Origin of the sequence: Nocardia alni (assembly GCF_019038435.1) — a bacterium.
GTDB classification, from domain to species: domain Bacteria; phylum Actinomycetota; class Actinomycetes; order Mycobacteriales; family Mycobacteriaceae; genus Nocardia; species Nocardia alni.
Window position 1 is genome coordinate 1 of record NZ_JAGPOX010000080.1, and the last position, 42,250, is coordinate 42,250.

The following is a 42,250-nucleotide window of genomic DNA, read 5'->3' on the forward strand; positions in this document are numbered from 1 at the left end:
GCGGCGGGGGCGGGGGCGGGGTGATCGCGTGCACAGGAACGACTTCGGTGGTTGCCGCTGCCTTGCCGGTCGCGGTCGAATGATCGACCTCGCACCCGGAGACGAGCGCTCCGGCAGCAGCGGTCTGGGCGGCGACGCGCAACATACTCCGACGGTCCATGGGCACGCGGGCACTCTAACGGCCGCGCCTGCCGCGCCAGAGGATTTCGGTCACCGTGTTGGCGAACAACCGGCATACGGGCGTGCCGTGGTGTCGTTTCGGGCGAATTGCGATGTACCGGGCCGTTACTGCGAGGTGCTCACTTCTCGGGGGAGGTGTCCGAATAGATCTCCGGCAACCGTACGACCTGCCCGGCGTAGGCCAGTCCCGCGCCGAAACCGAGCAGCAGCGCGGTATCGCCGGGCTTGGCCTCACCCGAGCGCAGCAGTTGCTCCATCGCCATCGGGATGGAGGCCGCGCTGGTGTTGCCGGTCTCGGTGATATCGCGGGCCACCGCGACCGATTCGGGCATGCCCAGCGCCTTGACCAGTGCGTCGGTGATCCGGCTGTTGGCCTGATGCGGGACGAACGCGTCCAGATCCTCCACGGACACACCGGCATTGCCCAGCGCGGTGCGGCATGCCTTCTCCAAAAATGTGACGGCCCAGCGGAATACGGCGGTGCCGTTCATCCGGATGTAGGGCCGCTGCGAGGTGCCTCCGGTCGCCTCGGCCGCCGCTACCTCGGCGAAGTATTCCTGAAAGTCCTTGTCCTGCTTGATCGCCGCGGTCTGGCTGCCATCCGAGCCCCACGCCACCGGGCCGATGCCCTCGGTCTCGGACGGTCCGATGACGCACGCGCCCGCGCCGTCGGCGAAGATGAACGCGCAGGTGCGGTCGGTGGGATCGAGCAGATCCGACAGCCGCTCCACCCCGATCACCAGCACGTGCCTGGCCTGACCCGCCCGGACCAGATTCGCGGCGTTGGCCAGGGCGTAGCAGAACCCGGCGCAACCGGCGGAGACGTCGTAGGCCGCGGTGTCGTGCATGCCCAGTTCGGTGGCCACCACCGCGCCGGCCGAGGGGCCGAGCACCATCTGCGAGGACGTCGCCAGGACCACGGCGTCGACCTGATCGGGGGTCAGCTGCGCGGCCTCCAGGGCGCGGCGCGCGGCGACGGCGCTCATTGTGACGATCGTCTCGTCGGGTCCGGCCCAATGCCGCGAGGCGATGCCGGAGCGCGTCTTGATCCACTCGTCGGAAGAGTCGATGGCCTCGACGATCTCGGCGTTCGGGACGATCCGGCGAGGCCGGTACACGCCGAGGCCCAAGGCTGCGACGTGCGCGACGGGGGCGGCGGTGGTGATGAGCGCGGGCATGCGGGTCCTTACGTTTCGTATGAACCAATCGGTTCATACGGTTAAGGTCTAACATGAACCGATCGGTTCAGGCAAGGGCCGGCAGAACAGGAGCACACCCATGGCAGCGGGTCCGCGCGCGCGATTGATCGCCAGCACCATCTCGACGGTGCAGGAGCATGGCGTGCACGCGGCGGGCCTATCCGAATTGCTCGAGCGGAGCAACGCCTCCCGAAACTCGCTGTATCAGCACTTCCCCTCGGGTAAGGGGGAATTGGTGGAGACGGCCGCGAAAGTCGTCGCGCGGCTGGTCTATTCACACGTCGCCCGAATGGCGGACAGCCTGGCGAGTGCGCCCTCGGCCGAGAAGTGGCTGGACGAGCTGCTCGCGTTCTGGCGGGAGCCCTTGGAGAACAGCGACTTTCGCGCGGGCTCGTTCATGATGGCCGCGGCGCTGGACGAGATGGAGCCGGCGGTGCAGTCCACCGCCGGGCAGGCCTTCGCCGAATGGACCGCCCGCCTGGCGGACGGGATGGTCGCCGCGGGGATGGAGCAGGCGACCGCGTGCTCGGTGGCAGGGCTGCTGTTGTCGGTGGTCGAGGGCACGATCGTGCAGAGCCGCGCGCTCAAGTCCCTGCACCCGTTCGAGGACGCCCGCGTCCAATTGGCGGTGCTGCTGCACCACCATCTACGGCTGCGGTGAATCGCGCATCGACGCGCGAAAATCGACGCGCGAAAACCTTTGTGCCGCCGCTGGGCTCGGATGGGCTGAAGCGTCGCGGCGGCCCGTCGGTACAGCGGTAGGACTAGGCCGTGGCCGCGTCGGAGGCGATATCGCCGGCCAGCGGCGACACCGCGGCGATGATCTGCTCGACGATGTCCTGGGGGACCCCGGCCGCGATCAGCGAGTCGCTGAGGTGCCCGGCGACCAGCATGAAATGTTCCATCATGATGCCGCGCCCCTGGTGCACCTGCTTCATCGGCGCACCGGTGTAAGGCTCGGGGCCGCCGAGAGCCGCGGCGAAGAACTCGACCTGCTTGCCCTTGAGCCGGGACATATTGGCGCCCGTGAAGAATCCCGCGAGCGCCTCGTCCGCGAGGACCCGGACGTAGAAGTCCTCGACGACGACCTCGATCGCCTCCTGGCCGCCGATCTTCTCGTAGATCGTCCGGTCGTCGGCGGCGGGCTCGGACGCGGCGGGCTTGGCCTTGAACAGGGATGTGATTTTCATACGTCCAGCACATCACCGGGCTGTTGCCGGGCCATTAGTCGAGTGTCGCGGGCTGATTACTGTGCGTGGCAGGTCAATTGCGGTCAGCTCACGCATCGCTACCGTGGGCTGTGAGGTGGGCCGCGCGCCGCCTGGGGGACAACCCTGATTCTTGCCCTGATATCCCCGCTTCGCAGCTGATTCCCCGGTCCTGACCGGGGCAGTATGGAAGGTGACGAAGCACGACGGGAAAGGACGGATATGGCGATTCAGTTCAATCACACGATCGTTTACAGCCACGACAGCCGGGAGTCCGCCGAATTCTGGGCGGACATCCTCGGGCTCGAGGTTTCGCCGAACTTCGGGCGGTTCGTTCCGGTCAAGGTCGCCAACGGGATCACCTTCGATTTCGCCGACGTCTCCTCGGACGTCACCGAGATCCAGCGAGCGCACTACGCGTTCCTGGTATCCGAGCAGGATTTCGACTCGGGCTTCGCGAAGATCAAGGAGAAGAACCTGAGCTACTGGGCCGATCCGCGACAGCAGTATCCGGGCGAGATCAACCACAACGACGGCGGGCGCGGGGTGTACTTCCTGGATCCCAGCGGCCACGCTCTGGAGATGCTGACCGTCCCGTACGGCGGCTGGCCGGCCTAGCTCGAAGGCCCCGACGCACCACCCCCTCATCGGTGGTGCGTCCCGCGGATGTCTCACATCGCGACAGCGAACAGTCCGAGCAGTCCGGGCACGATCAGCGACAGCGTCACCGCCAGCGTGAACAGCTTGCGGAACAACATGTTCTGCTGTTCCTGCGCGCTGTTGGCGATGATCAGCGTGCCCGCGACGTGCACCGGGTTCATCACGGACAGCGCGGCGGGTACGCATACCGCGCAAACGATCCAGAACAGGTTCTCGGAGCCGGTGAACGCCGTGAACACCAGCGGCATCATCAGGTTCAGCACCCCGAGCGTGGAACTCTCGATATTGCACAGCAGTGCGGTCATATACGACACGACCAGGACCAGCGCGACGCCGGTGCCCAGGTGGTGCAGCAGCCCCTCGATCGACTTCATGGTGCCGATGGTCTGCATCAGGCCCAGATAGGTCAGCAGGCCCGCCAGCAGCAGGATGCTCGACCACGGCACCCGGCCCAGGATCGCGCGCTCCGGCGGCCGGAACGCGATCTGCAACAGCGCTACCAGGCCCATCGCGGTGAAACCGACGTCCCACTTCGCGAACAACACGAGTACCAGGAACACCGGCAGTGCCAGCCCGGAGCACCAGCGGTACAGGCTCGGGGCGGCCACCTCACCGGGCTGGGGAGTCTCGTCCCCGGTCAGCGCGGGAGCCGGGATCACCGTGAATCCGCCGCCGCGCCGCCGCCGGATCTCCTGAATCACCTGCAGCACGAGCACGACGACGGCCGCGACGAGCATCGACACCGCCCACAGCCCCCAGGTGCTGTAGTGCACGTGCAGCTTCTCGGCCGCGGCCAGGACGCTCGCGCCGGTCGGGTTCAGCGGGGACAGTCCCGCGGAGTTCGCCCCGATCACCACCGCGAGTTCACACAGGTAGAACGACTCCCGGTATCGCACACCGAAATACGCCACCAGCGGCACGAGGAAGGCGATCGGCGCGGTGGAGAAGGCGCCCGCCGAGGACAGCGCCGCGGCGATGACGAATCCCACCCACGGCAGCAGCAGTTGACGGTCGCCGACCTTCTCGTAGACCTTTTCCACCACCGCGCTGAGCGCGCCGCTGCGTTCCACGTGCGCGAACAGCAGCGAGACGCCCGCGATCAGCACGACGAGATCGCCGGGGAAGGCCGTGTACGCCTTGGTGGCGGCGACACCGGAGAGCGCGAGGATCGGCACCGCGGCCGCCAGGGCGAGCACACCGATGTTCATTCGCCGCCATACGGCCACCACCAGCACAAGCACCAGCAGGGCAATGGACAGCCCCTGGGTCACAGTCACGGGATCAGCTCCTGACATTCCTCGAGCCACACCCCGGTGTGCGACCGCCTTGTGACAGTAGGTGTTCCGGGTCACATCCGGCACGGTTGTGCGCACAATCCACGCAAGCCGCAAATGCCGCGTTGTGCTCAGTGCCTGGTGCGCCGACTACTGGGCGGTGAGGAGTCGACCACGGCGGCTGGGCTCGAACGCGACATTCGATCGGCTCAGTGTCCGGCCGATCTGGTGGGATCGGTGTTCGCCGAAGGGGTTTCGACCCGCCCAGACAACGGCGCACCCGGTGGCCGGGGGGGTCGGCCTGGCGCTGTCGCGGCAGATTGCGCGGGCGCTCGGGTGATGTGGTGCTGGCGAATCCGGGTGGCGGCGCGGCTGGTTCGGGTGAGGCGCTACGCGGTGCGGAGTTCATCGCGCGGCTGACGGGGGTGCTGGTGGAAGCGGGCACCGCGTGAACGGCTGGGTGATATCGGTCGGCATACCCGCTGGGCGTGAGGCTGTTCCGGCGTTGCCGCGGCGGGTCGTCGGGAGTTTCGAGGGTGATTCGCCGGTGGCGGGTGCGAGTGTCGTCGAGGATGGAAGGAGCACGGTATGACCATGGCCGAATTGCGGGTTCTGGTAGTCGACGATGACTTTCGGGTTGCGAACCTGCACGCCGGAATAGTCTCGGCGCTACCGGGGTTCACCGTCGGCGCCACCGCGCACACCCTGGCCGCGGCGCGCGAGGCCCTCGCCGCGGCGCAATTCGATCTGGCACTGGTCGATGTGTACCTGCCCGACGGTTCCGGCATCGACCTGGTGCGCGAATTGCGTTGCGAGGCCATGATGCTCACCGCCGCCGAGACGGTCCGCGCGGCGCTGTCCGCGGGCGCACTGGCCTATCTGGTGAAGCCGTTCGACCACACCGCCCTGGCGTCCCGGCTGGCCGGATACGCTCCCGCCGCTGGAAGGGGCCTGGCCACATAAGGTTCGCGCACCGATGTCTCGTCATCCGGGCACGTTTGCGGTTCCCGTCACCGACTGTCGATGCTGTTTCCGTCACCCTGCTGGTTGCTGTTTCGTCACTCCGCTGTCGTTGCTGTTCGTCGCCGAGGTGCGGATCGTTTTCGTTCGACTACCAGGGCATCCGCATGTAGCCAGGTCCTCCACCGAAGTCATCGCGCGGGAGTACGGCTATCCCGGTGCCGTTGGTGATCCCGCCATCCCGGTGCGGATCCTGTTCCGTCACCCCCGTGCTCATTTTGCTGGGATCCAGCGTAACCATCTCCGTACCAGGCGATTCCAGCCGCGGCACATGGAGGTGACCGTATCTACGGCGAGACGGCGACGCCCAGGCTCAGCGCGGCAAGGAATTTCGGGCCGGGCGCCTGATAGAAGACGTCGATATCACTGATCGTGAATCCGGCGCGTTCGATGATCCCGCGGATGTCGCGGTTCAGGTGGCAACCGCCGAACAGGGTGCTCTGCACCGGATCCAGCCGGTGCTGCCAATGCTGTACCGCCGCGTCGGGCGCCAGGCCGTGCTCGACGAAATGCAGTGTGCCGCCCGGGATCAGCACCCGCCGGAGCTCGGCAAGCGCGATGCCGGCATCCGGGATCGTGCACATGGTCCACGTCGACAGCGCGGTGTCGAAGCTGTCGTCCTCGAACGGCAGCGACTGTCCGTCGAGCCCGGCCCGCTGCACAGGTACCGGAGCCTGCGCGACCCGCTCGCTCGCCAACCGCCAGCCGAGATCGGCGGGTTCGACCGCGGTCACCGCCTTCACCCGCGCCGGATAGAACGGCACGTTGCGTCCCGATCCGAATCCGATCTCCACGACCCGACCCGCCAAGCCCGCCGTAACCCGCCTGCGGATGGGGTCGTGATCGGTCCGCCCGCAGGTCAGATCCACGATCCGTGGCAACACCCGTTCGCTGTAGAAGCCCATGCCCTCGACTGTGCCACCACTGCCGATACCGCAGGGTCGGTTCGATACCGTGACCATCGTGGAGATCGAAATCGATGACCTGACCGGCCCGGACATCCTCGGGCTGATCAGCGGCCATCTCACCGAGATGCACAGCGTCACCTCGCAGGCCGAGAGCGTGCACGCGCTGGATCTCAACGGATTGCGACGCCCGGAGGTCACCGTCTGGTCGGTGCGCGAACAGGGCCGGATCGCTGGCTGCGGCGCGATCAAGCGCTTGGACGCAACCCACGGCGAGATCAAGTCGATGCGTACCGCCGACACACATCGCCGTCGCGGCGTAGCCGCGCGGCTGCTGGGACATCTCGAGGCCGAATCGGTGCGCATGGGTCTGACCCGATTAAGTCTCGAGACCGGCTCGGAGGATTTCTTCGAACCCGCGCGCCGGCTGTATCTGGCCCACGGATTCGAGTACTGCGAGCCCTTCGGCGACTACCGACCCGACCCGTTGAGTGTGTTCATGACCAAGAAAATCGCCTGACACCCGACCGGCGGTCTCGGGGGGTTTGAGAGAACCGGCCTCCCGCTACATTTTGTGGACGGTTTCGTCCGAAACCGGAGTTTCGAGCCTGAAAAATGTAGCGGGAGGCCGGGCGGATCCGCTCCATGCAGCAGGCGAGTGCCCGTCGTTCGCCAACTGGCCCTGCTCGGTCACCAGGGCCATGGACCTGCTGGGCGGCTCGTGCGGTGGACAGTTGCCGGCGCCGTGCGATGCTGGGCCGGTGACATTCGAGGTGTGGGCGCCGCGAGCCGGGCGGGTGCTGGTCGAGGTCGAGGGCCGGGTGCATCCGATGAGCGAGAATCACGGATGGTGGCGGGCCGAGATCGAGGCCGCGGCAGGGGCACGGTATGGGTATCTGCTCGACGACGATCCGGCGGTCCTGCCCGACCCGCGATCGGCCCGGCAGCCGGACGGGGTTCACGGCCTGTCCGCGCTGCACACGCTCGACTCGGCGCGATGGACCGATTCCGGTTGGACCGGCCGGCAGCTGGGCGGTTCGGTGCTGTACGAACTGCATATCGGGACGTTCACGCCGGAGGGTACCTTCGACGCGGCGATCGAGCGGCTGGGCCACCTGGTGGATCTGGGGATCACGACGGTCGAGGTCATGCCGGTCAACGCCTTCAACGGGGTGTGGAACTGGGGATACGACGGTGTGCTGTGGTACGCGGTGCACGAGGCGTACGGCGGCCCGGACGGGTTACAGCGATTCGTGAATGCCTGTCACGCACGGGGTCTGGCTGTGGCGCTGGACGTCGTCTACAACCATCTCGGCCCGTCGGGGAACTATCTGCCGAGGTTCGGGCCGTATCTCGGTGCGGGGCACAACACCTGGGGGGAGAGCCTCAACCTCGACGGGCAAGGCTCGGATGAGGTGCGCCGCTTCATCATCGGAAACGCACTGCGCTGGTTCGATGAATTCCATATCGACGCACTGCGATTGGACGCCGTGCACGCCCTGGTGGACCGCCGGGCGATCGGGCTGCTGGAGGAACTCGCGACCGAGACCGACGCGCTGTCCGCACGGCTGGGGCGGCCGCTGACCCTCATCGCGGAGAGCGATCTGAACGACCCCCGGTTGATCACCCCGCGTGCCGCCGGGGGATACGGGCTGCGCGGGCAGTGGAGCGACGACCTGCATCACGCCGTGCACACCGCGGTTTCCGGCGAACGTCAGGGCTACTACGCCGACTTCGGCTCACTGTGCTGTCTGGCGCGGACGCTGCGACACGGATTCTTCCACGCTGCAACCTATTCCAGCTTCCGCGGCCGAATCCACGGCCGTCCGCTGAACACTCACCTCGTTCCGGCCAGTGCCCTGCTCGCCTACACCTGCACGCACGATCAGATCGGCAACCGCGCGCTGGGCGATCGCCCCGCCGCCTATCTCACCGACGGACAGCTCGCGATCAAGGCGGCACTGGTGCTGGGCTCGCCGTATACGCCGATGCTGTTCATGGGGGAGGAGTGGGGCGCGCGAACCCCGTTCCAGTTCTTCACCTCGCATCCCGAACCCGAACTGGCCGCCGCGGTCGCCGCCGGACGCGGGGCCGAATTCGCCGACCACGGCTGGTCCGCCACCGATATCCCCGACCCGCAGGATCCGGCGACCTTCCAGCGATCGAAGCTGGACTGGTCGGAACCCGCCGCACCCGCGCACGCTCGGCTCCTGGATTGCTACCGCGCCCTGCTGTCCCTGCGTCGTACCCACCCCGATCTCGCGGACCCCCGCCTGGACCGGCTAACAGTCGACTACGACGAAGACGCCCAGTGGATAGTCCTGCACCGCAACACCGTTCACGTCGTCTGCAATCTGGCGGATCGGGCGGTCGACGTGCCGATCATCGGAACAGCGCTGCTGTTCTGGGAGACGATCGAGCAGCATCCGACTCACACCACCCTGCCGGCACACTCGTTCGTGATCCTCGAAACCGCTGCGCCGGTGCCGGGCTGAAGTCGACTCCGTCATTATCCTCGACACCGATGTGCCGCGCCGGTGCCGACCCAGCTCACGGTCGCCCGCCCGCGTGCGGACTCGTCGGTGAACAGATGCGGGATCAGCGCCAGCGTCGCGGGCAGCACGATCCGGCGCCGATGCCCTGCACCGCGCGCTAGGTGATCATCGGGCGCGAGCATGCATCCGGCCGAGGCGACCACGACCACGATCACCCCGCCGCACAGCACCCGGCGATGCCTCCAGAGGTCCCCGGCTCGCCCCGAACTTAGCAGCAGCGCGGCCAGCGCCACAGTGTATCCGTCCGGAACCCGGCCATACTCGCACCCAGGTCGTGGCGGATGGCGGGGAGCGCGAGGTCTACGCCGAATTCCCGGTCTCCTCGCGGACTCTGGGCTCATCGCCGCTGCCCTGTGCCCCGGTCGAGTTCACCTCGGTGAGGGTTCGCCCGGTGGTGTGCGGGCCGCCCACGACGATATCCAGCGCGGCGATCACCATGGCTACGGCCACCGCGACGAACATCCAGGTCGAGCCGAAGTGATGCAGGATCGGCACCAGGATGAACGGCAGCAGTCCGCTGGAGAGCCGGGATATCGAGTACGTGCCCGCGCTGGCCGTGCCGCGCAGGCGCGTCGGGAATATCTCCGCCTGGTAGACGTGGAATGCGTTGGAGAAGATGTTGCTGGTCGCGGTGTAGCAGAAGCCGAGAATCAGAATCGCCGCCTCGGACCGGGACGCCCCGAAGACCAGGCCGAATACCGACATCGCCACGGCCGAGCCGATGATCAGATATTTACGTTCGGTGCGCTCGATGATCGGCAGTGACAACGCCGAGCCGATCGGATAGCCGATGAAGATCACCCCGAGAAAGCCCAGCCCGGTGACGACGTCGTACCCCCGCGCGACCAGCACCAACGGCACGAGGGTGCCGAAACCGTAATAGCCCCAGCTCTGCAGGAAATGGAAGATGAGCATCATCCAGGTGCGGCCCGCGTACGGCCGCTGGAACAACTCGGCGACCTGCGCGCCGCGGCCGGTCGGCGGTGTCGTGGGCGACGGCTCGGCGAGGGTGATTCCACGCTCGCTCGCGCTGCGCTCGAATCGCGTGACGATGGCGTCGGCCTCGGCGTCCCGGCCGGCCGCGGACAGCCAGCGCGGCGACTCCGGCAACCGGCTCTGCATCGCGACGATGAGCACCGCCCCGATCGCGCCGAAGACGAACAGCCACCGCCACCCGGCGATCCCGAGCGGATGCAGCGGCACCAGCCAATGCCCCAGGAAACCCCCGGCCGGAACGCCGACGAAGCCGACCGTGTACGCGATCGCCGTGTACAGCCCGCGCTTGGCCGCCGGAAGCAGATCGCCGAGGTAGGCGTCGGCCACCGGCAATCCGGCGCCGATGCCGAATCCGGCCAGGAAGCGGCACAGCACCAGGAACCAGGCGTCCGGGCTGAACGCGGCAAGCAGGGTGAAGGCCGAATAGATCCCCAGCGACAGCAGGAACGCTCGCCGCCGCCCGAACCGGTCCGCGATCCGGCCGATCACGATGCTGCCGAGGAACATTCCCAGAAACGCCGAGGACAGCAGCAGCGTCAGCCCGTTCCCGCCGATGTGGAACTGCTTCTGCAGCACCGTGCTGAGCGTTCCCGACAGGAAGACCTCGTAGAGGTCGAAGAACAGGCCTATGCCGATGACGGCCGTGATGAGCATGTGCAGCGGCGTGATCGGCAGCCGGTCCATCCGTGCCGCGACCGAGGTCCCGGTCGGGGGCGTATTCGTTGTCACCATGAGCTCCAAAAGGGGGCGCGCCCCCGATTCACCAATATCCCGGCACCGTTCCAGCCGGAACCTCCTGGAACGCAGTATTGATCGACACCCCGCGCCAGGTCTCTATATCGTCCAGAAAATCCCGGTATTTGGTCTCCACCCGGCCGAGGCGGTCCGCGCCGGCAGCAGGCGCCGCGCCCGGTCCGGCGCGTCGAGTGTGGTCAGGATAGCCGCGGCCGCCTCGGCCGGGTCGCCCGGCTGCCGGTGGTTGCCGTCGGCGACCCGGTCCCGGGTGCGCCCGGCCAGCTTTCGTACTGCTTCCGGGCGAAATGGATCGACCGAGCGGGAGTAACGATCGCGCAACTTCGACCGTGCCGTTATGGTATGGCCGTACCGTAAGTGGTGTGAGCAGCGTCGCTTCACCCCACGATGCGGTGCCCCTTCCCGCGGGTGTGCGCGGGTATGCGGCCACCGAATTCTCGCCGTTGGTACGGGCTTTCGGCAAATTCGTCGGTGGAAGGACCGGGGCGGGAGCAGGGCTGACGGTGTTCCGGCACGGTGAGCCGCTGGTGGACATCTGGACCGGATACGCGAGTTCTGGCGTCGAGTGGACCCACGACACCGGTGCGATCGTCTTCTCGGCGACCAAGGGCGTCGCCTCCACGGTCCTGCACCGCCTGGCCGACCGCGGCCTGCTCGACTACGACGCGCCCATCGCCGCGTACTGGCCGGAGTTCGGCGCTGCCGGTAAAGAGCGGATTACGGTGCGGCAGTTGATGACCCATCGGACCGGACTGTCCGCGCTGCCCCAGATCGCAACCCGGGCACAGGACGTGCTCGACCACGAACTGATGCAGCAGCGCCTGGCCGCGGCGACGCCCGATCGGCTGCTGGGCGTTCCGGCGTACCACGCGTTCACCTACGGCTGGCTGGTGGCCGGGTTGGCGCGGGCGATCACCGGATCGAGCCTGGCCGAACTGTTCCGCACCGAGGTCGCCGAACCGCTGGGCGTCGACGGAATTCATCTGGGGCGCCCACCCGGTGGGTCCTCGACACCCGTTGCGGCGCTGTGCGGTTCGAGACTGTCGGCGGTGGGTGCACCGATCGGCGCGATGTTCTTCGGGCACGCCTACGGCCTGCCCGGCCCGGTCGGCGCGGCCACCCGGGCGCTGTTCCTGCCGGGCGTGGAAACCCTTGTGGCAGGCGATGATCCGCCGGTCCTGGACACCGAACTGGGCGCGGGCAACGGCGTCTGCACCGCCCCCGCGCTGGCCACCCTGTACGGTGCGCTCGCCGGGGACGGCACGGTCGCGGGTCGCCGCTACTTGTCGGCGCACACGGTCGCGGGGCTGCGCCGCGTGCAGACCTACCGGCCGGACCACACGCTGTTCTACATGCCGATGATGTGGCATCTGGGCTACCACTCGATGCCGACCGGCACGCAGAGCGGATTCGGCCACATCGGCCTCGGCGGATCCTTCGGCTGGGCCGACCCGCGCTCGGGCCTGTCCATCGGCTTCGTGCACAACCGCCTGGACCTGGGCACCTTCGCCTGGGACCAGCTGGCCTCCACCTGGATTCTGCCGCTGGCCGCACGCGGGGCCCGCGCTGTGTCCCGTCGCGCGAACGTCCCCGCGAGACGGGCAGCGTGACTCAGGGCGCATCCGCACGACCACGAATCGGCATCCGGCCTGTGCGATCGGTGCCGTGGGTTGGGGCGGGTTCGCCTGAGACCAGGAGATCTCCAGGCGCGTCGTCAGGTGAGGTACCGGTAGGCGGGGGAGCCCGGCTCCAAACGCTCGCACTGCAACGGCGAGGCCTGCATGCGCTTCAGCAGCGGCTCCAGATCCGAGCGGTCGCCCAGTTCGATGCCGACCAGGGCCGCACCGGTCTCGCGGTTGTTGCGCTTGACGTATTCGAACAGCGCGACGTCGTCGTCCGGGCCGAGCACCTCGTCCAGGAAGCGGCGCAGCGCACCGGGCTCCTGCGGGAAGTCCACCAGGAAATAGTGCTTCAGGCCCTGATGTACCAGCGAGCGCTCGATGATCTCCCCGTACCGGGATACGTCGTTGTTACCGCCCGACAGCAGGCACACCACCGTCGAATCCGGTTCCACGTCGATCTCGGCCAGTCCGGCCAGGGCCAGTGCCCCGGCGGGCTCGGCGATGATGCCCTCGTTCTGATACAGCTCCAGCATGGCCGTGCAGATCGCGCCCTCGTCCACCAGCATCAGGCGGAAGGTGCCCGCACCGTGCGGCGATTCGGCCGCGGTCAGCAGTGGCAGCGAGGCGTGTGAGATGACCCGGCCGCCGAAAGCTGTCACCGCGGCATACGGCAGATCGCCGATGCGTTTCACCGCCGCCCCGTCCACGAACGGATCGATCTCCGGCAGCGTCACCGGGCCACCGGCGACCAGTGCGGCTGTCATCGAGGCCGCGCCCGCGGGCTCCACCGCGAGGATGGCGGTGGAGGGTGAGCGCTCGCGCAGGTAGGTGCCGATCCCGGCCAGGCAGCCACCGCCGCCGACCGGGATGATCACCAGGTCCGGTGCGCGATCGAGCTGCTCGAGCAGCTCCACCGCGATGGTGCCCTGCCCGGCCGCGGTGCGCGGATCGTCGAAGGGCGGCACCATCGTCGCGCCCGTACGAGCGACGTCGTCGGCGGCCGCGACGGCCGCGGCGTCGAAGGTATTGCCGACGGCGATCAGTTCGACGAATTCACCGCCGTGTGCGCGGATTCGGTCGCGCTTCTGTTTGGGCGTGTTGGTGGGCACGTAGATGCGGCCCGAGATGCCCATCGCCCGGCAGGCGTACGCCACGCCCTGAGCGTGGTTTCCGGCGCTGGCGGTGACGACGCCCGCGTCCCGTTCGGCCTCGGTGAGCTGCACGATCAGGTTGTAGGCACCGCGCAGCTTGTACGAGCGCACGGCCGTGAGGTCCTCGCGCTTGACGTACACGTTCGCGCCCGAGCGGGCCGAGATGCGCTCGATGCGCTGCAACGGCGTCGGCTCGATAATGGTCGAAATTCGCTTGGCGGCAGTGTCGATATCGTCGGCGCTCAGGGGGCGCGACGACTGGGGCAACTTCTCTGCGACATCAAGCGGATTGGACACCCGAACATGCTATCCGGATGCCGGATCCGCATGACGTGCCGGTCGTCGGAGTGGACCCGCGTGCCGGTTATGGGTGATCGGCGCGGGAGAAATACGTATGTCCGGCTTGTCGGAGCGAACCGGGCACACGGGCAGTACCCCCTCCGAACAGATCGGCCTGTTCGCGGGCCTGGGGCCGGGGAGTCGGTGCATACTCTCCGGATAGTGGCATGCCGCGAACGATACGCAGCGGCTCCGGGGTTACTCCTGGACGGAAAGTTCGTTTGACCGAACTTCATGATCCGCGTAGCCTGATCAGATGGTAGTGGTTCACCAATATCCTCGTGTCGCCGGTGTTCAGACGGTCGACATCGCCGGTGTCCGCTGGCCACTGTTCAAACTCGAGGCCGTAGCCCTCGCCGCGCTGACCTTCCTGATTCTGCTGCTCGTCATCGACCCGCAAGTGGCCGTGCTGGCCGCCGCCGCGGTCGCGGTACTACGTTGGTCCGTCGCTGTGGCCGCGCGCCGCATTCGCCTGGTCTCCTGACGGTCGCCGTAATTCGCACGGCCGAGATGTGCCCACGTGGCTGAAATGCGTCAGCTGTTCGGGCGCGACGCGTTGCGCGGACCGTGATTCGTTCCCCAGCGGAATACATTGGGCTGGAACTATTTCTGATATCGGTCGGTCGACACGCGATAAGTCCCACAATAAATGTTAACGTTAACAATAGATCATTCGGGCACGGTACCGACCTGACGGTATCCGTATTATGTCGATATTGCTTGCGACGCACCGGATTCGGCCTCGTGTGCGGTGTTCGGTGGGGCGCGACCCGCGCGAGCGCTAATCTGAAACTCGGATGAACGCCGGTGCGACCGGCGCGGAAGGTGTGAATGTGAGAGACCGGAACGGGCATCCAGCGGGCAGGCAGGACCGCCCGGCGGTGATGACCGATGTGGCCAAGCTCGCCGGTGTGTCGCATCAGACCGTCTCGCGGGTGTTGAACGACAGCCCGCAGGTGCGCCCGGAGACGCGCGAACGGGTGCTGGCCGCGGTGGCCGAACTGGGTTATCGCCCCAACGCGATGGCTCGCGGCCTGGTGAGCCGGCGCTCCAAGGTGCTGGGCGTGGTCACCTTCGACACCGTGCTGTACGGCCCGGCCTCGATGATGCTCGGCATCGAACGGGCCGCGCGCGCCGCGGGCTACGGCGTCAGCATCGCCACCATCGAGCGGGTGGATCGGCTCGGTGTGCTGGACGCGGTCAACGCGCTGGCGGATCAGGGCGTGGACGGAGTGATCATCATCGCCCCGCAGCTGTACGCCGAGGCCGCGCTGCACGATCTGCCCGCCCAACTGGTCGCGATCGCCGTGGAGTCCGGTCAGGACGCCGGTCTGCCCGCGGCGTCGGTGGATCAGATCGAGGGCACCCGGCTGGTCGTGCAGCACCTGCTGGACCTGGGGCATCGCACGGTATGGCATGTGACCGGCCCGAGCGGCTGGTACGAGGCGCGCGACCGCCTCGAGGGCTGGCGGCGCACGCTCGAGGCCGCGGGCGCGACGATCCCGCCGGTGATCGGTGGTGACTGGAGCGCCCGCTCCGGCTACGACGCGGGGGTGACGCTGGCCGTGGAGCCCGGGGTCAGCGCGGTGTTCACCGCCAACGACCAGATGGCCCTCGGCGTGCTGCGCGCCTTCGCCGAACGCGGGATCCGGGTGCCCGAGGACATCTCGGTGGTCGGCTTCGATGACATCCCCGAGGCCGCATACCTGACCCCGCCGTTGACCACCGTGCGCCAGGACTTCGACGAGGTGGGCCGGCGCAGTATGCGGCTGCTGCTGCAACTGCTCGAGGGCGAGATCGACGTGCCCGAGCCGCCTCCGGTGGTGCCGACGCTGGTCGTGCGCGCCAGCGCGGGCCCGCCGGCGGGCGGCTCGAACCGCTAACTCGCCAGGCAGCCGGGGCCCAGGAGGGCCTTCAGGTCACCCATGAGCGCCGAGGACGGGGATACCCGCAGGTTGTCGGCGACCTTGAGCAGGGTGGTCCGCTCGCGGGAGCCGACGTGGCGGATGTGCACGTCAGCGGTGCCGGGGTGGTTGGACAGGACCCGCTTGAGGGCGTTGACCTTGTCGGGGGTGCACATGCGGGTCGGAATCGTCACCGCGAGGGGCTTTTCCATGCCGATGGCCGACAGATCCGGGACCACGAGGTCGTTGGCGATCAGCGAAATGCGGTCGCCGCGAGCCGAGACGCGGGCCTTCACCAGGACGACGGCGTCCTCCACCACGTCCATGCCGTAGACCGAATAGGACTGCGGGAAGAACAACACCTCGATCCCGCCGGTGAGATCTTCCAGCTGCGCCGAGGCCCACGGCAGCCCGTTCTTGTTGACGCGGCGGTTCACCGAGGCCAGGATGCCGCCGATGGTGACCTGGGCGCCGTCCTTGACATCGCCCTGCAGAATCGCTGGGATCGGAGTATCCGCCTGCGCCGCGAGCACGTGCTCGACACCGTTGAGCGGATGCCCGGACACGTACAGGCCCAGCATCTCCCGTTCCAGCGCGAGCTTGTGCTTGGACTCCCACTCCTCGTCGGGGACCTTCACATCGAAGACGCCCGAGATGCTGTCGTCCCCGTCGTCGAGGCCGCCGAACAGGTCGAACTGGCCGATCGCCTCGGCCTTCTTGGTCGACATCACCGCGTCGATCGCATCGGAGTGGACCAGGAACAGTCCCTTGCGCGGATGGTCGAGCGAGTCGAACGCACCGGCCTTGATGAGCGATTCGGTGACCTTCTTGGTACAGGCCACGGTGTCGATCTTGTTCAGATAATCGGAGAAGTCGGTGAACTTCGACTTCTCCTTGCGGGCGGCGATGATCGAGGCCACCACGTTCGCCCCGACGTTGCGCACCGCGCCCATGCCGAAACGGATGTCGTGGCCGACGGAGGCGAATTCGAGTTCGGACTCGTTGACATCGGGCGGCAGCACCTGGATGCCCAGGCGCCGGCAGTCGGCCAGGTAGACCGCGGCCTTGTCCTTGTCGTCGCCGACGCTGGTGAGCAGCGCGGCCATGTACTCGGCCGGGTAGTTCGCCTTCAGGTAGGCGGTCCAGTACGAGACCAGGCCGTAGGCGGCGGCGTGTGATTTGTTGAACGCGTAACCGGCGAACGGAAGGATGGTGTCCCACAGCGCCTTGATGGAGGCCTTGGAGAAACCGTTGTCCATCATGCCCTTCTCGAAGCCCTCGAATTCGGCTTCGAGCACCTCGGCCTTCTTCTTACCCATCGCGCGGCGCAGGATATCGGCTCGGCCGAGCGAGTATCCGGCCACTTTCTGCGCGACGTGCATGATCTGCTCTTGGTAGACGATCAGGCCGAAGGTCTCGCCGAGGATCTCCTTCAGCGGCTCCTCGAGCTCCGGGTGGATCGGCTTGACCTCTTGGCGAGCGTTCTTGCGATCGGCGTAATCGTTGTGCGCGTTCATGCCCATCGGACCGGGCCGGTACAGCGCGCCGACCGCGACGATGTCCTCGAACGCGTTGGGCTGCATGCGGCGCAGCAGATCGCGCATGGGGCCACCATCGAGCTGGAACACGCCGAGAGTTTCACCGCGCGAGAGCAATTCGAAGGTGGGCGCGTCGTCCAGCGGCAGATTGTCCATATCGAGGTCGACGCCCCGGTTGGCCTTGATGTTCTCCAGCGCGTCGCCGATGACCGTCAGGTTGCGCAGGCCCAGGAAGTCCATCTTCAACAGGCCGATGGCCTCGCAGGACGGGTAGTCCCAGCCGGTGATGATGGCGCCGTCCTGGGCGCGCTTCCACACCGGGATCGCGTCTGTGAGCGGATCGCAGGACATGATCACCGCGCAGGCATGCACGCCCGCGTTGCGGATCAGGCCCTCGAGGCCCTTGGCGGTCTCGTAGATCTTCGCGATCTCGGGATTGGACTCGATCAGGCCGCGGACCTCGGCAGCCTCCTTGTACCGCTCGTGCTCGGGATCGGTGATGCCCGAGACCGAGATGTCCTTGGCCATGATCGGCGGCGGCAGCGCTTTGGTGATCTGGTCGGCGATGGCGAAACCGGGCTGGCCGTGCAGCACGCGCGCGGAATCCTTCAGCGCGGCCTTGGTTTTGATGGTGCCGAAGGTGATGACCTGTGCCACCTTGTCGACGCCGTACTTCTCCGAGGCGTAGCGCACCATCTCACCGCGGCGGCGATCGTCGAAGTCGATATCGATATCGGGCATCGACACGCGCTCGGGGTTGAGGAACCGCTCGAACAGCAGACCGTGCGGCAGCGGGTCGATATTGGTGATGCCCAGCGCGAAGGCGACCAGTGAACCGGCCGCCGAGCCGCGGCCCGGGCCGACCCGGATGCCGACGTCGCGGGCATGGTTGATGAGGTCGCCGACGACCAGGAAGTAGGCCGGGAAGCCCATTTCCAGGATGACGCCGATCTCGTACTCGACCTGATCGATGTACCTCTGCGACGGGCCCTCCGGGAAACGCCGCAGCAGTCCGCGCCGCACCTCCTCGCGCAGCCAGCTGGCCTGGTCGTATCCCTCGGGAACCGGGAAGACGGGCATCCGGTCGCGGTGGTTCCAGACCTCGTCGTAGGACTGCACCCGCTCGCCGATCAGCACGGTGTTGTCGCAGGCGCCGGGCACCTCGGCGTCCCAGATGGCGCGCATCTCGTCGGCGGACTTGAGGTAGTAGCCGCTGCCGTCGAATTTGAAGCGGGTCGGGTCCGAGAGCGTCTTGCCGGTCTGAATGCACAGCAGCGCTTCGTGGTTGGTGGAGTCGGTCTGGTGCACGTAGTGGCAGTCGTTGGTCGCCAGCGGGGGAATGCCCAGCTTCTTGCCGACCTCGAGCAGGCCCTGGCGCACCCGGGTCTCGATGGACAGTCCGTGGTCCATGATCTCCAGGAAGAAATTCTCCTTGCCGAAGATCTCCTGCCACTTGGCCGCCGCCTCGAGGGCTTCGCGCTCGTGGCCCAGGCGCAGGCGGGTCTGCACCTCGCCCGACGGGCAGCCGGTGGTGGCGATGATGCCCTCGGCGTGCTCGGCGATGATCTCCTCGTCCATGCGGGACCACTTGCCGAGCTGGCCCTCGAGCGAGGCCAGGCTCGACAGCTTGAACAGGTTGCGCAGGCCGGTCGCGTTCTCGGCGACCATCGTCATATGGGTGTACGCACCCGAGCCGGAGACGTCGTCGCCCTTCTGGCTCGGATCGCCCCACTGCACGCGCTTGGTGTTGAAGCGGGAGGCGGGCGCGATGTACGCCTCGATGCCGATGATCGGCGTGATGCCCTGCTTCTTGGCGGAGTTGTAGAACTCCGAGGCGCCGAACATGTTGCCGTGGTCGGTCATGCCGACGGCCGTCATGCCGAGGCGCTCGGCCTCCTTGAACAAGGGCGTGATCTTCGCCGCGCCATCGAGCATCGAGTACTCGGTGTGGTTGTGAAGGTGGACGAATGATCCCGGCGAGGCTGACACGAAGTGGATTCTAGATCGCCCCACCGACACCTGAATCCCGCCGCGCCGCGCCGGTTCGCCCCCCGGGCGCGTGGTATATGAGCGCGGCGCGATGACCAGCGCGGAACCGATCGGACAGGGATTCCGCGTGTCGCACGACACGCGGAGCCACTCGCTCCGCGGCGGGCCGGATACGCGCGGATGCGACCGTCCGGGACCGGTGGCTCGGAAAAATAAGTGTGTACCGGGCGGGTCCCGGGGGAATGATTAGCATCGGCGCGGATCGGTAGCGGCAAAACAGGTAGTCCGCTACGCGAGATTCGCCACGAAGCGGGGCGGGAGGATCCTTGCTATGAAACGACTGGTCGTGTGCTGCGACGGAACCTGGGGAGCCGAGAGCAACCCGTCGGTGTCGAACGTGGTGAAGATTGCGGAATCATTGCGCCTGAATACATCCGAAGCGGATGGGCGGATGGTCGAACAGCAGGTGTTCTACACCGACGGTCCCGGCACGCGCGGGTATTCCGCCGATAAGATCCTCGGTGGCATGTTCGGGGTGGGCCTGGATTCGGCGCTGTCGACGCTGTACTGGCAGCTGGCGCTGAACTGGGAACCCGACGACGAGATCTTCCTGTTCGGCTTCAGCCGCGGCGCGTATCTCGCGCGCAGTCTGTCCGGGCTGATCAACCGTATCGGCCTGCTGACCCCGGACGCGCTGTCCGAGGGCCGCCTGCCGGACGCACTGGCTATCTTCCGGCAGCGTAAGGCGCACCCCGACGATCCGGATCCGGCGCAGTGGGTGCAGTTCCGGGAGCAGTACTGCCGCGCGCCGGTGCCGATCAAATTCCTCGGTGTCTTCGATACCGTCGGCGCGATGGGCGTGCCCGGAATCACCTCCGGTAAGTACCGATTCCACGATCTGCGGCTCGCGCCGACCGTCCATTGCGCCCGCCAGGCACTGGCCATCGACGAGCGCCGACGCCTCTACTCACCGTGTCTGTGGGAGGTCATCGACGAGGCCGGTGTCGCCGAGCAGTGGCCGGACAGGGTCAAGCAGGTGTGGTTCGAGGGCTGCCACACCGATATCGGCGGTGGCCTGCCGGACGGTCGTCTGTCGGATCGCACGCTGCGCTGGATGGTCCGTGAAGCGTGCGAGCAGGGCCTGGAAATCGACCGGGACAGGCTGGAGGAGTCGATCGCACACAGCGCCACGGCGACCGGACCGGTTCGCCCGCACAGCACGCTGAATCTGTTCTATCGGATCGCGAATCTGGTCGGCCTGCTGGTCCACCCGCGCGATACGCGGTTCTACCGGGACTCCTGGCGTCGCCTGGACGCACGGCCGGACCAACGGGTGTACCTGGCGTCCTGCGCGTGCGGCGACAGCGAGTACGACCCGCCGAATGTGCGCCGCTGGGCGCGGGACTGCGACGATTGCGTGCCGACGGAACAGACCACCGGGCACGTCGAATCGGTCGCGGAAACGGAAAAACTCGCCGCGGCGGACGGTGCGGCCACGACCTCTGAAGAAGTCACCGCCTGAATCCCCGTCATGCCCCGACTCGTCATTCCGGCATGCTTTTGGCCGGAATCCATCGGTGCACAGTAGATCCCGGCCAAAGGCATGCCGGGACGACGGTCGGTGGAGTCGTTCAGCGCACGAGCAGGGCGACCGGTAACCGGGTGAACAGCTTCTCCAAGCGCACGCGGGTGGTGAAGGTATGTCCGGTCAGGCGGTCGGTCCAGGTGCCCGCGGGCAGGTCCAGAGCCGCGTCGCCCCAACCGGTCTCGGCCAGCCGCACACTGTGCCGGGTGGCCGCGGCGATCACCTGCGGCGGCTCGTCGGCCCGGCCGCGGGCGAAGGCGATCAGATGTCCGCCGACATCGCCCGCGGCGAACAGCGGCGTGTAGGTCCCGTCGACGAAGCAGTCCGGCCGCTCGCGCCGCAGCCACAGCGCGTACGCCACGATCCACATCTTCGCCGCCCCGGACGGATCCAGCTCCGGTGTGCCGGTGAGCGATTGCAGCATCGAGAGGCGGCGCCCGAAGTCGACCGGGCGGCGGTTGTCCGGATCGACGAGCGAATCCTCCCACACCTCGCAGCCCTGATAGATGTCCGGAATGCCCGGTCCGCACAGCTGTAACAGCTTCTGCGACAGCGCATCCGACCAGGCGTGCGGGGCCAGCTTGGCCACCAGCTCGGACAACTCGGCTCCGACGGGACCGTCGATCACCAGGTCGATCCACTGATGCAGCGACGCCTCGAAGTCGAGATCAGGTTCCTCCCAGGAGGTCTTGAGACCGGCCTCGCGAACGGCCTTCTCCGCGAACAGATGCAGTCGTTCCCGCAGTCCGGGCACCGCGGTGGCGGAGCGGCCGTCCGCAGGCCAGACCCCGAACATGTTCTGCAGCAGGAACAGTGCCGTCCCACCGTCGGGCGCGGGTGCGATCGCGCTCCACGCGGTCACCGCCTTGGACCAGCGGTCCGCGGCCTGCGACAGCACCCCGATGCGGGCGCGCACATCCTCCCCGCGCTTGGTGTCGTGCGTGGACAGCGTGGTCATCGTGGCCGGCCAGCGTTGCGCGCGTTCGGCATTGGCCAGATGGAACTCGAGCACCGACCGGCCGAACCGGGCCGGATTGCCGCCCACCTCCTGCAGCGACACCAGCCGCGCACCCTGGTAGTACATGGTGTCCTCGACCGCCTTGGCGGTCACCGCCCCGCACACCTGGTTCATCCGCACCGCGGCCTCGCCGTTCGCCGACAGTGCGGTGACCAGCACCGAGAGCGGCACGGACAGTTCGTTGTTGCGCTTGCACACCTTGGTGACGACGTTCGTCATCATCCCGGCCAGCGGCGCGTAGTCGGTGCGGTACACCGGCATGAACGACAGCACCTCGATGGTGGCGTTGGTCAGCGCCATGGTGTCGAAGGTCTCGGCGTTGGCGTCGCGCTTGATCGCCTCCACCAGCCGGCGGACCTCGGGCACCAGCATCTTCTCGGCCACCGCGCGCTTGATGCGGTGCTCGTTGTTGCCGATCCACGCGCTGTTGCTGCCGTGCTCGCAGAAGCGGCGCGACAGATCGGTCAGCGCCCGCTCCCCGCCCGGATCGATCAGCACCCCGCCCAGATCGGCCAGGGCGTCGTAGCCGGTGGTGCCGTCGATCGGCAGCATCGCGTCCAGGGGTTCGCGATTGGACAGCACCTTCTCCACCAGCAGCAGCCGGCGCGGGCCGATCACCCGGCGCAGCTGGGCCAGATAGTCCGCGGGACGGGCCAATCCGTCCGGATGGTCCACCCGCACCCCGTCGATGAGATCGTGCTCACACCAGGCGGTCAGCTCGCGGTGGGTGAGCTCGAAGACCTTCGGGTCCTCCTGCCGGATCGCCGCGAGGCTGGACACCGCGAAGAACCGCCGGTAGGTACAGACCCCGACCTTCCAGCTGACCAGCCGGTAGTGCTGACGGTCGTGGATGCGCAGCGCGTTCTCCCCGTCGGTGCCGGGCGCGATCGGGAAGCGCAGATCGTGCAGCGCCAGCATCGGTTCCGGGCCGCTGCGGTCGACGCTCAGCGCGGCCGGATCGTTCTCACTCTGCAGCACCGGCAGCGCCAGGCGCCCCCCGGCCCCGTTGCCGGTGCTCCAGTCGATATCGAAGAAGTGCGCGAACTTCGACTTGCGGCCGTGCGTCAGCACATCCCACCACCACGGGTTCTGCCGCGGATCGGCGACGCCGACATGGTTGGGCACCAGATCCACGATCAGGCCCATACCCCGGCTGCGCACCTCCTCCGCCAGCATGCGCAGGCCGTTCGGGCCGCCCAGCGCCGAGGACACCGCGGTCGGATCGGCCACGTCGTAGCCGTGCGTCGATCCGCGCATCGCGGTCATGATCGGCGAGAGGTACAGATGCGAGACACCGAGCTGTTGGAGGTACTCCGCGATGGTGCGGGCGTCGGCGAACGTCAGCGCGTCCGGCCGCAGCTGCAGCCGGTAGGTGCTGCGGACCGGGGTCTGGCGGACCGCCGGTGTGGTGAGTGATTCGGGCGAAGCGGTTTCTGTCATCTCTGTCTTGATCTCATTAGGACGTGCGGGTGCTACATCCTCGCCCACGCCGTCCCCTCCATGCCTGCTCCCACCCTATCGGATGCGCCCGCGGCCTCGACCAGCCGCAGGACCAGCAGGCACCGCGCGGGCACCGGCACCACCGCCGCCGCGTCGTACAGGGCGTCCGCGGAACCGGTGGGCGTCGAACAGTCCAGTACCACCGCCCAGCGCTGATCCACCCCGCCGGCTTGCCGTCCCCCGTGGTCGCCGAAGTCCGGGCCGGGCAGGGTGAAGTCGATCGCGGAGTCGTGCGCGTTGAAGCACAGCAGGAACGAGTCGTCCTGGATGCGCTCCCCGCGCGGGCCGGGCTCGGGGATCCGCGCGCCGTTGAGGAAGACCGTCAGTGACCGGCCGAAGCCCGAATCCCAGTCCGCGGCGGTCATTTCCGTGCCGGCCGGGGTGAGCCAGGCGATATCGGGCGGCACGTCGCGTCCCTGCGGTTCGGAGGCGGGCGGATGGCCGTCGAAGAACCGGCGTCGCCGGAACACCGGATGCGCGGCGCGCAGCGCGAACGCGGCGCGGGTGAACCGGACCAGATCCGAATTCTTCTGCGCCAGCGACCAATCGACCCAGGACAGCGGGGAGTCCTGGCAGTAGGCGTTGTTGTTGCCGTGCTGGGTGCGGCCCATCTCGTCGCCGTGCAGCAGCATCGGTGTGCCCTGGGACAGCGCCAGGGTGGCGATCAGGTTGCGGCTCTGGCGCTCGCGCAGCGCCAGGACCTGCGGATCATCGGTCGGGCCCTCGACGCCGCAGTTCCACGACCGGTTGTGGCTCTCGCCGTCGCGGTTGTCCTCGCCGTTGTCCTCGTTGTGTTTATCGTTGTAGGACACCAGATCCCGCAGTGTGAACCCGTCGTGCGCGGTGACGAAGTTGATGCTCGCGCCGGGGCGGCGGCCGGTGGCCTCGTACAGGTCCGAGGAACCGGTCAGGCGGGAGGCGAACTCGCCCAGCGTCGCCGGTTCACCGCGCCAGTAATCGCGCACGGTGTCACGGTATTTGCCGTTCCACTCGGTCCACAGGCCCGGGAAGTTGCCGACCTGATAGCCGCCCTCGCCGACGTCCCACGGTTCGGCGATCAGTTTGACCTGGCTCACCACCGGATCCTGTTGCACCAGATCGAAGAAGGTGGACAGCCGGTCCACATCGTGCAGCTCCCGGGCCAGGGTGGCGGCCAGATCGAAGCGGAAGCCGTCCACGTGCATGTCCAGGATCCAGTAGCGCAGCGAGTCCATGATCAGCTGCAAGGTGTGCGGCTGGCGCACGTTGAGGCTGTTGCCGGTACCGGTGTAGTCGACGTAATGCTGCGGATCATCTTCGGACAGACGGTAATACGCGGCGTTGTCGATCCCGCGTAGCGACAGGGTCGGTCCCAGGTGGTTGCCCTCGCCGGTGTGGTTGTAGACCACGTCGAGGATCACCTCGATACCCTCGGCGTGCAGGGCGCGCACCATCGCCTTGAATTCGGTGACCGCGGCGCCCGCGCGTGGATCGGCGGCGTAATCGCTGTGCGGGGCCAGGTAGCCGAAACTGTTGTAGCCCCAGTAGTTTCGCAGGCCCTTGTCCAGCAGCATCCGGTCGTGCAGGAACTGGTGCACCGGCATCAGCTCGATCGCGGTGACGCCCAGGTCTTTCAGATGATCGACGATCGCCGGATGCGCGATCCCCGCATAGGTGCCGCGCAATTCCTGCGGAACCTGGGGATGGGTCATCGTCATGCCCTTGACGTGGGCCTCGTAGATGACGGTCTGGTGGTAGGGGCGCCGGGGCGGGCGATCGTCGGCCCAGTCGAAGAACGGGTTGATCACCACACTGGTCATGGTGTGCCCCAGCGAATCCCGGTCGTAGGTGTACAGCGACGGGTCGTTGTCGAAATCGCCGGCGAACGCCTTGCCGTAGGGGTCCAGCAGCAGTTTGCTCGCATCGCAGCGCAGTCCGCGCTCCGGGGCGAACTCGCCGTGGACCCGGAAGCCGTAGCGCTGGCCGGGGGCGATCGCGGGTACGTAAGCATGCCAGACGTACCCGTCGACCTCTTCCAGGGGTATCCGGGTCTCGGCGCCTTCGCGGGTGATCAGGCAGAGCTCGACCCGCTCCGCGACCTCGGAGAACACCGAGAAATTGGTGCCCGCTCCGTCATAGGTGGCGCCCAGCGGGTACGCGGTCCCCGGCCAGACGCCCAGCGGCGTCACATCACCGTGTGTGTCTGGTGCGACCATGCCTCCGACAGTAATGGGCGACGGTGAGTTTCCGGTGTGTGTGGTGCTCTTGATGCGATGTTCGGCACATCCGCTGTGCTCACCGTCTCCCTCAGCGCAGTGTGCGCCGCCAGGTCTGGCCGGTGAGGTCGTGGCCGAAGCTGTGGTGCGGTTCCGATTCCACCAGTTCGAATCCGGCGCGCTGGTAGATGCGGCGGGCCGAGCTCAGCACGTCGTTGGTCCACAGCACCATGTCCCGGTATCCGGCGGCGGTGGCGAATTCCAGGCAGTGATCGACCAGCGCGCCGCCCACGCCCCGCCCACGCGCCCCGGGCTCCACCAGCAGCAGCCGCAGCCGGGCCGTGTGCTCGTCGTCACGCATGCAGAACACCGCGCCCAGGCGCTCGCCGTCGGATTCGGCGATCCACGCCCGTTCGACGTGTGGGTCGTGGGTTTCCAGGAAGTCGGTCACGATCCGGGCGACGAGGGTTTCGTAACTGCCGTCCCAGCCGTATTCGGCGGCGTAGAGCGCGGCGTTGCGGGCGATGATCCAGCCGTAGTCGCCGGGACGGGGTTCGCGGATGCGCACCGGTTCGGTATGCCCGCCCAGGATGCGCTCGATGGTGTGCATGGCCTCGACCAGGCGTGCGCGGTCGGTGGCGGGGTGCTCGGCGAGCAGGCCGGCGGCCGCGCGGCTGGACCGCTCGTTCAGGTCGGCGAAGACGGTGCGGCCGGATTCGGACAGGCGCACCTGCCTGCGGCGGGCATCGGCATCGCTGCGGCGGCATTCGACCAGGCCCGCGCCCTCGAACCGGGTCAGGATGCGGCTGAGGTAGCCCGGATCCAGCTCGAGCCGCTGACGCAGGTCGATCGAGTCGATGGTGTCGGATGTGTTCAGCTGGGCCAGTTCGAACAGGATTCGCGCCTCGGTGAGGGAGAAATCGGTGTCGACGAGATGTTCGTGCAGGACGCCGATGACGCGGGTGTAGTTCCGGTTGAAGGCGCGCACGGCGGCGGTCTGGTCGGGATCGACGTGCTCGGCGTCGGCGGTCTGTTCGGTGATGGCGGTGCTCATAAGCGGTCCTCCAGGGGTGATTCGGCTATCAATAGTTGACTGCGTCACCAATTAGATTGACTTGGTCAAATAATACTCGAAACCGGTCGATGCGGGCTCATTTTTCGGGCATCGATGGGGCCGTGCGCCGCGCGATGGTAACTTGAACGGCGTTCAAGGATGCCGTCGCAAAGGATTCCCGTGGCCCTGACCCCCGACGAGATCACCGCGTTCGACGCCGCGCACGTCTGGCACCCGTACGGCGGATTTCTGGCGACGACCGAACCGCTGATCGTCGCGTCGGCCTCCGGCACCCGGCTCGCCCTGGCCGACGGTCGAGAGCTGGTCGACGGGATGAGCTCGTGGTGGGCGGCGGTGCACGGCTATCGGCATCCGGCCCTGGACGCGGCGCTGATCGAGCAGGCGCGGCGGATGAGCCACGTCATGTTCGGTGGGCTGACCCACGAACCCGCGGTGCGCCTGTCCCAATTGCTGGTGGAACTCACCCCCGAGGGGCTGGACAAGGTCTTCCTGTGCGACTCGGGCTCGGTGTCGGTGGAGGTCGCGGTCAAGATGTGCCTGCAGTACTGGCGGGCGCTGGACCGACCGGAGAAGAGGCGCCTGCTCACCTGGCGTGGCGGCTACCACGGCGACACCTTCACCCCGATGAGCGTCTGCGATCCCGAGGGCGGCATGCACTCGCTGTGGACCGACGTGCTCGCCGATCAGATCTTCGCCCCGATGCCGCCGAAAGACTATGAGCCCGACTATGTTTCGAACCTGGAACGGCTGCTGGCCGAACATGCCCACGAAACGGCCGCTGTCATCGTGGAGCCGATCGTGCAGGGTGCGGGCGGTATGCGTTTCCACCATCCCCGGTACCTGAACGACCTGCGCGCCCTGTGCGACGAATACGGCGTCCTGCTGATCTTCGATGAGATCGCCACCGGATTCGGCCGCACCGGAACACTTTTCGCCGCCGATCGAGTCGGCGTGCGCCCCGATGTGATGTGCGTGGGCAAGGCGCTGACCGGGGGATACCTGAGTCTCGCCGCGGCACTGTGCACCTCGGTGATCGCCGAGACCGTCAGCGCGGGCCACGGTGGTCTCATGCACGGTCCCACCTTCATGGGCAACCCCCTGGCCTGCGCGGTCGCGGTCGCCTCGATCGAGGAGTTGCTGTCGCGGGACTGGCACGGTGAGGTCGCGGCCATCGAGTCGGGCCTGCTCGCGGGATTGGCTGCCGCACAGGATATTCCGGGCGTCGTCGAGGTGCGGGTGCGGGGTGCGATCGGCGTCGTCGAGCTGGACCATTCGATCGATATGCGCAAGGCCACCCATGCCGCCGTCGACTCCGGCGTGTGGTTGCGCCCCTTCCGCAACCTGATCTACACGATGCCGCCGTATATCAGCACACCGGACGACGTCGCCCGGATCTGCGCTGGAATAGTCGCGGCCGCCGCCGTCTGACGATTCGGTGAGTGACGCCATCCACGAGAGTGCAGCTGGGCGACCGACTCTGTCCGGCATAGTTGCCCCGGAGTGGTTGCGGCGGCTGCCGTCTGACAGATCCGGCTCGTGTGACTGGAACGGCCGGATCGGCGGCGTCTTGTCGCGGACCGATTATATGTAGTTCGGGCGGACGACCGTGATGGGGCGGTCGGTCGAACCGCTCAGGTCGGCCGGTTGTGAATGGGCCGGCGTTCCGGACTGATTGGTTTCCACGGTCACGCCATTGCCCATGTAGATGGCACAGTGGTCCGCCCCGCTCGAGCCGTAGTAGAGGATGTCGCCGGGTTGCATGGTGGAGGTGTCGACCGTGCCGCTGGTCTGGGGAATCACGGTCTGGCCGGTCTGCTCGAGGACCGGAAGCTGATTGCCGGTGCCCTCGCCGATGTCCTGACCGGTCGCCTGGTAGACCGCGTAGCGGGTCAGCCCTTCGCAGTCGTATCCGATGTACTGGCTGTCGTGATAGTGGGTGGCGTCACCCCCGTTGTCGCCCTCTCCCCGGGTGGGACCTGCGGTGTCCCCGCCGCCCCAGCAGTAGCGCGTGCCCTGCTGGCTCTGGGCATGGCCGATCGTCTTCAGCGCGGTGTTGTGCACCGCGTCCGGATTCGGGTAGGCATCGGGCGCCTGCCCGAACGGGCGCGTGCTGCCGTCACCATCGGTGCCGGTCAGATAGGCGATCCAGTCCTCGTCCCGTTGGGCGCCGGGCTCTCCGGCGAAATACTCCGGCGGATCGTCCAGGCCCTGCGCGTCGATACGCCATCCCGTTTCGTCGTCGGTCATGTCGACATCGGGCGTCTTGGCGGCATCGGGGGAGGTGTTCAGCGGAACCCGATCTCCCTCCGGCGCCGGGGTACTCGTCGGCGCCTGGGCCGAAATGTCATCGCTCATAGGACAACTCCCCTCCATCGCTCACGACGCCTACTCGCCTGCGCCGTGAGCAAGCCGCGCTGTGTTGATAGTTCGCTGCGCGCACGACAGCTCCGCACCGGCACTCGTCGGCACCGGCGTGAGGCGCGCTGTGCTCTCGTGGCCCCACCGCCGACGCTGGGACAGGTCGTGTGTGGGCACGATTCGCTCCGCCCATGACTGCACTACGCCGGCGCTCGGGCTCCGTTGTGTGCGGGGCGCGCCGACGGGATGGTTCGCTCCGCCGTGCTCCGCTCACTGCCGCATGCTAGCACTCCCGACGCGGCTGTGGGGCTGGACGAGAGTCGTTGTGGCGGTGGAGGTCTGACTCGCGAGGGTAGGTCGCCTGGTTGCGCTGTGCCTGGTGACACAGCTCGGCCTTGTCATGTAGCTCACTCGTCGCACGCGCGGCCGGCGCCGATTCCGTTCGAAACGAGCGGTGGCCGCTTGCTCCTGAACGGCGTTCAAGTATGCTGCTGGGCTGTGAGCATCGATCCGTTGAGCTGGTTGGACGAACGGGCCGCGGCACGGGTGGGGGCCGGGCTGCGGCGCGAGCTGCGGGCGCGGGAGGCGCGGTCGGAGCTGGTGGATCTGGCCTCGAACGACTATCTGGGGTTGTCTCGGCATCCCGAGGTGATCGAGGGTGCCGTGGCGGCGGTGCGGACCTGGGGCGCGGGGTCGACCGGTTCGCGGTTGGTGACCGGGACGACCACGGCGCACGAGGTGTTCGAGGGTGAGCTGGCCGAGTTCGTGGGGGCCGAGGCGGGCCTGGTGTTCGCCTCCGGCTACGCCGCCAATCTGGGGGTGGTGACGGCGCTGGCCGGGCGTGGGGCGCTGGTCGTCTCGGATGCGGGGTCGCATGCCTCGCTGGTCGATGCGTGCCGGCTGTCGCGAGCGCGGGTGGAGGTCGCGCCGCACTGTGACGTCGCGGCCGTGGATCGGGTGCTCGGCGCGCGTTCCGAGGAGCGGGCGCTGGTGCTCACCGATTCGGTGTTCAGCGCGGACGGGGATCTCGCGCCGCTGGTCGAACTGCATCGGGTGGTGCGGGACAACGGCGCGGTGCTGATCGTGGACGAGGCGCACGGGCTGGGCGTGCGGGGTACGGGCGGGCGCGGGCTGGTGCACGAGCTGGGCCTGGCCGGGCAGCCGGATCTGATCGTCACCGCCACACTGTCCAAATCCCTTGCCGCCCAAGGCGGTGTGGTGCTCGCCGAGGAGCGGGTGCGGGCACATCTGATCGATGCGGCGCGCACGTTCATCTTCGATACGGGCCTCGCGCCGGGCGCGGTCGGGGCCGCTCACGCCGCGCTGGGCCTGCTGCGCCGCGACCCGGACCTGGCCGGGCGCGTGCTGTCGCGGGCGGCGCGGATCGCCGCCATCGCCGGTGTGCCGCAGCCTGATTCGGCGGTGGTTCCGGTGGTACTCGGCAAGGCGCAGGTCGCTTACGATGCCGCGCAGGCCTGCCGGGCGCGCGGTCTGCACGTGGGCTGCTTCCGTCCGCCGTCGGTGCCCGAGGGCACGTCCCGGCTGCGCCTGACCGCCCGCGCCGACCTGACCGATGCCGAGATGTCCACCATTGCTTCGGTACTCGGTGATGTGCTGGCCGAGGCCCGCGTCCGGGAGCCGGAACCGTCCGGGCGTGAGCCGGTATCTCCCGGTGTGCGTGGGTGAGCGGGCCCGAGGCCGATCGTCGTTCGAGGAGTGAACTGTCGTGAGTGTGCTGATCGTGACCGGTACGTCGACCGATGTCGGAAAAACCATCGTGACCGCCTCGCTCGCGGCCGCGGCGCGGGCGGCCGGACGGACTGTGGCGGTGTGCAAACCGGCCCAGACCGGTGTCGCCCCCGGCGATCCCGGTGATCTGGCGGAGATCGCACGCCTGAGTGGTGTCACGCGCACCCTCGAACTGGCCCGCTACCCCGACCCGCTGGCCCCCGATACCGCCGCCCGCCGCTGCGGTGCGCCACTGCTGACCATGGCCGATACGGTCGCCGGGATCGAATCCCTGGCCGACGCCGACCTCACGCTGGTGGAGGGCGCGGGCGGGCTGCTGGTCCGCCTCGGTGATTTCACCCTGCTGGATCTGGCCCAGAAGAGCGGCGCGCCGGTCCTGGTGGTCGCCGCCGCCGGCCTGGGCACCCTCAATCACAGCGAACTCACCACCCGGACCCTCGCGGCCGCGGGTGTGCCCTGTGCGGGCCTGGTCATCGGATCCTGGCCCGCCGCACCCGATTTGGCGTGCGAATGCAACCGCGATGATCTTTCCGCCGTGACCGGTGTCGACGTCGTCGGCAGCATTCCCGAGGGCGTGAGCGGCTGGAGTGCCGAGCGGTTCGCCGCGAACGCCGCTGGGTGGTTTCATCCGGACTGGTCCGCGCGTCGTCTCGGCTGACGCCGTAGCGAGCCATCTCACACGGCGCCGAGTGCCGGCGGGGTCATGAGCGGATCCCGAGTCGGGTGATCATGCTCCCACCTGCGCGGCGAAATGGCTGGAAGCCGGGCGGCATGCGGTGGGCGGCCGAATTCATCCTGGGGAGCGGCTGAGTGCGCCCCTACAGTGGATGGAGATGCTTGTTTCGAACCGGCACCCGTCGACCGTCGCGGATTACGACGACACGCGACGGAGGGCGCGGCTGGCCGAAACCCGCCTCGGGCACGGCTGGACGACTTTCCGTCGCACTCGCTCGGCTCTGCTGCGGGGCGCGCTCGTACCGCTCGTGCTGCTGGCGTTGTTCGCCCAGTACTGGGCCGGTGACATCGCCCCGGAGCGGGCCCGGCTCGCGCGCACCGAACCGGCGGTACTGCCGATAGCCGCACCCGCCGCAGCCCAGGTCCGCGATACCGCGGTATTCGACATGACCGGTCTGGGCACCCGCGACGCCAGCGATACCGCCCGCGCGCTACCGTCGCTGGCCCAGCTGGGTTCGGTGTGGGCGGTGCGTTACGACAACACCGGTATCGACACCAAGGTGATCGGTGACCTCATCCTCGAGGTCGCCAACGCCGCGGGGGTGCGCAATATCGTGCTGGTCGGGCACAGCATGGGCGGGGTGATCGCCCTGGAGGTCGCCAAACAGATCCACACGGCCAGTGACAAGGTCCTGACCGGCGTCATCCTGGACTGCACCCCGGTCGATCTGAACGCCGTGTGGCCGGAGGCCAGGGACGCGGGCGAACAACTGCTGCGCTGGACCGGCTGGATGCCCGGCGCCCGGGAGAGCCGCACGCTGCGGCTGATCGCCGAGATGTTCGCGCGCCGAGACGATTACGTCGACTACTCCAGCATGCCGCCGGGCATCCGCACGCCGCAGTTCCTCGACGCGTTCCGAGATGTGCTGGGAGCGAAGATCTTCAACACCGACACCGCCAGCAACGGACTGATCGAATCCCAGTTCAAGGCGATCGTCGGCGGCGGTGCGATCAACGACCTGAAGGCGCTGGCCAGACCGTCCGGTGATAAACCGCGTCCGGCGATCGCGTTCATCCGCCCGCACAACCCGGATCGGGACCCCCTCGTCGACGACGCCTACAGCCACAAGGTGCTCATCGATCTGGTCGGCGGGGTGAACGGCACTCTGCTGGTGGTGCTCACCCGAACCACCGGGCACGCCAATCCGATTCAGCAGCCCGGCGAATACAACACGGTGATAGCGCAGCAGATCGTGCCGTTCATCTCCGAACTACAGGACGAGGAACTCACCGCGGCGCACACACCGTCGGGTTAGGCGGCGCGAATCCCGCGGGCAGATCAGCGCACCCGGCTGCCCAACCGGTGCCGCACGCCGCCCAGGAGCAGTTGCAGGCCGAAGTCGTAGCGGTCGGTGGCGGTGGTGTTCTCGTACAGCGGCGAGGACTCCTCGGCCAGCGCACCGGCCGAATCCATCTGCATGCGCGACTGTTCGTCGACGGTCTCACCGAGAACGTAGTACAGCAGCGCGTAGGCGGCCAGATCGGCCTCCTCGCGGGTCATGCCGCCGCGGATCAGCGCGCTCATGATGCGTTCGCGGCCCTTGCTGGTGGTCAGCCGGGAGGCGTAGGTGGCCGAGACCGCCTCGGCGCCATCGCGGTACGCCAGCAGGCACGAGCGCAGCCGATGCGCCAGCTCGGCGACCTGGGTGGCCCAGTCGGTCGCGTCGAGCGGATCCTCCATCGGCGCCAGGATGCGGTCCCCGACCGCGCCCAGCAGGGCCTGCTTATTGGGGAAATGCCAGTACAGCGCGCCGGGCTGCACGTGCAGCGCGGTGGCGAGCCGGCGCATCGTCAGATCGGCCAGGCCGTACTGATCGAGAATGGCGATGGCGCCGTCGATCACGTCGGTGCGATGCAGCTGCACGGCTGGCCCTCTCTGCGCGCCCTTTGACTCCGGTCCCACCGTACCTTAGCCTGAACACCGTTCAAGAACGCTGTTCAAGTTGCGCGGCAGACCGAAGGGATTCGTGCAGTGACCCAGGCACCCGTCAGGACCGAGGTCGACATTCTGGCGACCGCCCGCGAGCAGGTGCTCGAGCGCGGCGTCGGACTGACCCGCGAGCAGACCGTCCAGGTGCTGCAGCTGGGCGACGATCGCCTCGAGGAGCTGCTCGAACTCGCGCACGACGTGCGGATGAAGTGGTGCGGCCCGGAGGTCGAGGTCGAGGGCATCATCTCGCTCAAGACAGGCGGCTGCCCCGAGGACTGCCACTTCTGCTCGCAGTCCGGGCTTTTCGAATCGCCGGTGCGCGCGGCGTGGCTGGATGTCCCGTCCCTGGTGGAGGCCGCCAAGCAGACCGCCAAGACCGGCGCCACCGAATTCTGCATCGTCGCGGCCGTGCGCGGGCCGGACGCCCGGCTGATGGCGCAGGTCGCCGCCGGTGTCGAGGCGATCCGCAACGAGGTCGAGATCAACGTCGCCTGCTCGCTGGGCATGCTCAGCCAGGAACAGGTGGACCAGCTCGCGGCGATGGGCGTGCACCGCTACAACCACAACCTGGAGACCGCGAAGTCGCACTTCCCGAACGTGGTCACCACGCACACCTGGGACGAGCGCTGGAACACCCTGCGCATGGTGCGCGAGGCCGGTATGGAGGTGTGCTGCGGCGGCATTCTCGGCATGGGTGAGACCATCGAGCAGCGTGCGGAATTCGCCGCGCAGCTCGCCGCGCTCGAACCCGACGAGGTGCCGCTGAACTTCCTCAACCCGCGCCCGGGCACCCCGTTCGGCGACCTCGAGGTGCTGCCGGCCGCCGAGGCGTTGAAGGCCGTGGCCGGATTCCGGCTCGCGCTGCCGCGCACGATTCTGCGCTTCGCGGGCGGGCGCGAGATCACCCTCGGTGACCTCGGCGCCAAGCAGGGCATCCTCGGCGGCATCAATGCCGTGATCGTCGGCAACTACCTGACCACGCTGGGCCGTCCGGCCGAGGCCGATCTGGATCTGCTCGGCGAGCTGAAGATGCCGATCAAGGCGCTCAACGAGACGCTGTAGTTCGTCGTGGCCTTGCGTTGATCTGTCGTACGGTGAAGGTATGGTCGAGCAGCCCGGCAGCTGCGTGTGCAGTGATATCTCAAACGCGAGGTGATCGTGGACATACAAGAGCGCTACAACCCGTTCACGGGCAAGCAGGTGATCGTGGGCGAGGTCGATCCGGTGCCCGCGGCCGCGGCGCTGGGTCTCGAGCCGCCGCGGTTCTGTGAACAATGCGGTCGCCGGATGATCGTGCAGGTGCATCCGGAGGGCTGGTGGGCGCGGTGCTCCCGGCACGGTGAGCTGAATTCGAAGACCCTGGATCGTCGCTGATGGCCCATCAGGGTGTGATCGAGCCGTCGGGCGCACTGCGCAGGGAGTTGCGCGCCGCGCCGTGGATGGTGCTAGCGGTGCTGCTGGTCAGCGCGGTCGGTGGCGTGGTGTGGGCGTTGCTCGCGCCCGCCGAGCGGGTCCTGGTCGTGGAGCCCGGTCGTGGCGCGGCGCTCACGGGGGAGAGTTCGCACCGCTTCGACGCGATCGCATTGTTCGTCTGCGTCGCCCTGATCACCGGCCTGCTGACCGCCGTCGCGGTCTGGCGATTTCGCCGGGTCCGTGGTCCGATCATGCAGGGAGCCCTGCTGATCGGCTCCCTGGCCGGGGCCGAACTCATGTCCTGGTTCGGTGAGCAGGTAGCGCACTGGCTGCATCCCCACTCCGCGAATCCGCCACTACACGCCATAGTCGCAATGCCACCCACGATCGATGGCTGGCGCACCCTGATCGACCACGCCATCCACCAGGACGTCCCCGCAGGCGCATGGCCCGTCGTCTTGGTCCAGCCCCTGATGGCCGCCCTGGTAATCCTCATCCTCGCCGCCCTGAACACCCACGAGGACCTCGGCGTCACACCCCGCCCCGAATCCCCCGACGGCGCACGGCCTTACGCCTCCAATGTCAGCTACGGTCCTTACAGCCCGCCGGGTTCCGATGGCGCTTCGGGCACCTCGCTCGGCCGGGGCCCCTTCGAGGGCGCCGACTCTCGCTGATACGGGCTGCCGCTGGTCCGGGACCTATCGTTCAATCGTGACCGGTTCGAGACGTAGCGAACTCTTCGCAAATGCATGAAGCGCTGAATATCCTTCCCGAATGGGCTTGTAGCAAATATCTGGCTCACGACCGCTCGCAAGGTAGATTCGGAGGACGGGCATGCTGCATACCGACATTCCGACGCGTGGGGAAATACTCGCCCTGGCGTCGACGATCGAGCCGTGGTGCGTGTCCGTCTACACACCGACCGAGGTGAGGACCCCGACGCCGGACAAGAATCGGGTCGCCTTCGAGAATCAGGCCAAGCAGGCGCTCGAGCAGGTCACGGACAAGGACAGCCGTGCATCCCTGGAGGAAGAATTCGCCGATCTGATCGATGACGACGAGTATTGGCGGTATCAGTCGCGCACGCTCGTGGTGCTGGCGACGCCCGAGCGAATGCGGACCTACCGGGTGCCGAATCGACTCGAGGCCGGTGCTGCCGTCGGGGATCGGTTCGACATCAAGCCGCTGCTGCGGACCGTCACCTTTCCGCAGGACGCGTTCGTGCTCGCGCTCTCGGAGAACGCGGTGCGCCTGGTCGAGGTGACGCCGGACGAGCCTGCTCACAATGTGGACGTGGCAGGGCTGCCCGCGAGTCTGACCGAGTACATCTCGCTGCCCGGGATGAGCCGCAGCCCGCACGGGAGGCTACAGGGCACCGAGGGCAGGAAGGTACGGATACGGCAATATTGCCGGGCCGTGGATCACGCCCTGCGAAATATGCTGTCCGGCAGGGATGTTCCGCTGATTCTGGCGGCGACGGAACCGACCGCGTCACTGTATCGCTCGGTCAACAGCTACCCGGGATTGCTGGCCGAGGAGATCGCCGGCAATCCGGAGCACCTGTCCGACGCCGAGTTGGCCACCAGTGCCCGAACCGTGCTCGATGGTCATTACGCGGGCGAATTATCCGAGCTGCGTGACGAATTCGAGCAGCGCCGCAGCGACGGCCGCAGTACGGCCGAGCTGTCCGATATCGCCCGCGCCGCGACCTACGGCATGGTCCGCACCCTCATGGTCGATATCGACACCCCGGTTGCCGGAACCGTCGCCGCCGACGGCGCTCTCACCCTCGCCTCCCAGGGGAAGGCGACCGGCCCAGGCGTCCTCGACGAAATCGCCCGCCGTGTACTGCTTTCCGACGGCCGGGTACTCGCCGTGCGCGCCGCCGACCTGCCCAACGGGGCACACGCGGCAGCCATTCTGCGCTATGTACCCCAGCTCATGACCACGTAGTCGGAGCGAGTGATCCTGCGCACTCGTCCCGCCTGCCCGCGCCGTCGGCGAACCACGGCGCGGTTCGCATCCGGTCCGGAATCGGGATAGACCGCTTCGACCAGCGGATTCATGTAGTCGCTTCAGCGCGTGCGCATAATTTCCCGCACCCTGCATACAGTCGATAAAGGTCGACGGAATGTGCAGGAGGACACATGGATCCGAGCCCAATGCGGCGGGGGAGGCTACGTCCGTCACCCCGAACGCAATTTTCGCAACGATTCGGCGAGCTGTTCGAGGCCGCCGGGAACCCGACACTGCGCCGGGTCGCCGCGGCGGCCGAGGCGCGGATGCGCGCGGCCAGGGGACCCGCACACAAGGGCGGAGCGACGGTACAGCGGATCAGCGACTGGAAGGCCGGTCGCAACGTGCCCGCGAAATTCGACTCGTTGCTCCCGGTGTTGCTGATCCTGATCGATGAGGCCCGCAAGTCCAGCCGCCCGGTGCGGCCCGCTCTGCTGGACGCGCAGGAATGGCAGCGATTGTGGACCGAATCCAATGCGTGGGATCCGAATTCCGATACGGCGGACGTGGTCTGCCCGTACCTCGGCCTGGCGGCCTACTGTGCCGAGGACGCCGAGGTGTTCTTCGGTCGCGCCCGGCCGACCGCCGAACTGGCCGAGTTGGTCCGCGGCGCCACGGAGTCGGGAGAGGGCGGGGCGGTCATCCTCGTCGGTGCCTCGGGCGCGGGCAAATCCTCATTGCTACAAGCCGGTTTGATCCCCGCGCTGGCGGATCCGGTGGGGGAGTGGGCGGTTGCTTCGATGACGCCGGGATCCGATCCGGTGGGTGCGCTGCTTGCGGCTGTCGCAGCGGGCCAGGGAAAGGACGATGAGGGCGAGGGGCTCACTGCGAACTTTCTCGCCTCGGCGCTGTCCGAGTGGGGTATCGGGCGGCGCCGGCTATTGGTAGTGGACCAGTTGGAGGAGTTTGTTCACGCTGTGCCGGGACGAGGCTCGGCGCGAGGCTTTCCTCGACGCGCTGGAACATCTGTCCATTCGCGGGGAGACCGAGCCGACTGCGGTCGTCCTCGCCGTGCGGGCCGATTTCTACGCCCGCTGCCTGGACGAGCCGGTGCTGGAGGACGCACTCAAACACCGCAGCTACCTACTCGGTCCGATGCGCCTGGATGAACTGGCCGAAGCACTGACTCGCCCGGCCGAAATGGCAGGGTACAAGCTGGAATCCGGCCTGGACGAACTGGTCATCACCGAACTGTGCGGCATCGGCGGCGGAGGGGACCGCCGCAGCTACGACCCGGGCGCACTGCCCCTGGTCTCCCACGTGATGGAGGCGGTCTGGCAACGCCGTGACGGTTCCCGCCTCACCATCGAGGGATACCGCGCGGCGGGCGGTGTCCTGGGCTCGGTGTCCGCCACCGCCGAAACCGCCTGGGGCGAACTGACCGACTTCCAACAGGCCGTCGGCAAACAGGTCCTCCTCGGCCTGGTCGCGGTGGGCGGCGATACCCGCGACACCCGCCGCCGGGTCTCTCGTGCCGAATTACTCAGGCAGACAGTAGATGCCGCCGACACCGCCCTGGATGCCCTGGCCCGCACCCGCCTGGTCACTCTCGACGCCGACACCGCCTATCTGACCCACGAGATCGTCCTGGACGCCTGGCCCCGCCTGCGCTCCTGGATCGACGAGGACCGCGTGGGCAACCTCGAACGCCAGCGCCTCCAGTCCGACGCTACGGAATGGGTTGAACACCGCCATGACCCGTCTCTGCTGTATCGCGGCGCACGTCTCACCACGATGCGCGAGCATGCCCGCAGGGGCGCACTCGGCACCGCCGCGCAGGAGTTCCTGACCGCCTCGGAAGCCGCCCGCCAACGTGCACAACGCCGTTCCGCCGCCCGCAGAGCCGCCTTGGTGCTACTCACCATCGTGTCGGTAGTCCTGGCGGGTTTCGCATTCCTGCAGAGTCGCAACGCTTCCCATCAACGCGACAACGCCATCTTCAACTCGGTCCTCGCCGAGGCGGATCGCCTCGAAACCAGCGACCCGTCCCTCTCGGCTCAGCTCGACTTGGTGGCGGGTAGGCTCCGCCCCGGTGATCCGGAAGTGCGTGCACGACTGGTCAATTCGGAGGGGATGCCGCTGGCCAGCGCACTGGTCGGGCATCACGGATACATATCCGGTGTGGCGATTCGGCCGGACGGGCGAGTGCTTGCGTCGGCCGGAAGTGACCGCACTGTTCAGCTGTGGGACATCTCGGATCGTCGTAATCCGCATCCGATCGGTAAGGCATTGTCGGAAGACGGGGATCAGGTTGACAGATTGACTTTCAGCCCGGATGGGGCGACCTTGGCGGTATCGGACGCGAAGGTTGGCGTTGTTCTGTGGGACGTGCGTGATCCGGGCCATCCGACACGTTTCGGTAATCCCATAATCCCGAGCTATGGAGAAGTGATCAAATTCAGCCCGGACGGTAAGGTGCTGGCTGCATCGGACAAGGATAACGCTCTCGAGTTCTGGAATATTGCCGATCCGCTCGACCCTCGGCTGATCGGGGATCCGGTTTCCATTCCTGGCCACGAGAAATACTATATGGTCGCCCTCAGTGCGGATCTCCGGCGTGCTGTCATCGTGGGTGTCAATGATATACAGCTATGGGAACTGGATGCGTCTTATGAACATGCTACGCTCTCTGGAACGATAGAAGATTTCAGTTCATCGGTCGAACTGAGTCCGGATGGTACCGTCCTTGCAGTGCTTGCAGGAGAATCGGTCGACCTATGGAACTTGGCAATTCCGGATCGCCCGCAACGAGTGGCAGGTCAGATTTCAGATGTTCAGAACACCATCGGGTCCCCGCTCGTATTCAGCAACGATGGGCACGAGTTTGCGACGGTGGATTCCAGTGGGCAGATAAGGATGTGGGATCTTCCGAGTTCCAATGATCATTGGATTCCCGAACCCACCCAAGCGCCGATGGGGGGAGCCAGGGGGACGATTGAATCGGTCGCATTCTCGGCTGATGGTCGAACTCTTGCTGCGGCGGGGCAGGATGGAATCATCAGACTGTGGTCTATGCCGGGTGCGGCGGCAGGGCAGTGGCCGCATGGGTCGATAATAGGAGCGTACTCGAATGTCATAGCAGTCCACTGCGGACAATCGAATACCGAAATATGGCGTATAGACAGTTCGCATTCGGCGCGTATTATCGGGCGTATCGACGATGGATTACGGCCTGACCGTCGCGACTCGCCCGACACCGTCTCTAGAGTGGTGATCAGCCCCGACATGCGAACTATGGCGGTGTTTCACTACCCAAGCGTCGTGCAACTCTTCGACCTATCGGATCCTGCGAGCACGAGATATCTGACGACAATTCCCGTGCAAGAGGATTTCAATGTACTCAGAGGCGCGTTCAGCCCTGATTCTGCCCAGTTGGTGTTGTCGGGTCAGCTGATAGGGGGCGGGCAGAATGGAGACAATGGCGGCATTCAGGTATGGAATACCGCAGACAGGGGAAATCCGGTACCTTTGTCGAGTCGTATCTCGACCGTGGGTAGTGGTGTATCCGATGTGCAGTTCGATCCGGTGAATCGATATCTTGCCGAGGCGGGCGACGATGGCACTGTAAGAATCTGGGATATGCATAATCCTACTGCGCCGATTGATGTTGCTAATATTCGGACAGGACAGGCGGAGAATGGAATAGCGGTGCGTTTCAGCAATGATGGCAAGACGCTGATAGGGACAAGCGTTGATGATTCGCTACGGATCTGGGATGTGACCGATCCGCGCAAACCCGGACTCATTGCGAATCCGCCGGTGGGTGCTCGGTCGCCTACCCGTTACCTCACTGTCGACTCCGGTAATTTGTTTGTCTCTGCCGATGAGAGTGGCGAGGCGCGACTATGGAATATGAGTGATCCTGGACATCCTGCCGGTGTCCACCATCCGATTATCGGCGCGGATACGATACGGGGCGGGCAAATCACTTTCCATCCTGACGGTCGCCATCTCATTGGCACGGGTGCTGACGGCGTGGTCAGAACATGGGATTTGGATACTGCGCACGAGGTAGTCCGTATCTGCGATATCACCCGCGGAACGCTGACGCCCCAGGTGTGGCGAGATCAGCTCCCCGATCTACCTTACCGCCCGCCGTGCAAGTGAATTCGCTTCCTGGCTGAGCCAGGAAAACCGGTGGCGATTGCGGATGGACGCCGTTACCGTGGGTACTGGAACCGCTGGAGCGTACAGGAAGGAGGTCGGTGATGAACCGGACGGAGCGGCCTGCGGTTGACGCGGTGCGTGAGCAGTCAGTGGAGCGCGCCGACCTCGCGGCTTGGCGGAAGCGGCATGCGTTGCGTAGTTCCAGTGCGGCTCAGCCGATTCGGAGCAAGCGAACCTATCGGCGCTCGACCAAACATCGCAAGCGCGAGCAGGATTAGCGGTTTGCCTGAGAATTGCGGCGGTCATCGGGTACCGGGGGTATTCCCGGATCGCTCATCGGCGGGGTTCATGGATGGGGGATTCGCGGTGGTATAGAACAGTTCGGTGACCTCTGAACTGTTCGACCGCGCCCGTGCACTGCTTCGTGAGACCCCGGTGGTGGATGGGCACAACGATCTGCCGTGGGCTATGCGGCTGCATGTGCGGTACGACCTGGATGCGCTGGATGTGGCGGGGGATCTGAGCGGGATACTGCATACCGATCTCGATCGGTTGCGGGCCGGTGGGGTTGGGGCGCAGTTCTGGTCGGTGTATGTGCGGTCGAGTTTGGCGGGGGACCATGCGGTGAGTGCGACGTTGGAGCAGATCGACTTCGTCCGGGCGATGGTTGAGCGGTTTCCGGACTGGCTGAGCTGGGCGTTCACGGCCGACGACATGGAGTCCGCGCGGGCGCGGGGGCGGATCGCTTCGCTGATGGGGGCCGAGGGCGGGCACAGTATCGACTGCTCGCTCGCGACGCTGCGGGCGCTGTACCAGCTGGGCGTGCGTTACATGACCCTCACCCACAACGACAATGTGCCATGGGCGGATTCGGCCACGGACGCACCGAAGGCCAACGGGCTCACTGCCTTCGGTGCGGAGGTGGTGCGAGAGATGAATCGTTTGGGCATGCTGGTGGACCTGTCGCACGTCTCGGCCGACACGATGCGGGCCGCACTCGCGATATCCGAAGCACCCGTGATCTTTTCGCACTCCTCCGCCCGCGCGATCTGCGACCACCCCCGCAACATCCCAGACGACGTCCTGGCCCAGCTGCCCGCCAACGGCGGCGTGGCGATGGCAACCTTCGTCCCCAAATTCGTCCTGCCCGCCGCCGTCGAATGGACCGAGGCCGCCGACGCGAACATGCACGACCACGGCTTCCACGCCCTCGACACCAGCCCGGCAGGCATGCGCTGCCAACAAGAAGTCGAAGCCGCCCACCCCCGCCCGGTCC

At 67.1% G+C, this 42,250-nt stretch carries 31 protein-coding genes and 2 pseudogenes; 20 read left to right on the plus strand and 13 right to left on the minus strand.

Features of this window, described 5'->3' with window-relative positions; genetic code table 11:
- Positions 1 to 299: 299 nt before the first annotated feature.
- Positions 300 to 1,358 carry a beta-ketoacyl-ACP synthase III gene (locus tag JZ791_RS26760; RefSeq protein ID WP_216897998.1) on the minus strand — a complete coding sequence of 353 codons (1,059 nt, stop codon included), beginning with the start codon at positions 1,356 to 1,358 and terminating at the stop codon, positions 300 to 302.
- Positions 1,359 to 1,458: 100 nt separating this feature from the next.
- Here JZ791_RS26760 and JZ791_RS26765 point away from each other — a divergent pair, with 100 nt between their 5' ends.
- Positions 1,459 to 2,040 (plus strand): TetR/AcrR family transcriptional regulator, encoded by a 582-nt coding sequence (locus JZ791_RS26765; protein ID WP_216897999.1) that lies wholly within the window; start codon positions 1,459 to 1,461, stop codon positions 2,038 to 2,040.
- A gap of 103 nt (positions 2,041 to 2,143) precedes the next feature.
- Here the strand turns inward: JZ791_RS26765 and JZ791_RS26770 are convergent, their stop codons facing one another.
- Positions 2,144 to 2,569 carry a group I truncated hemoglobin gene (locus tag JZ791_RS26770; protein ID WP_216898000.1) on the minus strand — a complete coding sequence of 142 codons (426 nt, stop codon included), beginning with the start codon at positions 2,567 to 2,569 and terminating at the stop codon, positions 2,144 to 2,146.
- A 240-nt stretch (positions 2,570 to 2,809) separates the two neighbouring features.
- Here JZ791_RS26770 and JZ791_RS26775 point away from each other — a divergent pair, with 240 nt between their 5' ends.
- Complete coding sequence (locus tag JZ791_RS26775) at positions 2,810 to 3,205, plus strand: VOC family protein (RefSeq protein ID WP_216898001.1); 396 nt, start codon at positions 2,810 to 2,812, stop codon at positions 3,203 to 3,205.
- 53 nt (positions 3,206 to 3,258) lie between these two features.
- Here the strand turns inward: JZ791_RS26775 and JZ791_RS26780 are convergent, their stop codons facing one another.
- Complete coding sequence (locus JZ791_RS26780) at positions 3,259 to 4,524, minus strand: SLC13 family permease (protein WP_216898002.1); 1,266 nt, start codon at positions 4,522 to 4,524, stop codon at positions 3,259 to 3,261.
- 591 nt (positions 4,525 to 5,115) lie between these two features.
- Between JZ791_RS26780 and JZ791_RS26785 the strand changes: the two are divergent.
- Positions 5,116 to 5,454: pseudogene (locus tag JZ791_RS26785) on the plus strand (response regulator); the annotation flags it as partial.
- Between the two features lie 374 nt (positions 5,455 to 5,828).
- On the opposite strand, the gene JZ791_RS26790 reads toward JZ791_RS26785, so the two are convergent.
- Positions 5,829 to 6,446, minus strand: coding sequence for a class I SAM-dependent methyltransferase (locus JZ791_RS26790; RefSeq protein WP_216898004.1), 618 nt, complete (start codon positions 6,444 to 6,446; stop codon positions 5,829 to 5,831).
- Positions 6,447 to 6,504: 58 nt separating this feature from the next.
- Here JZ791_RS26790 and JZ791_RS26795 point away from each other — a divergent pair, with 58 nt between their 5' ends.
- Both JZ791_RS26795 and treZ read left to right on the plus strand, forming a co-directional pair.
- Positions 6,505 to 6,966, plus strand: a complete 462-nt coding sequence (locus tag JZ791_RS26795) for a GNAT family N-acetyltransferase (protein ID WP_216898005.1) — start codon at positions 6,505 to 6,507, stop codon at positions 6,964 to 6,966.
- 241 nt (positions 6,967 to 7,207) lie between these two features.
- The gene (gene treZ, locus JZ791_RS26800) at positions 7,208 to 8,941 is read left to right on the plus strand and encodes a malto-oligosyltrehalose trehalohydrolase (RefSeq protein ID WP_308163109.1); all 1,734 of its coding nucleotides are present in this window, start codon (positions 7,208 to 7,210) and stop codon (positions 8,939 to 8,941) included.
- A 14-nt stretch (positions 8,942 to 8,955) separates the two neighbouring features.
- On the opposite strand, the gene JZ791_RS26805 is transcribed toward treZ, so the two are convergent.
- Both JZ791_RS26805 and JZ791_RS26810 read right to left on the minus strand, forming a co-directional pair.
- A complete protein-coding gene (locus tag JZ791_RS26805) occupies positions 8,956 to 9,171 on the minus strand; it encodes a hypothetical protein (RefSeq protein WP_216898007.1) in 216 nt (71 codons plus the stop codon).
- Positions 9,172 to 9,301: 130 nt separating this feature from the next.
- Positions 9,302 to 10,729: an MFS transporter gene (locus JZ791_RS26810; RefSeq protein WP_216898008.1), complete on the minus strand. Its 1,428-nt coding sequence runs from the start codon at positions 10,727 to 10,729 to the stop codon at positions 9,302 to 9,304.
- A 308-nt stretch (positions 10,730 to 11,037) separates the two neighbouring features.
- On the opposite strand from JZ791_RS26810, the gene JZ791_RS26815 reads away from it, so the two are divergent.
- A complete protein-coding gene (locus JZ791_RS26815; RefSeq protein WP_216898009.1) occupies positions 11,038 to 12,360 on the plus strand; it encodes a serine hydrolase domain-containing protein in 1,323 nt (440 codons plus the stop codon).
- 104 nt (positions 12,361 to 12,464) lie between these two features.
- On the opposite strand, the gene ilvA is transcribed toward JZ791_RS26815, so the two are convergent.
- A complete protein-coding gene (ilvA, locus tag JZ791_RS26820) occupies positions 12,465 to 13,820 on the minus strand; it encodes a threonine ammonia-lyase IlvA (protein ID WP_216898010.1) in 1,356 nt (451 codons plus the stop codon).
- A gap of 298 nt (positions 13,821 to 14,118) precedes the next feature.
- Here ilvA and JZ791_RS26825 point away from each other — a divergent pair, with 298 nt between their 5' ends.
- Together JZ791_RS26825 and JZ791_RS26830 are read left to right on the plus strand one after the other, a co-directional pair.
- The gene (locus JZ791_RS26825; protein ID WP_216898011.1) at positions 14,119 to 14,346 is read left to right on the plus strand and encodes a hypothetical protein; all 228 of its coding nucleotides are present in this window, start codon (positions 14,119 to 14,121) and stop codon (positions 14,344 to 14,346) included.
- Positions 14,347 to 14,695: 349 nt separating this feature from the next.
- Positions 14,696 to 15,745: a LacI family DNA-binding transcriptional regulator gene (locus JZ791_RS26830; RefSeq protein WP_308163111.1), complete on the plus strand. Its 1,050-nt coding sequence runs from the start codon at positions 14,696 to 14,698 to the stop codon at positions 15,743 to 15,745.
- Here JZ791_RS26830 and dnaE read toward each other — a convergent pair.
- Complete coding sequence (gene dnaE / locus JZ791_RS26835; protein ID WP_216898013.1) at positions 15,742 to 19,293, minus strand: DNA polymerase III subunit alpha; 3,552 nt, start codon at positions 19,291 to 19,293, stop codon at positions 15,742 to 15,744. The genes JZ791_RS26830 and dnaE overlap by 4 nt on opposite strands.
- Positions 19,294 to 19,624: 331 nt before the next feature.
- On the opposite strand from dnaE, the gene JZ791_RS26840 reads away from it, so the two are divergent.
- Complete coding sequence (locus JZ791_RS26840) at positions 19,625 to 20,815, plus strand: T6SS phospholipase effector Tle1-like catalytic domain-containing protein (RefSeq protein ID WP_216898014.1); 1,191 nt, start codon at positions 19,625 to 19,627, stop codon at positions 20,813 to 20,815.
- 109 nt (positions 20,816 to 20,924) lie between these two features.
- Here the strand turns inward: JZ791_RS26840 and treY are convergent, their stop codons facing one another.
- From treY to JZ791_RS26855, 3 genes are all read right to left on the minus strand, one after another.
- The gene (treY, locus tag JZ791_RS26845; RefSeq protein WP_216898015.1) at positions 20,925 to 23,336 is read right to left on the minus strand and encodes a malto-oligosyltrehalose synthase; all 2,412 of its coding nucleotides are present in this window, start codon (positions 23,334 to 23,336) and stop codon (positions 20,925 to 20,927) included.
- 32 nt (positions 23,337 to 23,368) lie between these two features.
- Positions 23,369 to 25,591: a glycogen debranching protein GlgX gene (gene glgX, locus JZ791_RS26850; RefSeq protein WP_216898016.1), complete on the minus strand. Its 2,223-nt coding sequence runs from the start codon at positions 25,589 to 25,591 to the stop codon at positions 23,369 to 23,371.
- 91 nt (positions 25,592 to 25,682) lie between these two features.
- Positions 25,683 to 26,645, minus strand: coding sequence for a bifunctional helix-turn-helix transcriptional regulator/GNAT family N-acetyltransferase (locus JZ791_RS26855; RefSeq protein ID WP_216898017.1), 963 nt, complete (start codon positions 26,643 to 26,645; stop codon positions 25,683 to 25,685).
- Positions 26,646 to 26,804: 159 nt separating this feature from the next.
- On the opposite strand from JZ791_RS26855, the gene JZ791_RS26860 reads away from it, so the two are divergent.
- On the plus strand, positions 26,805 to 28,094 hold the full coding sequence (locus JZ791_RS26860) for an adenosylmethionine--8-amino-7-oxononanoate transaminase (protein WP_216898018.1): 1,290 nt from the start codon (positions 26,805 to 26,807) through the stop codon (positions 28,092 to 28,094).
- A 153-nt stretch (positions 28,095 to 28,247) separates the two neighbouring features.
- On the opposite strand, the gene JZ791_RS26865 is transcribed toward JZ791_RS26860, so the two are convergent.
- The gene (locus JZ791_RS26865; RefSeq protein ID WP_216898019.1) at positions 28,248 to 29,021 is read right to left on the minus strand and encodes a C40 family peptidase; all 774 of its coding nucleotides are present in this window, start codon (positions 29,019 to 29,021) and stop codon (positions 28,248 to 28,250) included.
- A 501-nt stretch (positions 29,022 to 29,522) separates the two neighbouring features.
- On the opposite strand from JZ791_RS26865, the gene JZ791_RS26870 reads away from it, so the two are divergent.
- The 3 genes from JZ791_RS26870 (at position 29,523) to JZ791_RS26880 (ending at position 32,764) form a co-directional block, all read left to right on the plus strand.
- On the plus strand, positions 29,523 to 30,710 hold the full coding sequence (locus JZ791_RS26870) for an 8-amino-7-oxononanoate synthase (RefSeq protein ID WP_216898020.1): 1,188 nt from the start codon (positions 29,523 to 29,525) through the stop codon (positions 30,708 to 30,710).
- A 40-nt stretch (positions 30,711 to 30,750) separates the two neighbouring features.
- On the plus strand, positions 30,751 to 31,431 hold the full coding sequence (bioD, locus tag JZ791_RS26875) for a dethiobiotin synthase (protein ID WP_216898021.1): 681 nt from the start codon (positions 30,751 to 30,753) through the stop codon (positions 31,429 to 31,431).
- 175 nt (positions 31,432 to 31,606) lie between these two features.
- Positions 31,607 to 32,764: an alpha/beta fold hydrolase gene (locus JZ791_RS26880; RefSeq protein ID WP_216898022.1), complete on the plus strand. Its 1,158-nt coding sequence runs from the start codon at positions 31,607 to 31,609 to the stop codon at positions 32,762 to 32,764.
- A gap of 23 nt (positions 32,765 to 32,787) precedes the next feature.
- Here the strand turns inward: JZ791_RS26880 and JZ791_RS26885 are convergent, their stop codons facing one another.
- Positions 32,788 to 33,372 (minus strand): TetR/AcrR family transcriptional regulator C-terminal domain-containing protein, encoded by a 585-nt coding sequence (locus JZ791_RS26885; protein WP_216898023.1) that lies wholly within the window; start codon positions 33,370 to 33,372, stop codon positions 32,788 to 32,790.
- A 108-nt stretch (positions 33,373 to 33,480) separates the two neighbouring features.
- On the opposite strand from JZ791_RS26885, the gene bioB reads away from it, so the two are divergent.
- The 7 genes and pseudogenes from bioB to JZ791_RS26920 form a co-directional block, all read left to right on the plus strand.
- Positions 33,481 to 34,500, plus strand: coding sequence for a biotin synthase BioB (gene bioB, locus JZ791_RS26890; protein WP_216898024.1), 1,020 nt, complete (start codon positions 33,481 to 33,483; stop codon positions 34,498 to 34,500).
- 96 nt (positions 34,501 to 34,596) lie between these two features.
- A complete protein-coding gene (bsaP, locus tag JZ791_RS26895; protein ID WP_216898025.1) occupies positions 34,597 to 34,812 on the plus strand; it encodes a biotin synthase auxiliary protein BsaP in 216 nt (71 codons plus the stop codon).
- Entirely contained in the window at positions 34,812 to 35,525 is a 714-nt protein-coding gene (locus JZ791_RS26900) for a DUF2567 domain-containing protein (protein ID WP_216898026.1), read from the plus strand. The genes bsaP and JZ791_RS26900 overlap by 1 nt, the downstream gene beginning before the upstream one ends.
- 160 nt (positions 35,526 to 35,685) lie before the next feature.
- Positions 35,686 to 36,804 carry a baeRF11 domain-containing protein gene (locus tag JZ791_RS26905; RefSeq protein ID WP_216898027.1) on the plus strand — a complete coding sequence of 373 codons (1,119 nt, stop codon included), beginning with the start codon at positions 35,686 to 35,688 and terminating at the stop codon, positions 36,802 to 36,804.
- Positions 36,805 to 37,133: 329 nt separating this feature from the next.
- Positions 37,134 to 37,760 (plus strand): annotated as a pseudogene (locus JZ791_RS46860) (ATP-binding protein); the annotation flags it as partial.
- Positions 37,761 to 37,773: 13 nt separating this feature from the next.
- Positions 37,774 to 40,974 (plus strand): WD40 repeat domain-containing protein, encoded by a 3,201-nt coding sequence (locus JZ791_RS26915; RefSeq protein WP_368858343.1) that lies wholly within the window; start codon positions 37,774 to 37,776, stop codon positions 40,972 to 40,974.
- A 384-nt stretch (positions 40,975 to 41,358) separates the two neighbouring features.
- A partial coding sequence (locus JZ791_RS26920) for a dipeptidase (RefSeq protein ID WP_308163113.1) occupies positions 41,359 to 42,250 on the plus strand: 892 nt, incomplete at its 3' end.

Coding starts and splice junctions, on each gene's coding strand:
- JZ791_RS26760 (WP_216897998.1), bottom strand. CDS start 1,358: ATGCCCGCGCTCATCACCACCGCCGCCCCCGTCGCGCACGTCGCAGCC.
- JZ791_RS26765 (WP_216897999.1), top strand. CDS start 1,459: ATGGCAGCGGGTCCGCGCGCGCGATTGATCGCCAGCACCATCTCGACG.
- JZ791_RS26770 (WP_216898000.1), bottom strand. CDS start 2,569: ATGAAAATCACATCCCTGTTCAAGGCCAAGCCCGCCGCGTCCGAGCCC.
- JZ791_RS26775 (WP_216898001.1), top strand. CDS start 2,810: ATGGCGATTCAGTTCAATCACACGATCGTTTACAGCCACGACAGCCGG.
- JZ791_RS26790 (WP_216898004.1), bottom strand. CDS start 6,446: ATGGGCTTCTACAGCGAACGGGTGTTGCCACGGATCGTGGATCTGACC.
- JZ791_RS26810 (WP_216898008.1), bottom strand. CDS start 10,729: ATGGTGACAACGAATACGCCCCCGACCGGGACCTCGGTCGCGGCACGG.
- JZ791_RS26815 (WP_216898009.1), top strand. CDS start 11,038: ATGGATCGACCGAGCGGGAGTAACGATCGCGCAACTTCGACCGTGCCG.
- JZ791_RS26825 (WP_216898011.1), top strand. CDS start 14,119: ATGGTAGTGGTTCACCAATATCCTCGTGTCGCCGGTGTTCAGACGGTC.
- JZ791_RS26840 (WP_216898014.1), top strand. CDS start 19,625: ATGAAACGACTGGTCGTGTGCTGCGACGGAACCTGGGGAGCCGAGAGC.
- treY (WP_216898015.1), bottom strand. CDS start 23,336: ATGACAGAAACCGCTTCGCCCGAATCACTCACCACACCGGCGGTCCGC.
- glgX (WP_216898016.1), bottom strand. CDS start 25,591: ATGGTCGCACCAGACACACACGGTGATGTGACGCCGCTGGGCGTCTGG.
- JZ791_RS26855 (WP_216898017.1), bottom strand. CDS start 26,645: ATGAGCACCGCCATCACCGAACAGACCGCCGACGCCGAGCACGTCGAT.
- JZ791_RS26860 (WP_216898018.1), top strand. CDS start 26,805: ATGCCGTCGCAAAGGATTCCCGTGGCCCTGACCCCCGACGAGATCACC.
- JZ791_RS26865 (WP_216898019.1), bottom strand. CDS start 29,021: ATGAGCGATGACATTTCGGCCCAGGCGCCGACGAGTACCCCGGCGCCG.
- JZ791_RS26880 (WP_216898022.1), top strand. CDS start 31,607: ATGCTTGTTTCGAACCGGCACCCGTCGACCGTCGCGGATTACGACGAC.
- JZ791_RS26900 (WP_216898026.1), top strand. CDS start 34,812: ATGGCCCATCAGGGTGTGATCGAGCCGTCGGGCGCACTGCGCAGGGAG.
- JZ791_RS26905 (WP_216898027.1), top strand. CDS start 35,686: ATGCTGCATACCGACATTCCGACGCGTGGGGAAATACTCGCCCTGGCG.